Origin of the sequence: Enterobacter sp. WCHEn090032, from assembly GCF_003986875.1 — a bacterium.
Lineage (GTDB): Bacteria > Pseudomonadota > Gammaproteobacteria > Enterobacterales > Enterobacteriaceae > Enterobacter > Enterobacter sichuanensis.
The window spans coordinates 114,058-168,809 of sequence record NZ_RXRN01000009.1 but is presented as its reverse complement, the minus strand read 5'-3'; the positions used below and the strand labels follow the sequence as shown (position 1 = coordinate 168,809).

Here is a 54,752-nt window from a genome sequence, read left to right as displayed (position 1 = left end):
GGGCACAATCACCGCGTATTACTTACCGCCCAGTCCTTTTTTCGCCAGCTCCTCTTTGAAGTTGTCGCGGGTGATCAACACCACGTCAGTCACTTCCGTAAATTTCGGCGGTTCAACACCTTTGGTTACCCAGTTGTAGAGCATTTCACTGGACTTATAGCCGTGAACGTCCGGGCTTGGCAGCAGAGAGCCGTAGAAACCGGTGGCCTGCGCTTTAGAGAGTTCACTCACCGCGTCAACGCCGTTGATGCCAATCCCGATCACATCAGGTGCTTTGAACCCCTGGCCTTCCGTCGCGCGTACCCCGCCCAGCACGGTATTGTCGTTCATGCCAACCACCAGCCAGTGTTTCACCTCCGGATGCTGAACCAGCATGGAGTTGGCGGCGTCGAAAGCGCCCGGGATATCGTTGGATTTGGTGGGGACTTTGTAGATCTGTTTTTCCGGGAAGCCGGCCGCTTTCAGGGCATCCATTGAACCGGTGGTACGACGACGCGCCGTGTCCAGTTCATCCGCGGTGATCGCCATTACCGCCGTTTCTTTCACATCCCAGCCACGCTTTTGCATCTCTTTATAGAGTTCCTGGCCCTGACGTTCGCCAATTTTGGTCGCCGCCATCATCACCAGCGGGACACTGTCCATCGGCTTGCCTTTGGCGTTAACGAACTGATCGTCAACGGCAATGACTTTCATGTCGTAACCGCGAGCTTTCGCCGCAATGGCCGAACCGAGCTTGGGATCCGGCGTACAAATAACGAAACCTTTCGCACCGCTGGCCGCCAGGCTGTCGATGGCGTTCAGGGTTTTCTCACCGTCCGGCACGGCGATTTTTATCACCTCAAAACCTAAATCTTTCCCGGCCTTATCAGCGAATTTCCACTCGGTCTGGAACCAGGGCTCTTCGGGCTGTTTTACCAAAAAACCGAGTTTTAAATTCTCAGCGATAGCGGATTGTGACATAACGGCAGCCAGACCGATGGCCGCGAGCGCTTTAGTAAATTTGTGCATGGTAAACTCCAGCTTTAGCATTCTTTTCTGTAGGGAATATTTGCGTGCTTCTAATTTAATCGGACTTAAAACAAGGCATTAGCGCTTACCTCGTCATAAGCGTTATTGCTGGTGATAGTTTTAGCGGGAAATTAATCATCCATAAGAGAGCCCCATCACACCGCAGAATTACAGTAATTGCGTACATAAATTCAGCGAAAAATGACATAAAAAAGGGCATATTTGTCTGACAAATGAATAAGGGTTAAGCAGGATTATCCATAAGATTAGCTAAGAAATCCCTGATGCCCTTTAGGAGGCAAAATCGCATGGCGTGTTAACGAACGGGTAACTGGTTTAAGATCATGAAGAACTGAGAAGCTGAGATACCGTTATTCTGCAAAATTTGATTTAACTCAATTTTACGCCGCCAGCATAAATTAAAAATAATTAAGCTGTATTTGTATTTTTCACCGAGCATTATTCCAGTTAATTATTTTCGGAAGAGTAACAAGGCATAACATGAGCAAAAAACAATTATTATCATAAGGTTAACTATACGTTATTTCATGGCGAGCTAATTGACTTTCTGTACTATATTAAACTTTGTAATGTATGGTAAACACAGCCTAATTAAGAGTTTTCTTAGACCAAAGACAAGGGTATGCTTATTTATATCGAACACAGGAAGTGAATTCGGTCGACTTTAGTCACTGCAGAAAGACTATTTCTGTTTTTTTCTTCGTATTTGCCTGGCACACAGGTTAAGCAACGGACATCACGTCCCACAGTCAATAAGGATATGAGTATGGCTACCCAAACGATGATGCAAAAACTTAACGCGCAGATGAACCTTGAGTTCTATGCCTCTAATCTTCACCTGCACCTGAGTGCATGGTGTGCCGAGAACAGTCTCACGGGCTCTGCCACATTCTTTCGCTCTCAGGCGCAAAGTAACGTCACGCACATGATGCGTGTTTTTAACTACCTGAAAGCCGCAGGGGCAAATCCTGTTGTGAAAGCTCTTGATGGGATCAACGAAAATTACTCTTGTCTGGAAGAACTGTTTCAGAAAACGCTCGACGAGTATGAACAGCGCTGTAATACGCTCAGCAAGCTGGCCGATGAAGCCAAAGCCCAGCAGGACATTACTACGCTTAAATTCTTACGCGATATGGACAAAGAGCAGCAGCAGGATGGCATGCTGCTGAAGACGCTGGCGGATGAGATCCATAACGCGCAGCAGGCAGGGTTATGCCCCGAGCAAACCGACCGTCATCTGCTCGATATTGTGGCGGTGCAGCATCACTGAGTCTTTTAACCTGCTCCCGTCCGGGGGCAGGTTCCCCTTCTTATCCCCAACCTCCTCTTTTTGCTGAAATTTAACAAATCAGATCTCGCTCCCAATGATTAACCACACAACGTGTAATGATTTATTTAGTTACATAATCATTGACGAGGGAGCAGTATGATCACCATTGAGTTTGTTGTCATTCTCCTCTGCCTGCTGACAGGTACACGTTACGGCGGGATGGGGCTGGGGTTAATAAGCGGTATTGGTCTGTTCATTTTATGTTTTGTCTTTGGTCTGCAGCCGGGTAAGCCACCGGTTGACGTGATGCTAACCATTCTTGCGGTGATTGGTTGCGCGGCTACCCTGCAAACGGCGGGCGGCCTCAACGTTATGATGCAGTTTGCTGAACGTTTGCTGCGCAAACACCCGCAACACATCACCCTCCTTGCCCCTTTTACCACCTGGATGCTGACCTTTCTGTGCGGTACCGGGCACGTGGTGTACACCATGTTCCCCATTATCGCGGATATCGCCCTGAAAAAAGGGATCCGCCCGGAGCGCCCAATGGCCGTGGCATCGGTCGCCTCACAGATGGCGATTACGGCCTCTCCCGTTTCCGTTGCCGTGGTGTCACTGGTCTCCATCCTGGCGGCGCAGCATGGGCTCGGCCACGCGTGGGGCATTCTGGAGATCCTCGCCGTGTCGGTTCCCGCGTCACTGTTCGGCGTGGCCATTGCGGCCCTGTGGAGTTTACGCCGCGGGAAAGAGCTGGCTGATGACGCGGAGTTTCAGGAAAAACTGAAGGATCCAAAGCAGCGCGAGTTTATCTATGGCGGAACGGAGACGTTACTGAATCAACGTTTCCCCAAACAAGCCTACTGGTCGACGTGGATTTTCTTTGCCGGTATTGCCGTGGTCGTTTTGCTGGGGGCGTTCCCTGAATTACGCCCCGCCTTTGAACTGAAAGGCAAAATGACGGCGCTGTCGATGAACCTGGTCATCCAGATGATGATGCTTATTGCAGGCGCGGTGATGCTGATGGCCTGCAAAGTCAATGCCTCTGCCATATCTAATGGCGCGGTGTTCAAGGCGGGTATGGTCGCGATCTTTTCGGTGTTCGGCGTGGCGTGGATGAGTGATACCTTTTTCCAGGCACATCTCGACGAGTTAAAACTGGCGCTGGAAGGGGTGGTGAAAAGCCACCCATGGACCTATGCCATTGTGCTGTTTCTGGTGTCAAAACTGGTGAACAGCCAGGCGGCGGCGCTGACGGCGGTGGCACCTATGGGTCTGATGCTGGGTATCGATCCGAAGATGCTGATCGCCTTCTTCCCGGCCTCATACGGCTATTTTGTCCTGCCGACCTATCCAAGCGATTTGGCCTGCATCGGTTTTGACCGGTCAGGCACCACCCGTATCGGTAAATTTATCATCAACCACAGCTTTATTCTGCCAGGGCTGATTGGGGTTAGCTGCGCGTGTGCGGCGAGCTACCTGCTGGTTCAGACCTTCTTTTAACGGTTTCAACGGGCGACAGGTTCCGTCGCCCCTTTCCGCTTTAGTGAGACTCACCCTGCGGCGTGAATCGCAGTTCAATCAGCGCGATGGCTTTCTGGATCGCCCGAAGCGTAACCGGATCAGCGGCAGCAGGATGGCTGGTGAAATCGATATTTTTCAGCTGCGTTGACATCTTCTCGCGCACTTCAACCGGCGCAATCACGTCCAGAACATCGAGGATTTGTTTAATAACCAGCTGGCACGCGACAACGTCAGACACCAGTTCCTGATCGGCGCTCAGGTTTTGAGTCATGGGGTTTTCTCCTTATTGAAAGGCCGCCATAGTAACAAAACGTGGCCCCTTTCATCTCCCGCAGAGATAAAAAAACCTGCCGAAGCAGGTTTTTTTATCAGAACATGGCGCCCGGCGGCACGTCTTTAAACGTGCGGCAGTAATTGGTCCACATGCTTTTCAGGATTTTGCGCAGTTTCACGATGATGCTCCATTAACTTGTTATACAACTTTATTGTCAACGTGCTTATAATATGACCATCATCACAAAAATCAATGTTTTTGTGATTTGCATCACGATTTTGTGCGCCTATGCATTCATCCCTGACCCGTTGCAAAGAGAGAGGGCAGATTGTCCGGCTATTCCAGCCATTGCAGCTGACATCTGCGGGTACGATAACGTATTTCCATCCACTCAGAGCGAACCATGAAAAGAGTCATTGTAGCTGGTGCAATCCTGCTGCTCGTGGGGTGTACGGTCCCCCGCCAGGCTGAAGTCAGTAGCCTCGACGCACCAAACGGCATCGTCCGCCTCGACTACGGCCAGGCAGCACTGCAAAATGCGTATTCTGATGAGTATGTGAATAACGGTACGGCGGCAAAAGCGTGTCAGCGTATGGGGTATGCCACCGCCTCAGCCTATGGTCAGCCCATCAAAACCTGCACCCTCATCAGCGGCTCGTTGTGTCTGAATGAGAGCGTGACAATCCAGTATAAATGTATGGGTTATGCCGTTAACCCTCAGTCAAACAATCCCTGGTATTAATCAGAGTTGCCAGCGTCTGCTGGCAACTTATTTTATTAAGAACAAAAATAATTCTCATTAATAAATATTAAAATCGTCAATGCGTTTTATTCCCATTCGTATTTTGAATAAAGAAATAATAATTTTACGTTTTGCAAATAATTAAATAACAAATTATAGTGTCGCTCATTGTGAACCAGAAATAATAACCCGGAGCGCCACCATGCTGAAAACTGAAATGATCGACAAGCTCAACGCACAAATGAACCTTGAGCTATTTTCCTCCCTGCTCTACCAGCAGATGAGCGCCTGGTGCAGCTACCACAGTTTCGAAGGCGCAGCCGCATTTCTGCGTCGTCACGCGCAGGAAGAGATGACCCACATGCAGCGTCTGTTTGATTATCTGACCGATACAGGCAGCCTGCCACGCATTGAAAGCGTGACGTCCCCTTTTGCTGAATATAATTCTCTCGATGAACTGTTCCGCGCCACCTACGAACATGAACAGCTGATCACGCAGAAAATTAACGAACTGGTGCATGCGGCAATGATCAGCCAGGATTACCCAACCTTTAATTTCCTGCAGTGGTACGTTGCAGAACAGCACGAAGAAGAGAAGCTGTTTAAATCCGTACTGGATAAATTATCTCTGGTGGGTAAATCCGGCGAAGGTCTCTACTTTATTGATAAAGAACTCTCCACCCTCGATACACAAAATTAATATCACCGCGGTGCTGTTTTCCGGCACCGCGTTTATTGACCTTCCCCCCGAATTGATGACACCGCAATACGTAAACCTTTCATTACACCCCTTGTAACGGTGGTTTGACGAATTACCGCTTTTGCCTTACTCTGCGCCGCAGATTTATTCGCGAATAAGAGTCGTTGTAGAGGAAAGCGTGAAAAACAGAACCCTGGGAAGTATTTTTATCGTCGCCGGAACGACAATTGGCGCAGGAATGCTGGCCATGCCACTGGCTGCCGCTGGCGTGGGATTTGGCATGACCCTGCTGCTGCTGGGCACCCTGTGGGCGTTAATGTGTTACACCGCCCTGCTGCTGCTTGAGGTTTACCAGCACGTGCCCGCCGATACCGGCCTGGGTTCTCTTGCGTCGCGCTACCTGGGACGTTACGGCCAGTGGATAACCGGCTTTAGCATGATGTTCCTGATGTACGCCCTGACCGCCGCTTACATCAGCGGAGCCGGGGAATTGATCGCGTCCAGCGTTAACGACTGGTTGGGCTCTGACATTACCCCGGCGACAGGGGCTATCTTCTTTGCCCTCATCGGCGGCGGCGTGGTCTGCGTAGGGACATCGCTGGTTGATCTGTTTAACCGTTTCCTGTTCAGCGCCAAAATTCTGTTTCTGGTTGTCATGCTGGCCCTGCTGGCACCGCATGTTCATAAGGTCAATCTGCTGACGCTGCCGCTGGAAAAAGGGCTGGCGCTTTCCGCGATCCCGGTGATTTTCACCTCGTTTGGCTTCCACGGCAGCGTGCCAAGCATTGTCAGCTATATGAACGGCGATATTCGCAAGCTGCGCCGCGTCTTTGTGATTGGCAGCGCGATCCCGCTTATTGCCTACATTTTCTGGCAACTGGTTACGCTGGGTAGCATTGACTCTTCAACCTTTATTGGGCTGATGGCACAGCATGCGGGTCTGAACGGCTTTCTGCTGGCGCTGCGGGAGGTCGTCACCTCCCCGCACGTTGAGCTGGCGGTACACCTGTTTGCCGACCTGGCGCTGGCGACCTCGTTCCTCGGCGTGGCGCTCGGCCTGTTCGACTACCTGGCTGACCTGTTCCAGCGCCGCAATACCGCTGCCGGACGCTTACAGACCGGGGCAATCACCTTCCTGCCGCCGCTGGCCTTCGCCCTCTTCTATCCTCGCGGGTTTGTGATGGCGCTGGGGTACGCGGGGGTGGCACTGTCGGTTCTGGCCCTGCTCCTCCCTTCCCTGCTGGCGTGGAAGAGTCGCCAGCAGCATCCTCAACAGGGATACCGCGTGGCTGGGGGGAAACCGCTGCTGTGCGTTGTGTTTGGCTGTGGGGTGGTGATTATTCTGGTGCAGGTATTGATTGCAGCGGGAATGCTGCCGGAAGTGGGTTAACGATAAAGGGGCTATCATTAGCCCCTTTTTTGTCAGTGCAGACAGCAGCTCTTAAACTTCTTCCCGCTGCCACAAGGACATGGATCGTTACGCCCAACCTTCGTGCCATTTACCATCGGCTTCTTCACTTCCGGCTGCTGCGGGTTGTTCACCCAGTAGTTATACAAGCGCAGCGCAGCTGGCTGGATACGTTCAATGCTGGCTGCATATTCTTCTTCGGTCAGCTCATCCAGCTCGCCGCCGATCTCTTCGCTACCGTGCAGCGCAATCACATCCAGATCGGCCTTTAACTCGTCCGGCAAGGCTGACCAGTCCGTCAGCGCCACGCCGCGCATGTAGCCGTAGCACCACTCTTCCACCACGGTATAGGTCTCACCGTCAACGTCGTTATAGCCAAACATCGGTTCGAACTGGTCGGGATATTCGCTCAGGCGCTCGGCAATATCGTTCATATGCTTAAAGCAAAGATCGATAAAACGGTTCATCTCGCGGTCGTTTTTCCAGCGCGGAATGTACTTCTCGCCACCCCATACCGCCACCAGCCAGGTATCTGGCTCAACGACAACAGGACCGGAAAGCACTGCGGTAAGCATGCCGTCCAGTTCAGACACGTCAAGTACGGACGCATCATCATGACCGTAAGACATTAATGTCTCTTCAAGCCACGCCATTTCGCTTTCATTTAATGGGCCTTCCGTCATCGCTGACACTCCTGATAAAAAGAAAACGATCCTAACACATCTCTCACCCCTCTCCGGGCTGAAGTTTAGGTCTTTGTTGCCGCAAAAACGTGCAAATCGTGACCTTTGCACAACTTATGGGCTTTATTGTTAACGATATGTGATCTCCGCTGTAATTTCTTCTCGTCCCGCAAGGCGGCATAACGCGGCGCTCTATACTCAAACATGTCACAAGCCCGTCAATGGGTTAACCATTCTGGCAACGTTTTTGCTTAGTGTTCTTCGCGCGATGCTGCGCAGGGAAACCTCGCCGTACTCTGCAGGATGCCGTCTGTATCTCGTTCGTTTAGTGCATTTTGTTCTTGCTCGTGTTTTGGATTGGCTGCACCGTCGGGCGTTCGGGTTTACGCCGTGGTGCAAAAACCTCTTTGCTAAGGAACATAATAATGTCGCTGAAATTTATCAGAACTCCGCTTTCTCTCGTGTTGGCCGGTTGCCTGGTGACGGCGTTTTCCGCCAGGGCAGATATCGTGATTGGCGTGGCCGGACCGTTCACGGGCCCCAATGCCACCTACGGCGATCAGTACTGGCACGGCGCAACGCAGGCCGCTGAAGACATTAACGCTGCAGGCGGTATCAACGGTGAGAAGATCAAACTGGTTCAGGGAGATGACGCCTGCGAGCCTAAGCAGGCCGTGGCCGTCGCCAACCGTTTAGTTGACCAGGACAAAGTCAACGCCGTGGTCGGCCATTTCTGCTCCTCCTCCACGATGCCCGCCTCCGAGGTTTACAGCGATGCGGGGATCATCGCCATCACCCCGGGCTCGACTAACCCGTTGATTACCGAACGCGGCATGAGCGACATGTTCCGCATGTGCGGCCGCGATGACCAGCAGGGTCAGGTAGCCAGCGACTTCATCATCGACAAGCTGAAAGCGAAACGGGTGGTGATCATTCACGATAAAGACACCTACGGACAAGGTCTGGCAGACGCCACCAAAGCGGCGCTGGCGAAACGCGGGGTTCAGGATGTGATGTACGAGGGGCTTTCGCGCGGTGAGAAAGACTTTAACGCGCTGGTGACCAAGATTGGCGCGCAGAAACCGGATGTGGTGTTCTTCGGGGGCTGTCACCCGGAAGCCGGCCCGCTGGTTCGCCAGATGCGTGAACAGGGCGTACAGGCCAAATTCTTCTCCGGGGACTGTATTGTCAACGAAGAGATGGTGACCGCGGCGGGTGGCCCGCAGTACACCAATGGCATTTACATGACTTTCGGGAAAGATCCGCGCCTGATCCCGGACGGTAAAGCGGTTATCGAGAAATTCCGCGCCGGAAAATTCGAGCCGGAAGGTTACACCCTTTACTCTTATGCCTCCGTACAGGCGATAGCGGCGGCCTTCAAGGCCACCGGCGGCAAAGACTCTGCGAAAGCCAGCGAGTGGCTGAAAGCCAATTCCGTCGACACGGTGATGGGCAAAAAAGCCTGGGACAGCAAAGGCGACCTGAAGGTCTCTGACTATGTGGTTTACCAGTGGGACGACAAAGGAAAATATAAGGAAGTGCAGTAACGGGACGGAGTCACGCTCAACGCCGGCGGGCACGCCTGCCGGCGCGTAATAAACATCAGGCTGCGCGGCTCGCGCAGCCTATAAAACGAGCGCGCTAAAATGAGTACATTCTTCCTGCAACAGTTGATCAATGGCTTAACGCTGGGTTCCGTCTACGGCTTAATCGCCATCGGTTACACCATGGTGTACGGCATTATCGGCATGATTAATTTCGCCCACGGCGAAGTGTATATGATTTCCGCCTATCTTTGCGCCATTGGCCTGGCGCTGCTCTCCTTCTTTGGCCTGCAGTCGTTCCCGCTGCTGATCCTCGGGACGCTGGTGTTCACCATTGTGGTCACCGGGGTTTACGGCTGGACTATCGAGCGCATTGCCTATAAGCCGCTACGTAACTCCACGCGCCTGGCCCCGCTGATCTCCGCCATCGGGATGTCGCTTATCCTGCAAAACTACGCCCAGCTAAGCCAGGGCCCGCGCCAGCAAGGGGTTCCTACCATGCTGGACGGCGTTATTCGTCTGCATCTGGGCGATGGGTTCGTTCAGATAACCTACACCAAGGTATTTATTCTGCTCGCCTCGTTTACCGGCATGCTGGTACTCACCTGGATAATCAACCATACCCGGCTGGGGCGAATGTGCCGGGCAGTGCAGCAGGATCGTAAAATGGCCTCCATCCTGGGCATTAATACCGACCGGATCATTTCGCTGGTCTTTGTTATCGGCGCGGCGATGGCTGGCCTGGCAGGCGTGCTGATCACCATGAATTACGGCACCTTTGATTTCTACGTCGGGTTTGTGATTGGTATTAAAGCCTTTACGGCGGCGGTACTGGGCGGCATCGGTTCCCTGCCCGGCGCGATGCTCGGCGGCCTGATCCTGGGCGTGGCGGAAGCGCAATTCTCCGGCATGGTGAACTCGGACTATAAGGATGTGTTCTCGTTTGGGCTGCTGGTGATGATCCTGATTTTCCGTCCCCAGGGGCTGCTTGGCCGCCCGATTGTGGCCAAAGTGTGAGGGAGAATAAAATGGAATCGCACGCTTTTTCTCTTAAACGCTGCATTCTGGACGCGATTTTTTCCGGGCTGATTGCGCTGATTATCTTCGGTCCCATTGCGGGCGTGGTGCTGGACGGATATCGCTTTAACTTCGACGGGCAGCGTCTGGCCTGGATGGTCGGCATCGTGATGCTGGGGCGTTTTCTGTTAAGCGCGTTTTTAGCTACCCCTGCCGGCACCCGTTTCCAGTCTCGCTTCGAGGCCGACAGCGCGGGGGTGTATGTCCGGCCGCCAGAGTACAAAAGCCGCCTGCGCTGGATTATTCCCCTGGTCATTACCCTTGCGATTTGCTTCCCGTTTGTCGCCACCAAATATGTACTGACCGTCGCCATTCTCGGGCTGATCTACGTTCTTCTCGGTCTGGGGCTGAACATCGTCGTGGGTCTGGCCGGTCTGCTGGACCTGGGGTATGTCGCGTTCTATGCAATTGGGGCGTACGGTCTGGCGCTGGGGTACCAGTATCTCGGCTTAGGCTTCTGGAGCATGCTGCCGCTGGCGGCAATCATGGCCGCCGCCGCTGGCGCCCTGCTCGGTTTCCCGGTGCTGCGCATGCACGGGGATTATCTGGCCATCGTCACCCTTGGTTTCGGGGAGATCATCCGCCTGATACTGAACAACTGGCTGACGTTCACCGGTGGGCCCAACGGCGTATCGGCCCCTCCCCCCACCTTCTTTGGTCTGGAATTTGGTCGGCGGGCAAAAGAAGGGGGCGTGCCCTTCCACGAGTTTTTCCACCTGACCTACAACCCGAATATGAAATTTATCTTTATCTACGCGGTGCTGTTTCTGGTGGTGATGCTGGTGCTCTATATCAAGCACCGCCTGACGCGGATGCCGATCGGCCGGGCGTGGGAAGCGCTGCGGGAAGACGAAATTGCCTGCCGCTCAATGGGACTGAATCATGTGCTGGTCAAGCTGTCGGCCTTTACGCTGGGCGCATCGACAGCAGGCATTGCCGGGGTGTTCTTCGCCACCTACCAGGGGTTCGTGAATCCGACCTCATTTACGTTTTTTGAATCCGCGCTGATCCTCGCCATCGTCGTGCTGGGCGGGATGGGCTCGACGCTGGGCGTAGTGCTGGCCGCTTTTGTGCTCACGGTGACGCCAGAGCTGCTGCGCAGTTTCGCTGAGTACCGTGTCCTGCTGTTTGGCATGCTGATGGTAGTGATGATGATCTGGCGTCCTCGCGGGTTAATCCGCATTAACCGCAGCGGGTATACCGTGCGTAAGGGCGTCGCGCCATGAACGAAACGATATTACGCGTTGAACATCTGATGATGCACTTCGGCGGGATTAAGGCGTTAAACGACGTCAATCTGGACGTTCAGCGCGGATCGATCACCGCCCTTATTGGGCCCAACGGGGCGGGAAAAACCACCGTGTTTAACTGCCTGACGGGCTTCTACAGAGCCTCAGGCGGCAACATTTTATTTAATACCCGCAGTAAAACGACCAACGTCATTCAGGTACTCGGACAGAAATTCCAGCCAGGCGACTGGATTAACCCTGCCCGGTTCGGGCAACGTCTTTTCTACAAAATGTTTGGCGGAACCCACCTGGTCAACCGCGCAGGGCTCGCGCGCACGTTTCAAAACATTCGCCTTTTTCGCGAGATGTCAGTCGTCGAAAATCTGCTGGTCGCACAGCATATGCGCGTAAACCGCAATCTGCTTGCCGGTATCTTAAATACCCCCGCCTACCGCCGGGCGGAAAACGACGCCCTGGACAGGGCCTTCTACTGGCTGGAGGTGGTGGATCTGGTGGAGTGTGCCAATCGCCTGGCGGGAGAGATGTCGTACGGTCAGCAGCGCCGTCTGGAAATTGCGCGCGCCATGTGCACCGGGCCGGAAATGATCTGCCTGGATGAACCCGCCGCCGGGCTTAACCCGGTTGAAACGCATAAGCTGAGCAGCATTATTCGTTTTCTGCGGGATCGCCATGACATCACGGTTTTACTGATTGAGCATGATATGGGGATGGTGATGGAGATTTCAGACGACATTATTGTGCTCGATCACGGCGATGTAATTGCGAGGGGAAAACCCGCGCAGATCCAGCATGACGAAAAGGTGATTGCCGCCTATCTGGGCACGGATGAAAGCGAGGTCACCCTATGAGCGAACCGCTGCTCGCCTTTCGCGAGGTGGATGTTTTTTACGGCGTCATTCAGGCGCTGAAACAGGTTTCCCTGGAGGTAAAAAAAGGGGAAACCGTGGCGCTGATCGGCGCAAACGGCGCCGGAAAATCGACACTGCTGATGTCCATCTTTGGCCAGCCCCGCATCCGCAGCGGGCAGATCCTGTTCGGTGGTGAAGATATCAGCCATAAATCCACCCACTACGTCGCCTCCGGCGGCATTGCCCAGGCACCTGAGGGGCGACGTATTTTTCCCGATATGACTGTGGAAGAGAATCTGCTGATGGGTACCATCCCCATCGGCAGCCAGTTTGCCGCTGACGATATGCAAACCATGTTTGACCTCTTCCCTCGTCTTAAAGAGCGGCGTAAACAGCGCGCGATGACGATGTCCGGCGGAGAACAGCAGATGTTAGCCATTGCCCGGGCGCTGATGAGCCGTCCGAAACTGCTGCTGCTGGATGAACCCAGCCTGGGCTTAGCGCCCATTGTCGTGAAGCAGATTTTCCAGACGCTGCGCGAGCTGGCCCAAAGCGGGATGACCATTTTTCTGGTGGAGCAGAATGCACACCATGCATTGAAGCTGTCTGATCGTGGGTATGTGATGGTTAACGGCCAGATCCGCCTGAGCGGCAGCGGCGAGGAGCTGTTGGGGAATCAGGAGGTGAGGAAGGCGTATCTGGGTGGGGTGTGACTGGCGGATGCGGGTTTTCGACGTCAGCCCCGACAGATCGCCCGCCACTGTTTATCTGCTGAATTTTCCTTTATCCCAACCTTCACCTCGGGCGGTTAAGTCGATTGACGGTACGACCGCGATTCCCTCAGCATCATAAAAAAATGCTGAGCTAGTAAAGTCATATACGGTCCCATGAACAGTGAAAGAGATGTTATTGCCGATCCCGTCAACCTTTGCCCGCGGAGTATTCGCCGTGAGGGTCGGGGCGATATTCTGTTTTTCGAGACCGACCAGCGGATCGCCGTTAATCTTGCTCGCTAAAAAATAGCGGTAAACGTTGCCCGTAGTCATGTCCGGCTCAGCGTATTCAGTAATGTATAACCATGTTCGTGGTGTGAGCTGGCGAACCTCATAAAGTTTGTCACGCACCGTTACGCGCTCGATATGCTGTAAATAACAGTACCCTGCGATCGCAACGCCCATAATTATGGTAGTGATCCAATGCAGCACTCTAAAAGTGATGCTGTTTAGCATAGTCAATTCCCTGTTTTATCCAGAACTGATCAATCGGGTCATCGCCGAACGGGGGACCTTGCGTGAAATTTCCCCAATCTTCGCGTGATGTGCCCGCTTTCCACTGCGCTGCGCCAGCGGCCATATGTAGAATTTTTGCGGGAATGCATGCTGCATAACCAACTGCGCCAAAATGAAAGTTACCAAAATCAGCCCACAGTCGATTTTTTTGTTTGTAATCCCACGACCCGCCGTTTCTGACTCGCTGATAAAACCAGATATATGTAAGCGGGGTGGCCATATCCTGCACTTCGCGCCGTGCCCTCGCGAGCCTGATGTGTTCCCGCAAAATCTCCAGTCCACGGGGCGGGTAAATCGGTATGCATGCCATCGTTAATTCCTTTGACCTGGCAAAACCAGCAACATAAGGGCAACGGCTACGCAGTGTACTGTTTGAGATCAAACTATTAATTTTATTATTTATATCAATAGGTAATACTATTTGATTAATCTCATCGATAACACAATCTGTATTACAGACAAACCCGTTTTAGCTGTTAATAACCTTTTACCCACCAAAAAGGAGTATTGAAAATGGCTATTCCGGCTTATCTCTGGCTAAAGGACGACGGCGGCGCGGATATCAAAGGATCAGTTGATGTACAGGATCGTGAAGGAAGCATTGAAGTCCTTTCATTTAGTCACGGATTATTAGTACCAACCGATAATGGGACAGGTAAAATCACGGGTACGCGCCTACACGCACCGCTAGTAATCGAAAAAGAGTTTGATAGTTCAAGTCCGTATCTCTACAAAGCAGTTGCCACTGGCCAGACGCTAAAAAGTGCTGAGATCAAGTGGTATAAAATTAACGATGCGGGACAAGAGGTTGAATATTTTAACATGCTGCTTGAAAACGTCAGGGTAGTCAGTATTAACCCCGTCATGCATAACTGCAAAGAGCCAGGGCTTCAGATACATAATCATAATGAAGGTTTACAACTTCGCTATGAGCGGATTACCTGGAAGTATTGTGATGGAAACGTCCAATACTCAGATGCATGGAATGAGCGTGTGACAGCGTAATTAAGGGCGGTTAATCCGCCCACTGTTTAATAGCGGCCGCGCCGGGTCATTGAGTCGAAAGCGGAAAGGTAGAATTCAGGCACAAAAAAACCACCTTTCGGTGGTTTCACGACACTGCTTATTGCTTTGATTATTCTGCTTATTCCCATGGTACCCGGAGTGGGACTTGAACCCACACAGCGCGAACGCCGAGGGATTTTAAATCCCTTGTGTCTACCGATTCCACCATCCGGGCTCGGGAAGAAAGTGGAGGCGCGTTCCGGAGTCGAACCGGACTAGACGGATTTGCAATCCGCTACATAACCGCTTTGCTAACGCGCCGTAAAACTTTTCAAAGTGACACCCGCTAGTGCGCATGTCTTTAATCTGGAGCGGGAAACGAGACTCGAACTCGCGACCCCGACCTTGGCAAGGTCGTGCTCTACCAACTGAGCTATTCCCGCATGTCATCAAGTAAACGTCTAACCACTTGATTTCATTATCGTCCGGCTTGCTGTGCCGCCGTTCGATGCGTTGCATTCTACTGATATGACGTTATGAGTCAACGTTATTTTTTGCATCCCCGGATCGTTTGCTGAAAATTACGGCGAAACGATCACTGATCAAGCAAATCCCCGCGCGCGGCGTTCAAATATTGCAGCATTGACCACAACGTCAGCACTGCCGCCACCCACAGCAGACCAATGCCCGCCCATTCAACCCAGGCGTTTGGACGCCAGAGCATCCAGACCAGCGCTGCCATCTGCGCGGTCGTTTTCACTTTACCAATCCAGGAGACCGCCACGCTGCTGCGTTTCCCCAGTTCCGCCATCCACTCGCGCAGCGCGGAGATGATGATCTCACGGCCGATCATGGTTGCCGCCGGCAGTGTTACCCACCAGGTATGATAGTGCTCGGCCACCAGCACCATCGCGATAGCCACCATCACTTTATCCGCTACCGGATCGAGGAAGGCACCGAAACGGGTGCTTTGATTCCAGCGACGGGCCAGATAGCCATCAAACCAGTCGGTAACCGCCGCAATCAGGAAGATCAGTGCGCAGGCGAAAGGCGCCCAGACAACCGGCAGGTAAAACGCCAGCACAAAGAATGGAATGAGTACGACACGAAAGAGAGTGAGCAACGTAGGGATATTATATTGCATAGTGACGGTAACTATTTGTTGTCAGTAAAATTTAGCTCTATGTTGCTACAGAGTCCTCAATGTTTCAACGAGTAGTAGATCTTTTCTGCCAGCCCTTGCGAAATACCCGGCACTTTTGCAATTTCTTCCATACTTGCGTTGAGTAATCCTTGCAATCCGCCCATATATTTCAGCAGCATCTGCCGACGTTTCGGCCCCACGCCCTCAATCGTTTCCAGGGTACTGGTATTTTTCACCTTCGCGCGTTTTTTGCGATGACCGCTGATGGCATGGTCGTGGGACTCGTCGCGAATATGCTGAATGACGTGCAGCGCCGGGGAGTCCGGCGGCAGGCTGAAGCCCTCACCTTCCGGCTCGAAGAACAGGGTCTCCAGACCGGCTTTACGATCGGCCCCTTTAGCCACACCCAGCAGCAGCGGATGGTTTTTATCCCAGCTGACGTCAAGCGATTCAAAGACCGCTTTCGCCTGGCCGAGCTGCCCTTTCCCACCGTCAATCAGGATCACATCCGGGATCTTGCTCTCTTCAATCGCTTTACCATACCGACGGCGCAGTACCTGATTCATCGCCGCATAGTCATCTCCCGGCGTAATGCCGGTGATGTTATAGCGACGGTATTCCGCGCGCAGTGGGCCATTGGCGTCAAACACCACGCAGGACGCTACCGTCTGTTCACCCATCGTATGGCTGATGTCGAAACACTCCATACGCTTCACTTCCGGCAGCTTCAGCAGTGTGGCCAGCGCCGTTAAACGCTGGCTTACCGTCGATTGCTGAGACAGTTTCGTCGTCAGTGCCGTCGCCGCGTTGGTGCGCGCCAGCTTTAGATAACGAGCCCTGTCGCCGCGCGGTTTGGTCTGTACATTGACCCGACGGCCGGCAAGTTCGGAAAGCGAATCGGCCAGCAGGGTTTTATCATCAAGGCTGAAATCAAGCAGGATCTCAGACGGCAGCGTGCGCATCTGGCTCCCCTGCAGATAGAACTGGCCGACAAAGGTTTCCACGACTTCACCCAGTTCGGTGCCGCCAGGCACTTTCGGGAAATAGCTGCGGCTGCCAAGCACTTTGCCCTGGCGAATAAAGAGAACGTGCACGCAGGCCATTCCGGCGTCAAAGGCCACGCCGATGACGTCGAGATCGTCCCCGCTATTGGAGACAAACTGTTTTTCCGTGACCCTGCGTACCGCCTGGATTTGGTCGCGGATGCGCGCGGCCTCTTCGAATTCCAGCGCGGCGCTGGCCTTTTCCATCCGTTCAATCAGCTGGGTTAACACCTGATCGTCTTTTCCGGCTAAAAACAGGCGCACGTACTCCACTTGCTGGGCATACTCTTCTTCGCTCACCAGCCCGGCCACGCAGGGCCCAAGGCAGCGCCCAATCTGGTACTGCAGGCACGGCCGCGAGCGGTTACGGTAGACGCTGTTTTCACACTGGCGGATCGGGAAGATTTTTTGCAGCAGCGCCAGCGTTTCACGCACGGCATAGCCGTTCGGGAACGGCCCAAAATATTCACCCTTCGCATGTTTTGCACCGCGGTGCATGGCGAGGCGAGGATGGGTGTCGCCGCTCAGGAAAATGAACGGGTAGGACTTATCATCACGCAGCAGCACGTTATAACGCGGCTGGTAGAGCTTAATATAGTTGTGCTCAAGCAGCAGCGCTTCGGTCTCAGTGTGCGTGACGGTAACATCAATATTATGAATAAGTGAGACCAGCGCTTCGGTCTTACGGGAGGCAAGGTTGCTGCGAAAATAGCTGGAGAGGCGTTTTTTGAGATCTTTCGCCTTCCCCACGTAGATAACCGTACCGCCAGCGTCATACATGCGATAGACGCCAGGCTGGCTGGTAACGGTTTTCAGAAATGCTTTTGAATCGAACACTTCACTCACTGACTTAACAACGTCTCTGCATTACACAAACCATGTCGGATGGCCAGATGCGTCAGTTCAACATCACCATGAATGTTCAGTTTACTGAACATGCGATAACGATAGCTGTTCACCGTTTTTGGGCTGAGATTCAACTGTTCCGAAATCTCATTCACCTTCTGACCTTTGGTGATCATCAGCATAATCTGCAATTCACGCTCAGACAAACTGGCAAACGGTGATTCGGTTTTCTCAGGTTCGATCTGACTCAGCGCCATCTGCTGAGCGATGTCGGACGCAATGTAGCGCTGTCCGGCAAACACGGAACGGATAGCATTCACCACCTCCTGCGGCGCAGCCCCTTTACTCAGGTAACCTGCGGCACCCGCCTGCATTACTTTCGCAGGCAGTGGATTTTCCGTATGCACGGTCAGCATGATGACTTTCGTATCAACAAAGGTACGCGCGATTTTGCGTGTGGCTTCAAGACCACCGATACCGGGCATGTTCATATCCATTAACACCACATCGGCGGAATTTGTGCGGCACCATTTTACCGCGTCTTCGCCGCAGCACGCCTCGCCGGCAACTTTAATACCTTTAATATCTTCAAGAATGCGTCGTATCCCTGCGCGCACCAGTTCGTGGTCATCAACAAGAAGGACGTTGATCAAAGGAAATGTCTCCAGAATAGGGATAACGCTACTGAGTGTTAATTTGGTTTATATTAACGGTTTTCCTCACAAGATTAAAACGTTAAAAAACCCGCTATTGGATTCTGCTCTCGTTTTTGGAAATTAGCCTGTACAGTCCCTGGAAAGCGAGTCCGTGCATTCAGGGCTTTTGCGCCTTTTTTTAAGCATCTGTATTCAAAAAGTTACGAAAAATCTGCACCCTTTAGCCGCCAAAAAACAGTTCTCAAATTTTTGTAACAATAATTAACGACAAACGAACCGGGCATATACAATTAATCGCCATTAACAGCGGCTCAGTTTACCGGTACGTTCTGTTTACGCAATTAAACACCCGCGTAAAAGTACGAAAAACAACCGCTGCATTTTTTGCTTCAGCTTGTGGTATACTCCGCCGCCTTGACTTTCGTCGTCGCGCTTTAGCGCCGTTTAATAATGAGGAAAATAAATGAGCACACCTGAATTTGCCACTGCGGAGAATAACCAGGAACTGGCACAGGAAGTAAACTGCCTGAAAGCACTGCTGACCTTGATGCTGCAGGCGATGGGCCAGGCTGACGCTGGCCGTGTGATCATTAAAATGGAAAAACAAATCGCGGAGATGGAAGACCAGGCTGAATCAGCGGTATTTGCGAACACCGTTAAGCAAATCAAACAAGCCTACCGCCAGTAACAAAAAACGGCTGAGTGCAGTGCATTCAGCCGTTCGTTCGTCTGTCACGCAGAACGTATTGTCTAATCAGATCAGTCCTGTTGCCGCCGCGTAGCACGCGATTTGCGTCTTGTTCGGCGCGTTGAATTTCTTCTGCATATTTTTCTGATGGAAGTTAACGGTATTCTCCGAGATAGAGAGAATGATCGCTATTTCTGCTGACGTCTTCCCTTCCGCGGTCCATTTCAGAATTTCCCGCTCACGTTTACTGAATTTCATTTCGGGTGGCATCACCATCCCATCTGCAAAACGCATCAGAGAGGTTAAGGCCATTTGCACCAGCATCTGCAGCCGCAGTTCTATTTCTTCCTGCCTGAACGGCACATCCTGCACACTAGTACGGGAAACTGACAGGAAACCGAGCGCGTGATTAGGCAGCATCAGACACTGCGTTATTCCCGTGCGTAAACCGTGGTCCTGTGCGCTATGCCATAATTCCTGCGCATCAGCGAATAATGCGTCTGTCCAGGGGAGATGACCCTGAATGAAATTCTCCGCCTTTAAAACCGGATCAATCGCGAAATAGTTCGCGGAATGATATTGCGCCATCCACTGTTTTGGATAAGTGGTTTGCAACGAGATCTTCGGTCGCGTAAATGGCACGGGATGACGCACGCAGAGCGCGTAATAATCGAATTCCAGCGCCTGCGTTTGTCGCTGAAGTTCCTGATATACCTCGTCGGCACAGGTCAATTCCTGAAACCGGAGGAAGCAATCCCGTCGCCAGGTGAAAAAGTCTGAATCCTTCATACTTACTAAATGAAGCCTCTGAAAAGATAATCATTATTATGGTGAATATAACCTAACACATAAAACTTATTTCTAACTACAAAATATCGGCAATAGCACAATTAACTTTACTATTGATAAGGTTTATCCAGGCAGGATGGAATAAAAAAACATCGAATCAGGTGAAGGAGGAGAATAATTTGCCCCAGAGTAAATTTCTGGAGCAAATTAGTGCGAAAATGCTACTGCATAAGGAATTTTTCAAGGAACTGACGGGTTCGCGGCTGCTGCGGATCGGCAAACAGGCGTTTCGCCGGCCCCTGCTCCACAATACGTCCCTGGTCCATAAAGATGGCACGGTCAGCAACGTCGCGTGCAAAGCTCATTTCATGGGTCACGATCACCATCGTCCGTTTTTCCTGCGCCAGCTGGCGAATGGTGTTCAGCACCTCGCCCACCAGTTCCGGGTCGAGCGCCGAGGTGGGTTCATCAAACAGGATCACGTCCGGGCGCATAGCCAGCGCGCGCGCTATCGCCACACGCTGCTGTTGTCCCCCCGAGAGGCGTCGCGGATAGCTGGTCTCTTTACCCGCCAGGCCGACTTTGGCGAGCAGTTCGCGCGCGCGCGCCGTCGCTTCCTCTTTCGGTTCACCTTTTACGATGACCGGCCCTTCAATAATGTTCTCCAGCACCGTCCGGTGTGGGAAAAGGTTGAAGTTCTGGAAAACGAAGCCGACATGCTGGCGCAGGCGACGAATCAGTCCTTTCTGCTGGCTGATGGATTTGCCGGTATCAATCGTTATCTCCCCAACCCGGATAGTGCCGCCTTCCGGCTGTTCCAGCAGGTTAATGCTGCGCAGGAGCGTGGTCTTTCCTGACCCGCTCGGTCCGATAATCGCCACCACTTCGCCCTGCTCGACTTCCAGGTCGATCCCGTGAAGTACCGTTTGACCGTGGAATTTTTTCACCAGGTTTTTGACATCGATAGCACTCATTTTGGATCACGCTCCTGGCGGTTAAGCTGGTTTTCGAAGTAGTTTTGCAGCGCAGACAGCACCGTCGCCATCACCCAGTAAATCAGCGAAGCGGCAAGATACATGGTGAAAACTTCAAGCGTGCGGGAGGTAATCAGCTGCGCCTGACGGAACAGCTCCGGCACCTGAATGGTTGCCGCGAGTGAAGTATCTTTCACCAGGCTAATGAAGCTGTTGCTGAGCGGCGGAAGCGCCACCCGGGCCGCCTGCGGCAGGATCGCGCGGCGCAGGGTCTGCCACGGGGTCATACCGATACTGGCCGCGGCCTCCCACTGCCCTTTATCAATGGAGGAGATAGCCGCACGCAGGGTTTCGGAGGTGTACGCCGCGGTATTGAGCGACAGGCCAATCATTGCCGCCGGGATCGGATCCAGCTCGATACCAAACTGCGGTAAGCCGTAGTAGATCATGAAGAGCTGGGCGATGAGCGGCGTACCGCGAAATACGGAGATATAAAAGCGCGCCAGCCAGCGTACCGGCAGGAGGGGTGACATGCGCATTAAGGCCAGCACAAAGCCCAGCACCAGCCCGAAGAACATCCCGCCAATACTGAGCTGTAATGTAAATACCGCGCCTTTCAGCAGATAAGGCAGCGAATCAATAACCAGTTGAATACTTTCTTGCATTATTATTTTTCGACCTGATTTTTAGACATGAGGATGGTAGGCAAACAGCGCAGGCGCCCCGCCGGTATGAACAAATAAAATCGGCCCTTCATCCTTAAAGCGTTTCTGCGCGATGCCATCAATCAGTCCGGCCATCGCTTTGCCCGTGTAGACAGGATCAAGCAATATGCCTTCGAGGCGCGCCAGCAGCTTAACCGCTTCCATTCCCTCTTCGTTAGGCGTGCCATAACCCGGGGCAAAGTAGTCATCCCAGAGCAGGATCTCGGCCTTTGCCTGCAGATCCAGTTGCTCAGCCAGCGCCTGTTGCAGAGCCACCACTTTGGGCTTCTGATCCGCGACGCTGCGGGACACCGTGACGCCAATCAACTCCACCTCCGGCAGCAGTTGCTCCAGCCCTACCGCCAGCCCGGCATGCGTGCCCGCACTGCCGGACGCGACCACCACCGAGGAGAGGCTAACCGCCCCCTCGCACTGCTGAGCAATTTCCAGCGCGCTTTCCACATACCCCAGCGCACCCAGCGCATTCGAACCGCCGACGGGGATGACGTAGGGACGGAAGCCCTGAGCTTCGAGACGCGTCGCCAGTTCATCGAGCTGCGCTGTGGGGTCGGTCAACGCATCAACCATCTCAACCTGCACGTTAAACAGATCCAGCAGCAGGCGGTTACCGTTGGTCAGATAGTTTTCTGCCCGCGTGCCAATCGGGTTTTCCAGCAATGCCACGCAATGCAGCCCAAGTTTTGCCGCCACGGCCGCCGTCTGACGAACGTGGTTAGACTGAATCGCCCCGGCAGTGACCAGCGTATCCGCCCCTTCGCGCAGGGCGTCCGCCGCCAGAAACTCCAGCTTGCGCAGCTTGTTGCCCCCCATCGCCATCGGCGTCACGTCGTCACGCTTAATAAAAATATCGCGCCCTAAATAATCAGAAAATCGCGGCAGGTACTCCAGCGGCGTTGGCGCGCCGATAAACTCCAGACGAGGAAAGCGCGTTAAATTCTGTAGTGGCATGGGTTCTCCGGTAACTCAGACAAAATGTGATATTTTTCATTATGCACGCAGACGCGTAAGAAATAAAAAAGGCGCTTTTAAAAGCGCCTTTTTTTACGTCAAAGACTTATTTGGTGACGTCTGCGCCGAACCACTTCTCGGAGAGCGCCTTCAGGCTGCCGTCTTTTTGCATGTCAGCAATTGCGGAGTCGATCGCCTTAACCAGGTCTTCGTTGCCTTTACGTACCGCGATGCCGGATTCCTGACGAGAGAACGCATCACCGGCCACCGCCAGCGTGTTGTTAGTTTTCTTCACCAGATCCAGTGCGGCCAGGCGGTCAACCAGAATGGCGTCAATACGGCCTACGCGCAGATCCTGGTATTTGGTCGGGTCATCATCATAGGTACGAATATCCACGCCCTGCACGTTCTGGCGCAGCCACTCTTCGTAGTTGGTTCCCAGACCGACACCGACTTTCTTCCCTTTCAGGTCCGCTGCCGTTTTGATCCCACCTTCGTTGCCTTTTTTCACCAGCGCCTGAATACCGGACACGGTATACGGGGTGGAGAAGTCATACTTCTTCTTACGCTCGTCAGAAATGGTGACCTGGTTAATAACCACGTCAATACGTTTCGAATCCAGCGATGCCAGCATACCGTCCCATTTGGTCGGTTTCAGGGACGCTTTCACGCCGAGGTGCTTCGCCAGCTCTTCAGCAAACTCTACTTCGAAACCGGTCAGCTTACCGTCATCTCCCTGGAAGCTGAACGGAGGATACGTCCCTTCCAGCCCAACCAGCAGCGTACCGCGCTCTTTCACCTTATTTAGCAGGTTTTCTGCGGCGAACGTTTTCACGCTCATGCCCGCAACCAGCGCAACGGCCATAACACCCATCAGCGCCTGACGACCCAGAAGTGCAAATTTCATAAATACCCCGATATAGTGGAATTTTTACGTAGTGTAGAGAAATCGCCTGCAACGTCAAAGGCGACTGCGCTACATCTTATTCTTTTTTAATATATATCAGAAGTTGTTCCGGCGTGGGCTTTCTGCTTCACCGCTCCCGGCATTTGCACCTTATATTGCGCGTACTTGCGCAGCGCAATTCGGTAGTTGTTGGTGCTGGTCGCCGGCAGCCACGGCTCCAGATTCTCATCCAGATAGCCGGTCTTGAGCAGATCGCGGGAAATGTTGTTTACGGTCAGATGCTGGCCGAGGCGGCGCAGGCGAACCACATATTCGCGAACGGTGCCGTGGCTCATCTCCGTTTGTTCAAACAGGAATTGTTTGAAGCCGATAATGTCGAAGAAGTCGCTTTGCTCTTTGCAGTGGAGATCGCCACAGAAACGGCAAAGCGCCACCCACTCTTTTTGCTCTTCGAGCCATGCTGCTTCGTCCATCAACGTGTCGAGGCGCGAAATCGCGATCTTATTGACGATTTCGCCACGGCGAACCAGCGTGATACGATCGAGTAACTTGTTACAGTGGGCGCAATGCGTCTGGCTGTGTTTAAAGTCTTTCAGGTAGCGGCTTAAAGGCCGTCTTTTAGATTGCTGCACCGTCATGATAACTCCTGGTTGTCAATACGTTGTGCGGCATTTTTCAGGTGAATCAATCACCTATAACTTACCCAGTTTGGTTCGTAAGCGTTTGATGGCCTGGCTGTGCAGCTGGCTCACCCGCGACTCTCCCACCTCCAGAACAGCGCCAATCTCTTTGAGGTTAAGCTCTTCCTGGTAATAAAGGGTCAACACCAGCTGTTCGCGTTCCGGCAGAGCGTCAATCGCTTCCATCACGCGCTGGCGTAAATTCCCTTCCATTAAATGGTGTAACGGGTTCTCTTGCTGATGCTCGTCCGTCACCAGCTCGATGCTATCGCCATGCTCTTCGCGCCACTCGTCATAGGAGAAGAGTTGGCTATTATTGGTATCGAGCAACATCTGACGATACTCTTCAACAGCAATGCCAAGACGTTCCGCCACTTCGGTTTCCGTTGCGTTGCGTCCCAGTTCCTGTTCCAGCTGCCCCATCGCATGCGCCACTTCGCGTGCGTTACGGCGAACACTGCGCGGTACCCAGTCACGGCTGCGCAGCTCGTCCAGCATCGCACCACGAATACGCTGAACTGCGTAAGTCGTAAATGCCGTTCCTTGCAGAGCGTCGTATCGGTCAACTGCATTCAATAACCCGATACCGCCCGCCTGTAGCAGATCGTCGAGTTCCACGCTCGCCGGCAAGCGCACCTGGAGGCGCAATGCTTCGTGACGCACCAACGGGACATAACGCTGCCACAGCGAGTGTTTATCCATTACACCTTCAGCGGTATAGAGTGAATTCACGATAAACAGCCCTGCGTTAGTTGAGTTATCGGCATGATTATCCGATTCTGCAGGGCGTTCAATTGGATGAAAAAGGGGGATAAAGTGAGGTTATTCTGAGGTTGCCCACAACAGGGGCAACTTTTTTCACTAAATTAACAGTTGTAACAATGAAAGATCGTCGCCCAGTTTGACGCTATCTATATGTTGATGAAAGAGCTTTCCCGCTTCCTGATTATGCTGGCTCAGGGAGTGGAAACTGTAAATAACATCAATAATATTATCTTGTTCAATTTTCCCCGCAACGATGGCCTGCCCGGCCAGTAACGATTTCAGGAAATAGAACTCCGCCACGATTAAATAAAGGTTATTCAACATGCTGCGGCCATTGTTTTGCGGGAAGCCCTGCTCCCAGAGTTTATATTTAAAAAAGTTCTTAAATACATAGTCATGGGTGGCCAGGTAGCTGCCCGCCGCATCGCGCCAGACGGACTCGATGTTTTCCATCACCTGCTCTGCCGGTACGCTACCACCGACAGACTCAAATTGTTGATACAGCTGGGTAAAATAACGGTTCAATACCGCGCCGCCGCGGGTGCCTGCTCTCTTCGTAAAGTAACTTTGAATCAGCGAGATTAAGGCGAATTTCAGACTGTAGTTCTGATTAAAACCGCTTAACTCCGTTTTGATTTTACCGCTCACCAGTTCGTTCACCAGTGAAAAATAAACCGTTTCGAGCGTGCCGATATTCTCCGATAGATTGTCGAGCTTTTCGGCCACCATCAGGAATTTCACTACGGCGTATACCTGCTCTTCAACGGAAACCGTTTCAACGCTGAATATATTCTGACAGAAGAGATTGATGACTTTTGCCTGGAGATCAATCATCGGCGCATTATTGACGTCCTGCTGGACGCTGATAGATTCCATCATCGACATGGCGTCCCGGTCATTCAACAGCAGTCGGGTCACTTCCGGACACGAGAGATTGAGCGATTTTTCGATGTCATTTTTATAGACCCGGTTTGTTCGTGGAAATGACGAACAGGTCGGGCTTAAGGCCTGGGCACCCATCGCGCTGTGAATAGAACAGAGCTTTTCGGTATCCATAAACGGACAATTTTTGCTTTCCGTATGGAAAATCACTTCGCCCCAGTGGCCATAGTGTTTTTTGGTGACATTTATCGCCGTTTTCGCCGTCTGACGAATCGCGGCATTTTTACTGTTCAGATAGCGGTTAACGGAGGGTTTATCAAATGCGATGGTCCAGCCCTGACAACAATGTTCACGGCATTCCCCACCGACACATGAAAAATCTGCGACCAGCTTTGGTTGAGTGACACTGATTTGTTTCACAGGCGGATTCTCAAATAGCAGAGATAAAAAAACCCCGCCGAAGCGGGGTTTCGTGCGTAAAATTAACGCAGCAGAGACAGAACAGTCTGTGGAACCTGGTTTGCCTGAGACAGAACAGAAGTACCAGCCTGCTGCAGGATCTGCGCGCGGGACATGTTGGAAACTTCAGTTGCGTAGTCAGCGTCCTGGATACGGGACTGAGCAGCAGACAGGTTGTTAGAGGTGTTGTTCAGGTTGTTGATGGCAGAAGTGAAGCGGTTCTGCACAGCACCCAGACCGGAACGTGCTTTATCAACTTTAGCGATAGCTTTGTCGATGGTGTCCAGATCGTTAGCATTCTTCGCTGTCAGGTCGATACCGACTACGCCCAGATTAGTAGAGTCAGCAACAGTGCTCAGGTCCAGATCGATGGTGTCGCCGTCGTTCACGCCAACCTGAATTTTAACTGTACCAGCAGAACCATCCAGCAGTTTGATACCGTTGAAGTCAGTTTTGCCCGCAACACGGTCAATTTCATCCAGACGCGCTTTGACTTCATCCTGCAGAGAGGACAGGTCAGTTCCGCTATTGGTGCCGTTTTTTGCCTGAACAGTCAGTTCACGAATGCGCTGTAAGTTGCTGTTGATTTCGTTCAGGGAGCCTTCAGCAGTCTGCGCCATGGAGATACCGTCGTTGGCGTTACGTGCTGCCTGGTTCATGCCTTTGATCTGAGAGGTCATGCGGTTGGCAATCGCCTGGCCAGCGGCATCGTCTTTCGCGCTGTTGATACGCAGACCTGAAGACAGACGCTCAATAGCAGTGCCCAGAGAAGACTGAGATTTGTTCAGGTTGTTCTGAGTAGTCAGGGACAACAGGTTAGTATTGATAACTGCCATAATTTTCTTTCCTTCAAAAATTGGGTTTTAGGTCCGGTGCCTAACACTCACAGCGTCTCTCACCGTCAACAAGGTTATCGACGGGTCCCCAAAAGACTTTAGAACCAATTTTGAAAAAATTATAACGCACTGTTTTATAATGATTTTATTTTTAAAAAGCCATTAAGGCCCGCCAGGGGAATATTATTTACGCTTTTTAAATGCATAAAAAGATGCTCAACAGGACGCTTGCTTATCCCCGTTTTTAATACGCGTATCGCGTGCCTAAAGTGCAATCCTTTCATTAACCCCGTCAGGACGTGTCTATTCTGTGGATTATTTTTTTCTCACCATCGTAAACTTTTGCGGTAAGAGGCCGATAAGAGTCCTGAACTACTTTCGTATTTTAAGGAAAATATGCATGGCTACTATCAGCAACCTCGGGATAGGTTCTGCAGGACTCGGGGATTTATATAATCAGTTGGAAGCAGCAGAGAAAACCAAGCTGACGACGATTACTTCCCAGCAATCAACGTATAACGCACAGTTAAGCGCTTACGGCAAACTGCAGAGCGCCATGACTTCGCTGCAGAGTGCGACGGCTGCGCTGGGTAAAGCAACCACCTGGAACTCAACGTCCGTTTCCAGCACTAACACGGCCTTTACTGCCACAACCACGGCGGACGCGTCCGTAGGTTCCTATGTTGTCAACGTCAACCAGGTGGCAAAAGCACAGGCGCTCACGACGGGCTCCTATGCCAACAATACGGATCTGCTGGGCGATACGACAGGGACGACGCGTAAAATCACCATCACCCAGCCGGGTACCAAGACACCTTTAGAGGTGACCCTGGCGGATGGCGATACCTCCCTGGCAGGGATCGCGAGTGCGATTAATAAAGCGAACGGCAACGTCACCGCCAGCGTGATTAAAGCGAAAGACGGTGATTACCGCCTGATGCTGTCATCAAAAACCACCGGTACGGATGGGGCGATGACCATCACCGTGACCGGCGATGACAAGCTGCAAAGCGCAATTGGCTACGATTCAACCACCAAAACGGGCGCCATGACGGTGAACACCGCCGCGCAGAACGCCATTGTGGTGGTGAACGACATTTCGATCGAGCGTCAGTCGAATACCATTACCGATGCGCTACCTGGGCTCACCTTCTCGGTGAAAGCCGAAAGCAAAGCGGATGAAACCCTTGAGATTACACGCGCAACGGATGCCAACCAGAAAGCAATCACCGACTGGGTTACGGCGTACAACTCGCTGCAGTCCACGATTAACAGCCTGACGAAGTATGTTCCGGTTGATGCCGGTTCGGGCAGCCAGTCTACCAGCAACGGCGCGCTGGTCGGGGATGCTAACGTGCGTGGGATCCAGTCTCAGCTGCGCGGTCTGCTGACCGAAGTCCAGGCCGGCTCGGTTCAGATTATGGCCCAACTGGGGATTACCCAGGATCCGGTGAAAGGCTCGGACGGTACGATCGGTAACCTGAAAGTGGATACTGATAAGCTGAAAAAAGCGCTGACCGACAACCCGAACGCCGTACAGCAGTACTTTGTGGGCGATGGAAAAACAACCGGTATGGCCACCCAGATGAGTAAAACACTGGATACTATGCTCAGCACCAGTGCCGGCAACGCCGGGGTGATCCAGAACGCGAAAGACGGGATCAACAAAACGCTGAAAACGCTGGGTGAACGTTACGATGCCATGGATGCCCAAATTGAAGCGACCATGGCGCGTTACAAAACGCAGTTCACCAGCCTGGACGTATTAGTCACCAAAATGACCAGTACGGCTAACTACCTGACCCAACAGTTCTCACAGAAATAGTCGTCGCATTGAGGAGTGGATATGTATAACACCTCTGGTGTTCAATCCTATCAGCAGATAGGAGTCGAAAGCGCAGTTATGAATGCCAGTCCACACCAGCTGATTGTCATGTTGTTCGACGGGGCGCATAGCGCCCTTGTCCGCGCGCGTTTGTTCCTGGAAGCCGGACAAATTCGTGAAAAAGGCGAAGCGTTATCCAAAGCCATCAACATCATCGACAACGGTTTAAAAGCAGGACTGAACATGGAGGTTGAGAGCGAGTTGTCGGGTAATCTTGCCTCCTTGTACGAATATATGGTTCGACGTTTGTTGCTGGCGAATGTCAGTAACGACGTTGACGCAATTGTTGAAGTCGAGGGTTTATTAAACAACATTGCGGATGCATGGAAGCAAATCGGCCCCAATGCGTCCTCTATTTCAGGATAATTTTGATGAATACTCCCAGCGCAGCGCTTAGCCACTGGCAGGCGTTACATGCTCAGAGCATTGCTATGCTAAATCTTGCACATTCTGGTCAATGGGATGCGCTTATCGAGCAGGAAATGCATTACGTACAACTGGTGGAAAGGATTTCTCAAACGCCCATCATGTCATGCCCTCCGGCTCAGGTTGAGCAAGCGCGTGCGCTGCTGGAAATGATCCTCGAAAATGAGAATGCGCTAAAGGCGTTGCTGAAAGTCCGCATGGACGAGCTGCGCAGCCTGATTGATCAAACCGGTAAACAGCAATCCATCACGTCTACCTATGGAAAGCTGTCAGGGAATATTCTTTATCCAGAAAGTTTGACCCGCGACACACAATTATGATTTCTTCATCCATACTCCAGAAGTCAGCTAACCGGCTTCTGGAGCAAGGATGATGAAAAACCCCACCCTGTTACAATGCTTTCACTGGTATTACCCCGCAGGCGGTGAATTGTGGCGAGAAGTCACGGCATTAGCCCCCAACCTTAACGAAATCGGCATCAACATGATCTGGCTGCCCCCCGCTTATAAAGGCGCGTCCGGGGGTTATTCAGTGGGTTATGATTCGTATGACCTGTTCGATCTTGGCGAGTTTGACCAGAAAGGCAGCGTTGCCACCAAATACGGCGACAAAGCGCAGCTGCTGGAGGCCATCGACGCCCTCAAAAGCAACAACATTGCCGTCCTGCTGGATGTGGTGGTGAATCACAAAATGGGGGCCGACGAAAAAGAGCCTGTTCGCGTTCAGCGCGTGAATGAGCAGGACCGCACGCAAATTGATGATGAAGTCATTGAGTGCGAAGCCTGGACCCGCTACACCTTCCCTGCCCGCGCCGGGCAATATTCGCAGTTCATCTGGGATTACAAATGCTTCAGCGGCGTCGACCATATAGAAAACCCCGATGAAGACGGCATCTTTAAAATCGTCAACGACTACACCGGCGAGGGCTGGAACGATCAGGTTGATGATGAGATGGGTAACTTCGATTATCTGATGGGCGAGAATATCGATTTTCGCAATCACGCCGTAACCGAGGAGATCAAATACTGGGCCCGCTGGGTGATGGAACAGACCGGCTGCGACGGTTTTCGTCTGGATGCCGTGAAACACATCCCCGCCTGGTTCTACAAAGAGTGGATTGAGCACGTTCAGGAAGTCGCCGCCCAGCCGTTATTTATCGTGGCGGAATACTGGTCCCACGAGGTGGATAAGCTTCAGGCCTATATCGATCAGGTCGAGGGCATAACCATGCTGTTTGATGCCCCCCTGCAGATGAAATTCCACGAAGCGTCACGTCAGGGGCGGGATTACGACATGAGCCAGATTTTCACCGGCACGCTGGTGGAAGCCGATCCGTTCCATGCGGTGACGCTGGTTGCCAACCATGACACCCAGCCGTTGCAGGCGCTGGAAGCACCGGTCGAGGCCTGGTTTAAACCGCTGGCCTACGCCTTGATCCTGCTGCGGGAAAACGGTGTACCGAGCGTCTTCTATCCCGATCTCTTCGGCACCAGCTATGACGATACCGGGGGAGACGGTGAAACGTACCATATTGATATGCCAGTAATTGAGCAGCTTCACGAGCTGATCCTCGCTCGCCAGCGTTTTGCCCACGGTGTGCAGACGCTCTTTTTTGACCATCCTAACTGTATCGCCTTCAGCCGCAGCGGCACCGATGACGATCCCGGCTGCGTGGTGGTGATGTCGAACGGCGACGACGGCGAGAAGGTGATTTGTCTTGGGGAAAACTACGGTAATAAAACCTGGCGTGATTTTCTCGGCAATCGCGAAGAAATCATCACCACCGCAGCGGATGGCGAAGGGACGTTTACCTGTAAAGGGGGAAGCGTCAGCGTGTGGGTGATTGAGGATGCGTTGTAGAAACAATGCCGGGTGGCGGCTTCGCCTTACCCGGCCTACGGGAAGGCACTTTTGTAGGCCGGGTAAGCGTCAGCGCCACCCGGCAACAAACGGCTACGGCAGCTTACTCTCCAGCGGATTTTTGCTCAGGTAATCGGCACACTCCACCGTTGGGCGGTCGACCTTCTGCAGCTCCATGCCGTCGTACTCCAGCACCGAGCCATCGCGCTCCAGCGGATAGATATCCAGCTTGCGGGTCACGTTGTAATAGCTGTCTGAACGCAGCATGATTTTACCCGGCACGGCAATCACGCGCTGCCATTGACGGCAGTCCAGCGTATCGCCCTCCTCCGTCACCACTAACGTGGCAATCGCCTCCGGGCTGACCATTTTGCTCTGCGGCCCTTTTGACTGCCAGTATCCCGCCAGATGTGCCGGGACCGGATGCTTAATCACGTCCTGATAGTTATCTACCTGAACGCATCCGGTCAGTGCCAGCAGCGCGCCAGCAATTGCTATTTTTTTCATCATCTTTCCTGCATTCGAAGAAAAAAATATTGTGGCATTAAAGCGCTAAGGCTGCCAGCGAAGATCGCCAGGTCTTAGACCTGCATCCCCATCACCTCTTGATAGGCGGAAACCAGCTTGTTACGCACCTGGATCCCCATCTGCAGGGAGACCGAGGCTTTTTGCAAATCGGTCATCACATCGTTTAACGCCACGCCCGGCTCGCCGAGGGTGAACTTCTCGGCCTGGGTGCGCGCGGCGGTCTGGGTATCGCTGATACGGTCAAGCGCGGCGTGCAGTTGCCCGGCAAAGCTAATACTCGGCTGCTGTTCTGCCACATTCTGATTACGGGCCGTCATCGCGGTTGCCTGCAGCTGACTGATAACCCCTTCAATACCCTGAATAGCCATGACTCTCCCCTGGATGGTTTTTTACGCGGTCAAGACTAACAGCTTGTCAATAAGATAATGGCGGTAAATAGCGTTAAAAAACCAGGTTATTTGACGCATAGAAAATCACGAATCATCAAATAATGGCTGTGCCATCAATATGGAACTTTTGTCGTGTTTGCCGACCCGGGAGTCAGTTTTGTTTCTCTACACGAATAACGTAAACCACCAGGATTTAAGAGGTGCGCAATGAGTGCTACAGCATCGACAGCGCCGCAAAATAAATCACTCGAGTGGATGAACCGCCTTCGCGCGAATCCTAAAATCCCGTTGATCGTGGCAGGCGCTGCCGCAATTGCGATCCTTGTAGCGATGGTCCTGTGGGCGAAGAGCCCTGACTACCGGACGCTCTACAGTAACCTTTCCGATCAGGATGGCGGCGCCATCGTCACCCAGTTGACCCAGATGAACATCCCTTATCGCTTCGCCGATAACGGGGGCGCGCTGGAAGTGCCTGCGGATAAGGTACACGAACTTCGTCTGCGTCTGGCTCAGCAGGGGCTGCCGAAAGGCGGCGCGGTGGGCTTTGAGCTGCTGGATCAGGAAAAATTCGGTATTAGCCAGTTCAGCGAGCAGGTGAACTACCAGCGTGCGCTGGAAGGTGAACTGGCCCGCACCATTGAAACCTTAGGCCCGGTGAAGAGTGCCCGTGTGCACCTGGCGATGCCTAAACCCTCCTTATTTGTCCGTGAGCAGAAATCGCCTTCCGCTTCCGTGACCGTGAACCTTGAACCTGGCCGCGCGCTGGACGAAGGGCAAATCAGCGCGGTTACGCATCTCGTCTCCAGCGCCGTCGCCGGTCTGCCGCCGGGTAACGTGACGCTGGTCGACCAGAGTGGCCATCTGCTGACGCAATCCAATACCGCGGGTCGCGATCTGAATGATGCGCAGCTGAAATATGCCGCCGATGTGGAAAGCCGTCTCCAGCGTCGTATCGAAGCGATCCTCGGCCCGGTGGTGGGCAACAGCAACGTGCATGCGCAGGTCACCGCGCAGATCGACTTCTCTAATAAAGAACAGACCGAAGAGCAGTACAGCCCGAACGGCGATGCCTCTCAGGCGGTCATGCGTTCGCGCCAGATCAACTCTAACGAGCAGATTGGCGGTGCTTATCCTGGCGGCGTACCGGGTGCGCTCTCTAACCAGCCTGCCCCGGCAAACGCGGCGCCGATCTCTACCCCGCCGGCCAATCAGCAGAACGGTCAGCAGAATCAGCAGACAACCTCTACAACCAGTAACGCCGGTCCGCGTACCAGCAGCCGTAACGAAACCACGAACTATGAAGTGAACCGCACGATTCGCCATACCAAACTGAACGTCGGTGATATTCAGCGCCTGTCCGTCGCCGTGGTGGTGAACTACAAAACGCTGCCGAATGGCAAACCGCTGCCGCTGACCGCCGAGCAGATGAAGCAGATCGAAGACCTGACCCGTGAAGCGATGGGTTACTCCGAGAAGCGTGGCGACAGCCTCAACGTGGTGAACTCACCGTTCAACTCGGTTGAAGAGACCGGTGGTGAACTGCCGTTCTGGCAACAGCAGGCGTTTATCGACCAGCTGATGTCTGCAGGTCGCTGGCTGCTGGTGCTGATTGTCGCGTGGCTGCTGTGGCGTAAGGGCGTTCGTCCTCAGCTTCAGCGTCGTGCAGAAGCCGAGAAAGCGGCTCGCGAACAGATGAGCGCGCGCCAGGAAGTGGAAGAAGCGGTTGAAGTTCGTCTCAGCAAAGACGAGCAGATGCAGCAGCGCCGTGCTAACCAGCGCATGGGCGCTGAGGTGATGAGCCAGCGCATTCGCGAAATGTCAGATAACGATCCGCGCGTCGTGGCGCTGGTCATCCGCCAGTGGATGGGTAACGAACATGAGTAATACGCTTACGGGCACCGATAAAAGCGTCATCCTGCTGATGACCATTGGCGAAGATCGCGCGGCAGAGGTGTTTAAGCACCTCTCCCAGCGGGAAGTGCAAATTCTGAGTGCGGCGATGGCCAACGTGCGTCAGATCTCCAACAAACAGCTGACCGAAGTGCTGTCGGAGTTTGAGCAGGAAGCAGAACAGTTTGCCGCTCTCAACGTCAACGCCAACGACTACCTGCGCTCCGTGCTGGTCAAGGCTCTGGGCGAAGAGCGTGCCGCCAGCCTGCTGGAAGATATTCTGGAAACGCGCGATACCGCCAGCGGTATCGAAACGCTTAACTTTATGGAGCCGCAGAGCGCCGCCGACCTTATTCGCGACGAGCACCCGCAGATTATCGCGACCATCCTTGTCCACCTCAAACGTGGCCAGGCGGCCGATATTCTGGCGCTGTTCGAAGAGCGTCTGCGTCACGACGTGATGCTGCGTATCGCGACCTTCGGCGGTGTCCAGCCGGCCGCGCTGGCGGAGCTGACCGAAGTGCTGAACAACCTGCTCGACGGCCAGAACCTCAAGCGCAGCAAAATGGGCGGCGTGAGAACGGCGGCAGAGATCATCAACCTGATGAAAACCCAGCAGGAAGAGGCGGTTATTACCGCGGTTCGCGAATTCGACGGCGAGCTGGCGCAGAAAATCATCGACGAGATGTTCCTGTTCGAAAACCTGGTCGAAGTGGACGACCGCAGCATCCAGCGCCTGCTCCAGGAAGTGGATTCCGAGTCGCTGCTTATCGCCCTCAAAGGTGCCGAGCAGCCGCTGCGCGAGAAGTTCCTGCGCAACATGTCCCAGCGTGCGGCGGATATCCTGCGCGACGACCTTGCCAACCGCGGCCCGGTTCGTCTGTCTCAGGTGGAAAACGAACAGAAAGCTATCCTGCTTATTGTTCGTCGTCTGGCAGAAACCGGCGAGATGGTGATTGGCAGCGGAGACGACACCTATGTCTAATGAGCTGCCGTGGAAGCGCTGGACGCCGGACGATCTGGCCCCTCCCCTCTCCGAGTTCACGCCAGCCGTGATTCAGACCGAGGAGAGTGACCCGGACGTCGAACAGCCCGAGCTGAGTGAAGAAGAACAGCAGGCACAGATGCTGGCTCAGCTGCAAATGCAGGCGCATGAGCAGGGCTATAATGCCGGTCTGAACGAAGGCCGTCAGAAAGGCCACGAGCAGGGATACCAGGAAGGTCTGGCGAAAGGGTTAGAGCACGGCATCGATCAGGCGCGCCAGCAGCAGGCGCCGCTCCATGCCCGTATGCAGCAGCTGGTCAGCGAGTTTCAGCATACGCTGGACGCGCTGGACAGCGTCATTGCCTCGCGCCTGATGCAGATGGCGCTGGAAGCCGCCCGTCAGGTGATCGGCCAGACGCCGGTGGTAGATAACACGGCGCTGATTAAACAAATTCAGGGCCTGCTGCAGCAGGAGCCGCTGTTTAGCGGGAAGCCGCAGCTGCGCGTCCATCCGGACGACCTGCAGCGCGTGGAAGAGAGTCTGGGCGCCACGCTGAGCCTGCACGGCTGGCGTCTGCGCGGTGACCCGACGCTACATCACGGCGGATGTAAAGTCTCTGCCGATGAGGGTGACCTGGACGCCAGCGTCGCCACCCGCTGGCAGGAACTGTGTCGCCTGGCGGCACCGGGAGTCGTCTGATGACCGCACGCCTCACCCGCTGGCTCAATACCCTCGACAACTTTGAGACGAAGATGGCGCAGCTGCCATCTGTTCGTCGTTATGGCCGACTGACCCGCGCCACCGGCCTGGTGCTGGAAGCCACCGGCCTGCAGCTGCCGCTGGGCGCGACCTGTGTGATTGAGCGTCAGGATGGCCAGGAAACGCGGGAAGTGGAAAGCGAAGTGGTCGGATTTAACGGCCAGCGTCTGTTTCTGATGCCGCTTGAAGAGGTGGAAGGCATCCTGCCCGGCGCGCGCGTGTATGCCAAAAACATCACCGGCGATGGACTGCAGAGCGGGAAACAGCTGCCGCTGGGTCCGGCCCTGCTGGGTCGCGTGCTGGATGGCAGCGGCAAACCGCTCGACGGACTGCCCTCCCCGGACACCACCGAAACCGGCGCGTTGATCACCCAACCGTTTAACCCCCTGCAGCGTACCCCTATCGAGCATGTGCTGGATACCGGCGTGCGCCCGATTAACGCCCTGCTGACCGTTGGTCGTGGGCAACGTATGGGCCTGTTCGCCGGCTCAGGCGTAGGTAAATCGGTCCTGCTCGGCATGATGGCGCGTTACACCCAGGCCGATGTGATCGTCGTGGGGCTGATCGGCGAGCGTGGTCGTGAAGTAAAAGACTTTATTGAAAACATTCTGGGTGCGGAAGGCCGCGCCCGTTCGGTGGTTATCGCCGCACCGGCGGATGTTTCCCCGCTGCTGCGCATGCAGGGTGCCGCGTACGCCACCCGTATCGCCGAAGATTTCCGCGACCGCGGCAAACACGTGCTGCTGATCATGGACTCCCTGACCCGTTACGCGATGGCGCAGCGTGAAATCGCGCTGGCCATCGGTGAGCCACCGGCCACCAAAGGCTACCCGCCTTCGGTCTTTGCCAAACTCCCTGCCCTGGTTGAGCGTGCAGGGAACGGCATCAGCGGCGGCGGCTCTATCACCGCGTTTTACACGGTGCTGACGGAAGGCGATGACCAGCAGGATCCGATTGCCGACTCCGCGCGTGCGATCCTTGACGGTCATATTGTGCTGTCGCGTCGTCTGGCCGAAGCCGGGCACTATCCGGCCATTGATATCGAGGCTTCTATCAGCCGTGCAATGACGGCGCTGATAACCGAGCAGCACTACGCCCGCGTGCGTAACTTCAAACAACTCCTCTCCAGCTTCCAGCGTAACCGCGATCTGGTCAGCGTGGGGGCGTATGCCAAAGGCAGCGACCCGATGCTCGACAAAGCGATTAACCTGTGGCCGCAGCTGGAGGCGTTTTTACAACAAGGCATTTTTGAACGCGCCGACTGGGAAGATTCCATTCAGGCACTGGAGCTAATTTTCCCGCAGGTGTAACACAGGTGGAGGGCGAAGGTCATGGCGCAAAACAGCGCGTTATCAACGCTGAAAGATCTGGCAGAAAAAGAAGTTGATGATGCCGCATTGCAGCTTGGCGCAATGCGACGCGGGTGCCAGCAGGCTGAAGAACAGTTGAAGATGTTAATCGACTATCAGCATGAATATCGCACCAACCTCAATACCGATATGACACAGGGCATTGGCAGCCAGCGCTGGATTAACTATCAGCAGTTTATCCAGACGCTGGAGAAGGCGATAGAACAGCATCGCCAGCAGCTGAACCAGTGGACCCAAAAAGTCGATACTGCGCTGAATTTCTGGCGTGAGAAGAAGCAGCGACTGCAGGCCTGGCAGACCTTACAGGACCGGCAGATCGCGGCAACGACCCTGGCGGAAAACCGTCTGGATCAGAAGAAAATGGATGAGTTTGCCCAGCGCGCATCAATGAGGAAACCGGAATGATCACACTGCAACAACTGCTGATGAGCGACAGCGAGCTCGCAGGCGGCACGCAGACAGGAAAAGGCACCGAGGGTGCGCAAGACTTTCTCTCTCTGCTGGCGGGCGCCCTGACGGAGGCAACGGGCAAGGGCAACGATGCGCCGCTGACCCTGGCGGACCTGAAAGCTGCCGGCAGCAAGCTCTCTAAAGTGGCTCAGGACGCCAAAGGCGATACCGCTCTGCAGGCTAAAATTGCCGACCTGCTCGCGCGTCAGCCGACACTGAATGGCGAGGAAGCTACACCTGTCATCTCGCCTGAGACGCTGGTTTCCGGGCTGATGCCGGTATCGAAGGGCGATGCCCTGAAAGCGCTCAATGCGGTCAACAGCAAAGATGACGGCAAAAGCGAGCTGAGCGAAGAGGAGCTGGCCGGATTAAGCGCGCTGATGGCCATGCTGCCGCACCAGCAGACCCGCACCGTCCAGGCGACAGAGCGTAACGATATTACCGCACCGTCTGCGCTGGGTTCCGCAACGCGTGCCCAAAACGGTGCGACCCAGCCGTTGCTGAACGCGGCGCAGGGCGGCCATGAAAAAGCGCAGATAACGACGCCTTATCAAAGCCAGACGCAGATGACAAACAGCGATCCGGCGCTGCCTGCCAACGCGCCGGCAGCACCCGTTGTGACCGCCACCGCAGAGAAGCAGGACCTCGCCAGTTCATCCTCCTCGTCGCCGACGGCCACCCTGGCACCGATCGTCTCCAGCCATGCAACCAGCCAGCCAGCCGCCACCGTTGCCACCGCGCCGGTGTTAAGTCAGCCGCTGGGTACCCACGAATGGCAACAATCCCTGAGCCAGCACATCACGCTGTTCACTAAGCAGGGTCAACAGACCGCGGAGCTGCGTCTGCACCCGGAAGATCTGGGTCAGGTGCAAATTTCACTTAAACTGGATGATAACCAGGCGCAGCTGCAGATGGTTTCTGCCCACAGCCATGTTCGTGCGGCACTGGAGGCAGCCCTGCCGGTTCTGCGGACCTCGCTTGCGGAGAACGGCATTCAGCTGTCGCAAAGCAGCGTCAGCAGCGAGAGCTTTGCCGGGCAGCAGCAGTCCTCCTCCCAGCAGCACCAGGCTTCGCGTTCCGGCAACACCGGCGGTTTTAATGAAGAGAGCGATGAGCTTCTGCCTGTCCCCGTGGCCCTGCAATCCGCCGCGCGCGGTAACGGTGCCGTAGACATCTTCGCCTAAACGCCAGAGGTAGCGTGATTATCCCCGTCTTTTCCACGCTTTGACGACAGCAGGACACGGGATAATCACCTTATTAAGCTGTACCGAAACAGGAAGCTCGTATCAGATGACTGACTCCGCTATCACCAAAAAAAGTAAGCGTTCCATCTGGATCCCGCTGCTGGTGTTGATCACGCTCGCCGCCTGCGCTACCGCGGGCTATAGTTACTGGCGTATGCAGCAGGAACCTTCAACCGCTGCGGCCAAGGCCGAACCTGCACCGCCGCCGGCGCCGGTATTTTTCCCTCTGGACACCTTCACCGTGAATCTCGGTGATGCGGACCGTGTGCTGTATGTCGGTATTACGCTGCGCCTGAAGGATGAAGCCACCCGCGCGCGTCTGAATGATTATCTCCCGGAGGTGCGCAGCCGCCTTCTGCTGCTGTTCTCTCGTCAGGACGCTTCGGCGCTGGCCACCGATGTTGGCAAGCAAAAGCTGGTCGATGCCATTAAACAAACGCTGGCGACCCCGCTGGTAAATGGTCAACCTAAGCAGGAAGTCACTGACGTTCTGTACACAGCTTTCATTCTGCGGTAACGACATGGGCGACAGTATTCTTTCTCAGGCAGAAATCGATGCGCTGCTCAACGGCGACAGCGATAAGAGTGACGATCCGCAACCGGGTATTGGCGGCGATAGCGATATTCGCCCCTATGACCCGAATACCCAGCGTCGCGTGGTACGTGAACGTCTGCAGGCGCTGGAGATCATTAACGAACGTTTTGCACGTCAGTTCCGTATGGGGCTGTTTAACCTGCTGCGTCGTAGCCCGGATATCACGGTCGGTGCGATCCGCATTCAGCCGTATCATGAGTTTGCCCGCAATCTGCCGGTGCCAACCAACCTTAACCTGATTCATCTGAAGCCGCTGCGCGGCACCGGTCTGGTGGTGTTTTCTCCAAGCCTGGTGTTCATCGCGGTGGATAACCTGTTCGGCGGCGACGGGCGTTTCCCGACCAAAGTAGAAGGTCGCGAATTCACCCACACCGAACAGCGCGTCATTAACCGCATGCTGAAGCTGGCGCTGGAGTCTTACAGCGACGCGTGGAAAGCGATCAACCCGCTGGAAGTGGAGTACGTCCGTTCTGAGATGCAGGTGAAATTTACCAATATCACCACCTCCCCGAACGATATCGTCGTGAACACCCCGTTCCACGTGGAGATCGGTAACCTGACCGGTGAGTTCAACATCTGCCTGCCGTTCAGCATGATCGAACCGCTGCGCGAGCTGCTGGTCAACCCGCCGCTGGAGAACTCCCGCAACGAAGACCAGAACTGGCGTGAAAACCTGGTCCGCCAGGTCCAGCATTCACAGCTTGAGCTGGTGGCGAGCTTCGCCGATATCCCGCTGCGGTTATCTCAGATCCTGAAATTACAACCCGGTGATGTTTTGCCGATAGAAAAACCCGACCGCATTATTGCCCATGTGGATGGTGTCCCCGTGCTGACAAGCCAGTACGGCACGATTAACGGTCAGTATGCGTTACGCGTTGAGCACTTGATCAACCCGATTTTGAATTCGCTGAATGAGGAACAGCCCAAATGAGTGACATGAACAATCCGTCCGATGAAAACAGCGGAGCACTGGACGATCTGTGGGCTGACGCGTTAAACGAGCAAAAAGCGACCCCGAGCAAAAGTGCGGCGGATGCCGTCTTCCAGCAGCTTGGCGGCGGTGACGTCAGCGGCACGCTGCAGGACATCGACCTGATTATGGACATCCCGGTTAAGCTGACCGTTGAACTGGGCCGCACCCGGATGACCATTAAAGAGCTGCTGCGCCTGACGCAGGGTTCCGTGGTCGCCCTTGACGGTCTGGCCGGTGAACCGCTGGATATTCTGATCAACGGTTATCTGATTGCCCAGGGTGAGGTAGTGGTGGTTGCCGATAAATACGGCGTACGTATCACCGACATCATTACCCCGTCTGAACGTATGCGTCGTCTGAGCCGTTAAGCATGAAAACCCAGGCAACACTATCGCAACCTTCTGCCGTCCCCGGTTCACCTCTGCTCCAGGTGAGCGGAGCGTTGTTCGGTATTATTGCCTTTATTCTTATCGCCGCCTGGCTGGCGAAGCGCTTTGGTCTGGCGGGTAAAACCGCCGGCACCCGCGGCCTGAAAGTCAGCGCCAGCACCACGCTGGGGCCACGTGAACGCGTGGTCATTGTCGAGGTGGAAGACGCGCGTCTGGTCCTGGGCGTCACGGCCTCCAGCATCAACGTATTACATAAACTGCCGCCCGCCCCTGTTGAGGTGGACGCGCGCGCAGAGGCCCCTGCGGATTTTCAGTCCGTCATGAAGAGTTTGCTTAAGCGTTCCGGGAGATCCTGATGCGCCGTTTGTTATCCCTGACGCTTGCGGGCGTTGGCCTGTTTGCTCCCGCGGTTTATGCGCAACTGCCCGGTCTGGTATCTACCCCGCTCGCGGGCGGTGGCCAAAGCTGGTCACTTCCGGTTCAGACGCTGGTTTTCATCACCTCGCTGACGTTTATTCCGGCCATTCTGCTGATGATGACCAGCTTCACCCGCATCATTATCGTCTTTGGTCTGCTGCGAAACGCGCTGGGCACCCCGTCCGCCCCGCCAAACCAGGTTCTGCTTGGGCTGGCGCTGTTTTTAACCTTTTTCATTATGTCGCCGGTGATCGATAAGATTTATACCGACGCTTATCAGCCGTTCAGCGAAGATAAAATCTCCATGCAGGAGGCGCTGGAGAAAGGCGCGCAGCCGCTGCGGGAATTTATGCTGCGCCAGACGCGCGAAGCGGATCTCGCCCTCTTTGCCCGCCTGTCCAATACCGGCGAGCTGCAGGGGCCGGAAGCGGTACCCATGCGTATTCTTCTGCCCGCCTATGTCACCAGCGAGCTGAAAACCGCGTTCCAGATTGGCTTTACCATTTTTATTCCGTTCCTGATTATCGATCTGGTGATCGCCAGCGTGCTGATGGCGCTCGGGATGATGATGGTGCCGCCCGCGACCATCGCCCTGCCCTTTAAGATCATGCTCTTTGTGCTGGTCGACGGCTGGCAGCTGCTGGTCAGTTCGCTGGCGCAGAGCTTCTACAGTTAAGGAACGGCAATGACACCCGAATCGGTCATGATGATGGGCACGGAAGCGATGAAAATCGCCATTGCCGTTGCCGCGCCGCTGCTGCTTGTCGCGCTGGTGACGGGTCTGATTATCAGTATTCTTCAGGCCGCCACGCAGATTAACGAAATGACGCTGTCGTTCATTCCGAAAATCATCGCCGTGTTCGTGGCGATTATTGTCGCCGGGCCGTGGATGCTGAACCTGTTGCTGGACTATATGCGCAACCTGTTTACCAACCTGCCGTATATCATCGGCTGATCTGACGATGCTGCACTTCACCAGCGACCAGTGGGTTCAGTGGCTCGGCGTCTATTTCTGGCCGATGCTGCGCATTATGGCGCTGGTCTCCACTGCCCCGATCCTCAGTGAGAAATCGATCCCCAAGCGTGTCAAAGTGGGGCTGGGCATTATCATCTCGATTATCGTCGCCCCATCCCTTCCCCCGGTGGAGATCCCGATTTTCTCGGCGAACGCGGTGTGGGTGGCTCTGCAGCAGGTGATGATTGGCGTTGCCGTCGGCTTTACCATGCAGCTCGCGTTTGCCGCCGTGCGTACCGCGGGAGAGCTGATTGGCCTGCAGATGGGGTTATCGTTCGCCACGTTTGTCGATCCCGGCAGCCATCTCAACATGCCCGTGCTGGCGCGCATTATCGACCTGCTCGCCATGCTGCTGTTTCTGTCGTTCAACGGTCATCTGTGGCTCATCTCCATGCTGGTGGACACCTTCCATACGCTGCCGATTGGGGAAAATCCGGTGAACAGCAATGCGTTTCTGGCGCTGACCCGCGCTGCAGGGCTGATTTTCCTCAACGGGCTGATGCTGGCGCTGCCGATCATCACCCTGCTGCTGACCGTCAACCTGGCGTTAGGTTTACTGAACAGAATGGCACCGCAGCTTTCGGTGTTTGTCATTGGTTTTCCGCTGACGCTGACGGTCGGAATTTTATTAATGTCATTACTGATGCCACTTATCGCTCCGTTCTGTGAACATTTATTCGGCGAGATATTCAACCTCTTAGCGGATATTGTCAGCGAGCTGCCTCGTAAATAATAGCCCGCACTGTTGCTATTGTCTTTCTGAGGATATTCCTAAAATAAAACTTGAAAAACATCTTCCAGGATATATCTGACGCGGTTTAATTGTTTCTAACCACCTCACAATACTTAATATTTACTTTACTTTAAGAAGATTCCTGGCAAATTATACGTAACTTTACGGGATAGTGAGTCCGCCTGAAAGTCTTTGTCATGCTCACAGGTTTATTATTTTTTTCCATCCCGTATGGCTGTTTTGAGCTCTCAGGCAGATGGTGAATTATCGTTACGCATTGAGTGAGGGTATGCCATGTCAACGATCATTATGGATTTATGCAGCTACACCCGGCTAGGGTTAACCGGGTACCTGGCAAGCAGAGGGGTAAGAAAGAGAGACATCAACGATGCACACACCGTTGAAGAGCTCGCGGCCGCTTGTGACGAACTCAAACCAGGCGTGGTGTTTATTAATGAGGACTGTTTCATTCACGATCCAGCCAACAGTCAGTACATTAAGCAAATCATTAATCAGCATCCAAAAACCCTGTTTATTGTTTTTATGGCGATCGCAAATATCCATTTCGATGAGTATTTGTTGGTCCGTAAAAATTTATTGATCAGTTCTAAATCGATTAAACCCGAGTCGCTGGATGACATTCTGGGTGATTATTTGAATAAAGAAGTTAAAAATGTAGGAGCGGTTAACTTACCCACCCTATCATTAAGCAGGACTGAATCAAGTATGCTGCGAATGTGGATGGCGGGCCAGGGAACTATTCAGATCTCCGACCAGATGAATATTAAAGCTAAAACCGTTTCGTCACACAAAGGAAATATTAAAAGGAAAATTAAAACGCATAATAAGCAAGTGATCTACCACGTGGTACGCCTGACCGATAATGTGACGAACGGGATTTTCGTCAACATGCGTTAGTCGCTGAAGAAAAGACCCTGTGCACCCTACCTTTGATCTCTGGCCTGGCCAGAGATTTTTGCTTTTGTACAGGCGGTCGGGCTCGCGAAGCGCGACCCGACGCCGTGTTAGTCGGCTTTCTCGACAAAAATCCCATCCGGATGCCCCAGTTCGTTAAAAAACCAGATGCCGAGCGGGTAGTCTTCCAGTGAGACCAGGTACATTGTCCCTTCACTAAACTCTTCAATTGCCAGCACCACGCCCGGGCGGCGCGGCCCGCCGTCCGTTTTAACGGTGACCCGATCGTTGACCTTCATACATTCCTCCTCTGGTTTTGAGCCAGTGTAGAACAAAACGCAAAAACGCACATCGCTGCCCGGTGTGAATGGCGTTTTTATACACAGGCTATACTTACCGTTGGACCGCGTTGAAGGTTGAATGAGGAGCCCCGTAATGAAGACCGATAAAGAGTACAGCGACACCATCAAGCGCGAAGTCGAGGTGGATGTTGATGCCCTGCTGGCCGCCATCAATGAGATCAGTGAGTCAGAAGTCCGCCGGACGGACGACAATTCGGACCGCGTCATTGTCAACGGAAGGGACTATCACACCTATCGTGAGCTGGCGGAGGCCTTCGAGCTGGATATTCACGACTTTAGCGTGTCAGAAGCCAATCGGTAGGGCGAAAAAAATCCCGGTCATGGGGATGGCCGGGATCAAAACTTGCTTTTGCAAGAAGCACTTGAAAATTCGTTACACCAGGAAATCTGATGTACATGCCACACTATCCCCAACGAATTTGTCTGACAAGCATATATTCTTATGATGAATATACTATTTTCAGCATTATGAATTTGGTTATGAGCAGCAACATACGCCGAATGCGGGTTTGCCAGGGTCCGTTCTCATTGTTCCGGTTTTTATCCCGGCTATTTTTTAGGAATTTTCTTAGAAAGCGACGCCACCGTTACCAGGAGTCTGTATGCCTTCACTGCGGGATCCCTTGCTGATTTTTTCCGATCTGGACGGCTCGTTGCTCGATATCCATACCTACGAGTGGCAGCCCGCGCTCCCCTGGCTGGACAGGCTGCTGGATAACCAGGTTCCGCTCATTCTCTGTAGCAGCAAAACGGCGGCCGAGATGCTGGACATTCAGCAGGATCTGGGTCTGGAAGGCCTGCCGTTTATTGCCGAGAACGGCGCGGTTATTCAGCCTGACGTGCGGTGGGAAAAGGTGCCGCGTCAGATTAGAGGAATGTCACACCGGGATATTCGCCCGCGGATCGAGCAAATCCGCCTTGAGACGGGCGTTAAGTTCACCACCTTTGACGACGTGGACGATCGCATTATCAGCGAGTGGACCGGCCTGACGCGCTATCGCTCTGCGCTGGCCCGCAGGCAGGAAGCCTCGGTCACGCTCATCTGGCGCGACAGCGACGAGAAAATGGTCCAGTTTGAAGAGGCGCTGGCGCGTAGCGGTCTGCAATGTCTGCAGGGGGCGCGGTTCTGGCATATTCTTGACACCCGCTGCGGTAAAGACGTGGCGGTTAACTGGCTGATTGAGCAGTACCGTGAGCAGGAAGCGATCGAACCCACGACGCTGGGACTCGGTGATGGCCCCAATGATGCGCCGCTGCTGGATAGCATGGATTACGCGGTAGTGATTAAAGGCATTAACCGTCAGGGCATCACGCTACGGGACGATAATCCCGCGCGGGTTTATCACACCCAACAACCCGGTCCCGCGGGCTGGCACGAAGGGCTGGATCACTTCCTCTCCTGATCCCGCCAGACAACGCGGTTACGCCCGGTCTGTTTAGCCTGGTATAAGCGGGCGTCCGCCACGGACTGCAGTTGTTCAAAATCGTAATTCCCCTTTTCATCCACGCTGCTGACGCCCAGCGACGCGCTGATGCGCAGGGTCGTGCTCTTCTTCACCAGAATCTCCTTGCTGTTGATGCGACAACGAATACGCTCCGCAACCCCTCTCGCCTCCTCAAGGCTAATCCCCGGCAGGGCGACACAAAACTCTTCCCCGCCGACACGCCCTGCGACATCGTTTTTGCGTAATCCGGTGGCAATCAGCCCCGCCGTATGGGACAGCACCTTATCACCGGCCTGATGGCCGAAACGGTCGTTGATGCTTTTAAAATGGTCGAGATCGATCTGAATCACCGAGAAGGGCAGCGACTGCTGGCGACAGGTTTCTGCCAGCATTTTCGCGCGGTCGAACAGCGCGCCGCGATTATTCAGACGGGTGAGCGGATCGTGCCAGGCCTGCCACTGCAGCGAATGCTGAAGCGTATACATGTTGCTTACCATCCGACGGATCACCAGCCACGAGATCAATAGCATGGCGGTAAACAGCGCCCACAGCAGCGCCAGCACAATACTGATGCTGCCGAAGTCGTCCTGCACCCCTTCATGCAGGGTGTGGATCCGCAGAACGACGCCATCGAAGTGATCGAGCCGCTCCCAGCTAATAAAACGGCTTCCGAGGCGGATGCCGCCGCCGGTATCATGTTCAATCGCCTGGGCAATCTGCGCCGTTTCGCGTTCGTCAAAGCGGTTAACCGGGTTACCCGCATGGGCAGAGGTGGCAATCAAATTGAGCCGGGTGTCGTACAGCTGATACTCCCCTTCCGTTCTGTCTTCCGTCGCGTCAGCCAGCAGGCGTTGCATCGTGCCCAGTGTGAAATCCATCGCCACCACGCCATACCAGTAATGATCAAAATAGATGGGGACGCTGGCGGTGATCGCGCGTTCATCGCCGGTCCATGCGGAGGGCGTGGAGATAAACCAGCGCACCGCGCGTGCGCGGTTGTTGCGTTCTGACTGCTCGGTGAACCAGGCTTGCGTGACCAGATGGTAATAGCGGGAGGTAATGTCACCCGCCTGCTCCGGCGTGTCGGTAGAGAGATAAAACCCGGCGCGGGAGACGTAGTTCACCCGCGATTCTGTCTGCGCTCTCGATGAGGCCAGCCGGAGCAGATACCCCACTTCCAGCGCGGCAGAAATTTCATTGCTGATGCGCTCCGCGTCGCGGTTGAGAAGCGTCGTTTTTTCGACGAACGCATCGGACACCCCGTTTATCGGCAGGGTGCGTTTTTTATCCACGGCAAGCTGCCAGGTGGGGAGTACGCGCAGAGTATTGAAGCGTGACACCGCACTCTGTAAAGCGTCAAAGGCCAGCGGCGTCTGGATGGCATCGCGCATGCCCTGGCGGAACAACAGCATCCTGTCCACGCTGTTCTGTAGCTGTCTGTCCAGCGAACTGGCCACCGTATCCAGATGGTTACGCTGGCTGGAGACGTACGCGTCTTCCAGGACCACCACTTCGCGCCAGGTCAGGAGGGTGGAAAACACCAGAACGACAATAAAACAGAGATTAACAATCAGCCCCGGATTGCTACGTTTATGCAGCCATTGCAAAAAAGATTGTCTCACAACAAAGGTATCGCGCTGCACACACACTCCCTGATCACTGCCCTACACCCTGAGATAAAAACGCCCGGCAAAGCCGGGCGTTACGTGATTAAGCCTTGTCCCGCTTGTGCTGTCCGTCACCCGGCTGAAGCTCATCTTCACGGAATGCTTCCCGCTTGATGCCGTAGCCATCGTGCCACCGACATTCCACCATTCCGCTGGAATACCCGGTCACAATCATACGTGGACCGCCCTTCTTCGGCTTAACTTCATCACTGACCAAAAAGACCATACCTGCCTCCTGTATCAGGGTGAAACTGTTTCAATTTAGACGAGGAATGGTCTTTTTGCATCCCGCACCGGGTAACAATTAGTGCGACGTACCGCGGAGTTTCTCAACCCCTTTTACCGCCGCAACCACGATGGCGCCAATGATAAAGCCCAGCACCAGATTCAGCAGCGTGGGCAGCATCGCCGCGACAACCGCCCCCTGTGTGGCGGAGAAATGTTCGACAGCATGGTGCAGCGGGGCAATGCCGTGAACCACAATCCCGCCGCCGACGAGGAACATCGCCAGCGTACCCACCACGGACAAACTCTTCATCAGCCACGGGGCCAGCACCAGTAAGCTCTTGCCGATGCCTTTCGCCACCGCGCTCGATTTCGTCTCCAGCCAGTAGCCGATGTCATCCAGCTTCACGATCAATCCCACCAGGCCGTAGACACCTACCGTCACCAGAAGGGCAATGCCGGAGAGGATCAGCACCTGATTCAGGAGCGGCGCGTCAGAGACAATGCCCAACGTAATGGCGACAATTTCAGCGGACAGAATAAAGTCGGTGCGGATGGCGCCTTTGACTTTATCACGCTCGAAGGTCTTCGGATCCTGAGCGGCCAGCGCTTCAAGACGCTGCTGACGCATCTCCGGGGTATCGCTCTCCTTGCGCGCGCTAAAGGAGTGCAGGACCTTCTCGACGCCCTCAAAGCAGAGAAATGCCCCGCCAATCATTAATAGCGGCGTGATCGCCCACGGAATGAACGCGCTGATGAGCAGCGCCAGCGGCACCAGAATCACCTTATTGAGGAAGGAGCCTTTTGCTACCCCCCACACCACCGGCAGTTCACGGTTGGCCCTCACCCCACTCACCTGCTGGGCGTTCAGCGACAAATCATCTCCCAGCACGCCGGCGGTTTTCTTCGCCGCCAGTTTCCCCATCACCGAAATGTCATCCAGTAAGGTGGCAATATCATCCAGCAATGTTAATAAGCTACTTCCTGCCAAAATCTTAATCCTTCATTTTTTGGTAATTAAGTGAATAGTATGGAGCAAAAGTACAAAGCCGGAAACAGGCTCCTCACGTCAACAAAAAATTCACATCAACTACACAATTAAAGGGCTCGCCAGCGCGATAGTTTTCGCGTTTACTATCAGCGACCTTTTTATTTCGTCGTGAGGGATTATGCGTTTCCGGCAATTGCTACCGCTCATCGGGGCACTCTTTTCGCTGTATATCATCTGGGGTTCAACCTACTTTGTCATTCGCATCGGCGTGGAAAGCTGGCCACCCCTGATGATGGCGGGCATACGCTTCCTTTCGGCAGGCGTCCTGCTGCTCGCGTTCCTGCTGCTGCGCGGCCACAAGCTTCCCCCGCTGCGTCCGCTACTGAATGCCGCGCTAATCGGCCTGCTGCTGCTGGCGGTGGGAAATGGGTTTGTAACGATTGCCGAGCACCAGAACGTGCCGTCCGGGATCGCCGCCGTGGTCGTTGCCACCGTGCCGCTCTTTACCCTCTGCTTCAGCCGCCTTTTCGGCATCCGCACCCGCAAGCTGGAATGGCTGGGAATTTGTATCGGACTCGCCGGTATTATTCTGCTCAACAGCGGCGGGAACCTGAGCGGGAATCCGTGGGGCGCAGTGATTATCCTGATAGGCTCCATGAGCTGGGCGTTTGGCTCGGTATACGGTTCACGTATCACGCTCCCCACCGGCATGATGGCTGGCGCAATTGAGATGCTCGCCGCGGGGATTGTTCTGCTGCTCGCCTCGGCGTTGACGGGAGAAAAGCTGACCGCGCTGCCGGACCTGTCGGGCTTTCTCGCGGTAGGGTATCTGGCGCTGTTTGGCTCAATCATCGCCATTAACGCCTACATGTTCCTGATCCGCAACGTCTCCCCGGCGGTTGCCACCAGCTACGCCTATGTTAACCCGGTGGTGGCCGTACTGCTTGGGACGGGATTAGGTGGGGAAACGCTCTCTGCCGTTGAATGGCTGGCGTTGGGGATCATTGTGTTTGCCGTCGTGCTGGTCACCCTGGGCAAATATTTGCTGCCAGCAAAACCGGTCGTTACGCCTTGCGAGGCGGAGAAACCGTGAGCAGGTGAATCCCCTGCGTGTCGATCTGCGCGGTCTGACCGCCGCCGCAGATCCACTCTTCCAGCCGTTCCGACAGTTCAACGTCGTTCAGCTTTAATCTGCCTCTCAGCGCACACTCCCAGACGATCAGCACCCGCCAGCCCTGCGCCATCAGCGTGGTCAGATCCCGCCTGTCGCGTTCAACGTTCTTGCCAATCTTTTCCAGCCAGAAGTCGGTGCGCGTCGCCGGGACTTTAAACAGGTAGCAGTCGTGATGATGCCAGAAACAGCCGTGGGTAAAGATGATGCACTGCCAGGCGTCGATGACGAAATCGGGGCGCCCCGCGAGGGCGGCATCCTGCACGCGGAAGTCAAACCCCGCCTGCGTCAGCAGCGCGGCCACGCGCTTTTCTATGGCGGTGTCACGCGTGCCGATGGCACGCATGTTTTTACTGCGCGTCGCCTTATTGTGAACATCCGTCATTGACGGCCTCACCCTGACGAAGTGCCACCGCCTGTCTGATGCGCGAGGCCAGCAGTTTTGCCACGGCCGCGAACGCCGGCACCACTACCGAGTTGCCAAACTGACGGTACGCCTGGGTGTCCGAAACCGGAATGCGGAAGCGATAGCCCTGTGGCGTCTCAAAGCCCATCAACCGGGCGCACTCCCGGGGCGTTAAGCGTCGCGGACGGTGACGCTGGTTGAGCGGATCGTCGAAATCTTTTTCCCCCAGCGCCTTGTCCCAGCCTCTGTCGATAAGGATTTCCGCGCCGTCTTTGTAGTAACGCGCGGAGAGCGTGCGCGTCACGCTGTGCGGATCGTTCGGATCTACCATCCCGAAGCCGAAGCCGTTGCCCTTCGCCTGATGTTTCTTGGCATAGCGGTAGAGGTATTTCCACAGCACCGGGGTGAGGATGAACTTCGCGTCAACGACAGGCTCCAGCAGGTCGGCCACGGTGGGACGGCGCTCGGGGTAGAGAGATGGGATATCCCGCAGGGTGAAATCGCCCTTCAGATTGAGATCGCGGCGGAAACCCACCAGCACGATGCGTTCGCGATGCTGGGGCAGGAAATGTTTACCATCAATGATTTTTGGGTCATCTGCGCCCATGTCCTGGGCATCGGCCACGTCATAACCCAGTTCATCCAGCGTTTGCATGATAATGCGGAAGGTTTTCCCGCCGTCATGGCTTTTTAAATTCTTAACGTTTTCCAGCACGAAAATGGCCGGGCGACGGGCGTCAATGATACGGGCTACGTCAAAAAACAGCGTTCCCTGGGTATCGCAGGCGAAACCGTGGGCGCGTCCGAGGGCGTTCTTTTTTGAGACACCGGCCAGCGAGAAAGGCTGGCACGGGAAGCCAGCCAGCAGCACATCATGCGCCGGGATGGTCTGGCGAATATGTTCGGCGGCCTGTTCATCGCTGACACCGCTTTTATGGCTCAGGGTGACATCGCGGATGTCGGCGTTGAAATGATGCGCCTGCGGATCGCAATACCAGTTGGCCTTGTAGGTCCGCACGGCATGTTTGTTCCACTCGCTGGTAAACACGCACTGCCCCCCGATAGCTTCAAAGCCGTGTCGAATGCCGCCGATACCGGCGAACAGATCGATAAAGCGGAAGGCATAGTTCGGGTGCGCAGCGGAAGGACGTGGAAGCAGGTTTTGCAGATAACGAAACTCGCCTTCACTCAGGCGACGCCCTGCCCGCTCGCTGGTCACCAGCCGTTTAAGAATGGCCGGGCTCCAGTGGTTCTCACCGTGCGCCACCAGCAGATTGGCCAGCGTTTTAGCATCATAGATATCCAACAGCTGACGCAGTAACGCCTGCACCGTTGCCGTTGATTTCTCAGCCTGCTCAGGCGCGGGCTCAGTCACTGATCGTTTTTCCTGCATTCTTTTAACCGGAGAATAAAGACTGGAGACAGATTACCACAGTTCATTCATGCAAACTGCGACGGAAGCGGTTCATCACCTGGCTATCCAGCCCGATGCAGTCGCCATGTAATTCAGCGCTGAGTTTCGCCATAAACTGGATCAGGAAATCAGCGTTGTGCCGTGCCAACTCGCGGCCCATTTCCGTTTGCATGGTATCAGGCAGTCGCAGCAGTTTGGTCTGAAAATGGTCGAGGGCAAATGCCCGGTCATCAAGCGTACGCGCATCGGCAAAGGGATCGTCTGCGTCAAACAGCGCCACGCCCAGTGCGCCCGAGACGGCAAAGACGCGCGCGAGGCCGATAGCCCCTAGTGCTTCCAGCCGGTCAGCATCCTGGACTATTTTCGCTTCCACGCTCTGCGGCGCGATCCCGGCGCTGAAGCTGTGCGCCTCAATGGCATGTGCAACGCCTGCATAGTGCTCTGATGGGAAGTCCGGGAAATCGCGCTGCAGAATGTCGCGGGTTTTGCGCGCGGCCAGTTGCGATGACTGGCTGCGTTCGGGGTGGTTTTTCGGCAGGCTAACGATATCGTGGAAATAGCAAGCGGTCAGGACCACCAGCGGATCGGCGGTCTGGCGAGACATGATTTTTTGCGCCGTTTTCCAGACGCGACGAAAGTGCGAAATATCATGCGCAGCATCGTCAGAGGTGTGGTTTTCGTCGAGCCAGCGCTCAAAACGCTGTTGCCACTGCGTCAGTTCCATCGTTGTGCCCTGTCGTGAAATATGAGCCTGAACTATAACACAACCAAATTAAATGAATTAATAAATAGAAGCTCGAAATACTTAATAATAATTACACCAAATTAAATCAACAAATTAATTCACAAGAAAAATAAAGAGATCAAAAGAAATATTTTGTAATATTTAAACGGATTTAATTACATTTATTTTTGAAACTAAAAATCAATAGCTGGAATAGTATCGACGCTGTAATTGCGGAGAGTGATTACATATATTCATATAAATTATCTTTCAAGGGAATATATAATGAAAAGAAAAGTTCTGGCTATTCTTGTACCCGCATTATTAATGGCTGGCGCAGCAAATGCGGCTGAGGTTTATAACAACAATGGCAATAAACTCGATCTGTACGGAAAAGTTGATGGTCTGCACTACTTCTCTGACGACACGGGTTCCGATGGCGACATGAGTTACGTTCGTCTGGGCTTCAAAGGCGAAACGCAAATCAACGACCAACTCACTGGTTATGGTCAGTGGGAATATAATATTCAGGCCAACAATACTGAGAAATCAAGCAACCAGTCCTGGACTCGTCTTGGTTTCGCCGGTCTGAAATTCGGTGAATACGGTTCATTCGACTATGGTCGTAACTACGGCGTGGTTTACGACGTTGAAGGCTGGACCGATATGCTGCCTGAGTTCGGCGGCGATACCTACACCTATACCGACAACTTTATGACCGGTCGTGCAAACGGCGTGGCGACATACCGCAACAACGGTTTCTTTGGCCTGGCTGACGGCCTGAATTTCGCTGTTCAGTATCAGGGGAATAATGAAAGCGCGTCTAACGATCAGGAAGGTACCAACAACGGTCGTGATGTGCGCAAGCAGAACGGTGATGGCTGGGGTGTTTCAACTTCCTACGATTTCGGTATGGGCTTCAATGCCGCTGCGGCATATGCCTCATCTGATCGTACCAACGACCAGGTGACCAAAACAACTGCTGGCGGTGATAAGGCTGACGTCTGGACTGTAGGCCTGAAATACGATGCCAACAATATTTATCTGGCGACCATGTATGCGGAAACCCGCAATATGACGCCTTACGGCGATTTTGCTGTAGCAAACAAAACCCAGAACTTTGAAGTTACCGCACAATATCAGTTTGATTTCGGCCTGCGCCCTGCAGTCTCTTTCCTGATGTCTAAAGGTAAGGATCTGAATTCGTTCTACGGTAACGATAAAGATCTGGTGAAATATGCGGATGTGGGTGCAACCTATTATTTCAACAAAAACATGTCCACCTATGTTGACTACAAAATCAACCTGCTGGATGAAGATGACGATTTCTACGCGGCGAATGGCATCAGCACCGATGACATCGTAGCGCTGGGTCTGGTCTACCAGTTCTAACCCCCATAAACACCAAAGGCCGCAATCGCGGCCTTTTTTCTTTCTGAAGATCTTACGGCGCTTCCTGCAGCGCCACGCGGATAAACCCGTTATTCTGCGCCAGCAGCTCATGGGCTTTCCACGCATCCAGCCCTGTCAGCACCATCAGTACCGCCGTTTTACAGTGGTGGTTACAGGCTTCCAGCGCCGCTTTTGCCTGCGCCCGGGTGCATCCCCCCGCTTCCATCACAATGGCGATTTGCCGTTCCGCCCAGTGGGTATTGCTTGCCTCAAGATCCACGCGCAGGTTGCTGTAGACGCGCCCGGTACGAACGGCCAGCCCGGTGGCGATCATCGAGAGGATCATTTTTTGCGCAATCCCGGCTTTGGTGTTGAGATAACCAGCCACAACGTCAGGCCCCAACTCTGGCGCGATGACCATGCTCGCCAGCAGTGCTGCTTCACTTTGCGCATCGCTGGTTATAATCGCCACCGGCGAACCCAGCGACCAGGCATGCCGCATGGCGCCCCAGACCCACGGCGTTTTTCCGCTGACGCTCACCGCCAGCATCATATCGTGTTCACCAAAGTTGATGGCCTGCAGGTCGGCTACACCGCGCTCGTAACTCCCTTCCCCCTCTTGCGGCGTCACGGCAATCACCGGGGTTTTGCCCGGCGCATAGTCATCGGCGACCTGTTGCGCGACGCTGCCCGACGGCCCCGCGCCGACAATCACCAGACGTCCCCCGTGGTTAAGGGTCGCGGCGGCGTTATCCACCACGCGGGCAAGCGCAGGTAAACAAGGGGTGATGGCAGCAGAAATGAGTGCATCATCCTGGTGAATGACTTTCAGCATGTCCAGCGTGGACAATCTATCAATATTCATCGTGCTGGCGTGCCGTCTTTCCTTGACCGAACCGGTAAGCATAATGCTCATAAACAGCCTCCTTATTATGAGTACCCACACACTATAAAGTGTTTTATATAGATGACCTGCGAGGGGGGTCACGAAAAGAGGACCCAATCCTCGCCTTTACATGGCTTTAAGAAAAGCGCGTCATCGGCGATAATTACCCCCTTTCTTTATCATCGCGGAGTGTTGATGAGCGATTTGCAGCCTTTCCTTCCGACGCGCAAGCGCCCCATGAAACTCAATACGCTGGTCACGCT

At 54.1% G+C, this 54,752-nt stretch carries 62 protein-coding genes, 3 tRNA genes and 1 pseudogene (1 of these 66 running past the window's edge); 35 read left to right on the top strand and 31 right to left on the bottom strand.

Features of this window, described 5'->3' with window-relative positions:
* Positions 1 to 18: 18 nt before the first annotated feature.
* On the bottom strand, positions 19 to 1,008 hold the full coding sequence (gene araF / locus EKN83_RS10205) for an arabinose ABC transporter substrate-binding protein AraF (RefSeq protein WP_014832433.1): 990 nt from the start codon (positions 1,006 to 1,008) through the stop codon (positions 19 to 21).
* A 787-nt stretch (positions 1,009 to 1,795) separates the two neighbouring features.
* On the opposite strand from araF, the gene EKN83_RS10200 reads away from it, so the two are divergent.
* Both EKN83_RS10200 and EKN83_RS10195 read left to right on the top strand, forming a co-directional pair.
* Entirely contained in the window at positions 1,796 to 2,299 is a 504-nt protein-coding gene (locus EKN83_RS10200) for a non-heme ferritin-like protein (RefSeq protein WP_025760178.1), read from the top strand.
* 156 nt (positions 2,300 to 2,455) lie between these two features.
* A complete protein-coding gene (locus EKN83_RS10195; RefSeq protein ID WP_025760177.1) occupies positions 2,456 to 3,799 on the top strand; it encodes an anaerobic C4-dicarboxylate transporter in 1,344 nt (447 codons plus the stop codon).
* Between the two features lie 40 nt (positions 3,800 to 3,839).
* Here the strand turns inward: EKN83_RS10195 and EKN83_RS10190 are convergent, their stop codons facing one another.
* Both EKN83_RS10190 and azuC read right to left on the bottom strand, forming a co-directional pair.
* A complete protein-coding gene (locus tag EKN83_RS10190; protein WP_126800869.1) occupies positions 3,840 to 4,091 on the bottom strand; it encodes a DUF2766 family protein in 252 nt (83 codons plus the stop codon).
* A gap of 97 nt (positions 4,092 to 4,188) precedes the next feature.
* Entirely contained in the window at positions 4,189 to 4,272 is an 84-nt protein-coding gene (gene azuC / locus EKN83_RS10185) for a stress response protein AzuC (RefSeq protein WP_088244265.1), read from the bottom strand.
* A gap of 225 nt (positions 4,273 to 4,497) precedes the next feature.
* Between azuC and yecR the strand changes: the two genes are divergently transcribed.
* From yecR to tyrP, 3 genes are all read left to right on the top strand, one after another.
* Positions 4,498 to 4,836 (top strand): YecR family lipoprotein, encoded by a 339-nt coding sequence (yecR, locus tag EKN83_RS10180; RefSeq protein WP_045285646.1) that lies wholly within the window; start codon positions 4,498 to 4,500, stop codon positions 4,834 to 4,836.
* Between the two features lie 202 nt (positions 4,837 to 5,038).
* On the top strand, positions 5,039 to 5,536 hold the full coding sequence (gene ftnA, locus EKN83_RS10175; RefSeq protein WP_126800868.1) for a non-heme ferritin: 498 nt from the start codon (positions 5,039 to 5,041) through the stop codon (positions 5,534 to 5,536).
* Between the two features lie 238 nt (positions 5,537 to 5,774).
* Positions 5,775 to 6,926, top strand: coding sequence for a tyrosine transporter TyrP (tyrP, locus tag EKN83_RS10170; protein WP_312845066.1), 1,152 nt, complete (start codon positions 5,775 to 5,777; stop codon positions 6,924 to 6,926).
* 32 nt (positions 6,927 to 6,958) lie between these two features.
* On the opposite strand, the gene EKN83_RS10165 is transcribed toward tyrP, so the two are convergent.
* On the bottom strand, positions 6,959 to 7,627 hold the full coding sequence (locus tag EKN83_RS10165; protein ID WP_025760173.1) for a YecA family protein: 669 nt from the start codon (positions 7,625 to 7,627) through the stop codon (positions 6,959 to 6,961).
* Positions 7,628 to 8,052: 425 nt separating this feature from the next.
* Between EKN83_RS10165 and EKN83_RS10160 the strand changes: the two genes are divergently transcribed.
* The 5 genes from EKN83_RS10160 (at position 8,053) to EKN83_RS10140 (ending at position 13,059) form a co-directional block, all read left to right on the top strand.
* The gene (locus tag EKN83_RS10160) at positions 8,053 to 9,174 is read left to right on the top strand and encodes a branched-chain amino acid ABC transporter substrate-binding protein (protein WP_023312277.1); all 1,122 of its coding nucleotides are present in this window, start codon (positions 8,053 to 8,055) and stop codon (positions 9,172 to 9,174) included.
* A gap of 99 nt (positions 9,175 to 9,273) precedes the next feature.
* On the top strand, positions 9,274 to 10,188 hold the full coding sequence (locus tag EKN83_RS10155) for an ABC transporter permease subunit (RefSeq protein ID WP_025760171.1): 915 nt from the start codon (positions 9,274 to 9,276) through the stop codon (positions 10,186 to 10,188).
* 11 nt (positions 10,189 to 10,199) lie between these two features.
* Entirely contained in the window at positions 10,200 to 11,474 is a 1,275-nt protein-coding gene (gene livM / locus EKN83_RS10150; RefSeq protein WP_126800866.1) for a high-affinity branched-chain amino acid ABC transporter permease LivM, read from the top strand.
* Positions 11,471 to 12,346, top strand: a complete 876-nt coding sequence (locus EKN83_RS10145) for an ABC transporter ATP-binding protein (protein ID WP_025760169.1) — start codon at positions 11,471 to 11,473, stop codon at positions 12,344 to 12,346. Before livM ends, EKN83_RS10145 begins: the two co-directional genes overlap by 4 nt.
* A complete protein-coding gene (locus EKN83_RS10140) occupies positions 12,343 to 13,059 on the top strand; it encodes an ABC transporter ATP-binding protein (protein WP_126800865.1) in 717 nt (238 codons plus the stop codon). Before EKN83_RS10145 ends, EKN83_RS10140 begins: the two co-directional genes overlap by 4 nt.
* A gap of 51 nt (positions 13,060 to 13,110) precedes the next feature.
* Here the strand turns inward: EKN83_RS10140 and EKN83_RS10135 are convergent, their stop codons facing one another.
* Together EKN83_RS10135 and EKN83_RS10130 are read right to left on the bottom strand one after the other, a co-directional pair.
* Positions 13,111 to 13,575, bottom strand: a complete 465-nt coding sequence (locus tag EKN83_RS10135) for a hypothetical protein (protein ID WP_126800864.1) — start codon at positions 13,573 to 13,575, stop codon at positions 13,111 to 13,113.
* Positions 13,553 to 13,945: a polymorphic toxin type 44 domain-containing protein gene (locus EKN83_RS10130; RefSeq protein ID WP_126800863.1), complete on the bottom strand. Its 393-nt coding sequence runs from the start codon at positions 13,943 to 13,945 to the stop codon at positions 13,553 to 13,555. Before EKN83_RS10130 ends, EKN83_RS10135 begins: the two co-directional genes overlap by 23 nt.
* 203 nt (positions 13,946 to 14,148) lie before the next feature.
* On the opposite strand from EKN83_RS10130, the gene EKN83_RS10125 reads away from it, so the two are divergent.
* Positions 14,149 to 14,640, top strand: a complete 492-nt coding sequence (locus tag EKN83_RS10125) for an Hcp family type VI secretion system effector (RefSeq protein WP_126800862.1) — start codon at positions 14,149 to 14,151, stop codon at positions 14,638 to 14,640.
* Between the two features lie 148 nt (positions 14,641 to 14,788).
* Here the strand turns inward: EKN83_RS10125 and EKN83_RS10120 are convergent.
* The 6 genes from EKN83_RS10120 to uvrY form a co-directional block, all read right to left on the bottom strand.
* Positions 14,789 to 14,875 (bottom strand) — tRNA-Leu (locus tag EKN83_RS10120).
* A 12-nt stretch (positions 14,876 to 14,887) separates the two neighbouring features.
* A tRNA-Cys gene (locus EKN83_RS10115) sits at positions 14,888 to 14,961 on the bottom strand.
* Between the two features lie 46 nt (positions 14,962 to 15,007).
* Positions 15,008 to 15,083, bottom strand: a tRNA-Gly gene (locus EKN83_RS10110).
* Positions 15,084 to 15,235: 152 nt separating this feature from the next.
* Positions 15,236 to 15,784, bottom strand: coding sequence for a CDP-diacylglycerol--glycerol-3-phosphate 3-phosphatidyltransferase (gene pgsA / locus EKN83_RS10105; protein ID WP_008500348.1), 549 nt, complete (start codon positions 15,782 to 15,784; stop codon positions 15,236 to 15,238).
* Between the two features lie 56 nt (positions 15,785 to 15,840).
* Complete coding sequence (uvrC, locus tag EKN83_RS10100; protein WP_045285387.1) at positions 15,841 to 17,673, bottom strand: excinuclease ABC subunit UvrC; 1,833 nt, start codon at positions 17,671 to 17,673, stop codon at positions 15,841 to 15,843.
* Positions 17,670 to 18,326 carry a UvrY/SirA/GacA family response regulator transcription factor gene (uvrY, locus tag EKN83_RS10095; protein ID WP_013096026.1) on the bottom strand — a complete coding sequence of 219 codons (657 nt, stop codon included), beginning with the start codon at positions 18,324 to 18,326 and terminating at the stop codon, positions 17,670 to 17,672. The genes uvrC and uvrY overlap by 4 nt, the downstream gene beginning before the upstream one ends.
* Before the next feature lie 466 nt (positions 18,327 to 18,792).
* Between uvrY and EKN83_RS10090 the strand changes: the two genes are divergently transcribed.
* Positions 18,793 to 19,017, top strand: a complete 225-nt coding sequence (locus tag EKN83_RS10090) for a DUF2594 family protein (RefSeq protein WP_008500345.1) — start codon at positions 18,793 to 18,795, stop codon at positions 19,015 to 19,017.
* 66 nt (positions 19,018 to 19,083) lie between these two features.
* Here EKN83_RS10090 and sdiA read toward each other — a convergent pair whose 3' ends face one another.
* The 9 genes from sdiA to EKN83_RS10045 form a co-directional block, all read right to left on the bottom strand.
* Positions 19,084 to 19,806 carry a transcriptional regulator SdiA gene (sdiA, locus tag EKN83_RS10085; RefSeq protein ID WP_025759910.1) on the bottom strand — a complete coding sequence of 241 codons (723 nt, stop codon included), beginning with the start codon at positions 19,804 to 19,806 and terminating at the stop codon, positions 19,084 to 19,086.
* Between the two features lie 221 nt (positions 19,807 to 20,027).
* Positions 20,028 to 20,780, bottom strand: a complete 753-nt coding sequence (tcyN, locus tag EKN83_RS10080) for an L-cystine ABC transporter ATP-binding protein TcyN (RefSeq protein WP_045285389.1) — start codon at positions 20,778 to 20,780, stop codon at positions 20,028 to 20,030.
* Positions 20,777 to 21,445: a cystine ABC transporter permease gene (gene tcyL / locus EKN83_RS10075; protein WP_025759914.1), complete on the bottom strand. Its 669-nt coding sequence runs from the start codon at positions 21,443 to 21,445 to the stop codon at positions 20,777 to 20,779. The genes tcyN and tcyL overlap by 4 nt, the downstream gene beginning before the upstream one ends.
* A gap of 21 nt (positions 21,446 to 21,466) precedes the next feature.
* Positions 21,467 to 22,453 (bottom strand): D-cysteine desulfhydrase, encoded by a 987-nt coding sequence (dcyD, locus tag EKN83_RS10070; RefSeq protein ID WP_095450066.1) that lies wholly within the window; start codon positions 22,451 to 22,453, stop codon positions 21,467 to 21,469.
* 106 nt (positions 22,454 to 22,559) lie between these two features.
* On the bottom strand, positions 22,560 to 23,360 hold the full coding sequence (gene tcyJ / locus EKN83_RS10065) for a cystine ABC transporter substrate-binding protein (RefSeq protein WP_059385041.1): 801 nt from the start codon (positions 23,358 to 23,360) through the stop codon (positions 22,560 to 22,562).
* An 86-nt stretch (positions 23,361 to 23,446) separates the two neighbouring features.
* Entirely contained in the window at positions 23,447 to 23,998 is a 552-nt protein-coding gene (gene fliZ, locus EKN83_RS10060; RefSeq protein ID WP_025759916.1) for a flagella biosynthesis regulatory protein FliZ, read from the bottom strand.
* 54 nt (positions 23,999 to 24,052) lie between these two features.
* The gene (locus tag EKN83_RS10055) at positions 24,053 to 24,772 is read right to left on the bottom strand and encodes an RNA polymerase sigma factor FliA (protein ID WP_025759917.1); all 720 of its coding nucleotides are present in this window, start codon (positions 24,770 to 24,772) and stop codon (positions 24,053 to 24,055) included.
* 129 nt (positions 24,773 to 24,901) lie between these two features.
* The gene (fliB, locus tag EKN83_RS10050; protein WP_126800861.1) at positions 24,902 to 26,107 is read right to left on the bottom strand and encodes a flagellin lysine-N-methylase; all 1,206 of its coding nucleotides are present in this window, start codon (positions 26,105 to 26,107) and stop codon (positions 24,902 to 24,904) included.
* 62 nt (positions 26,108 to 26,169) lie between these two features.
* A complete protein-coding gene (locus EKN83_RS10045) occupies positions 26,170 to 26,982 on the bottom strand; it encodes a flagellin (RefSeq protein WP_126800860.1) in 813 nt (270 codons plus the stop codon).
* 400 nt (positions 26,983 to 27,382) lie between these two features.
* Between EKN83_RS10045 and fliD the strand changes: the two genes are divergently transcribed.
* Genes fliD through amyA form a run of 4 tightly spaced genes read left to right on the top strand, consistent with a single transcriptional unit; the run spans position 27,383 to position 31,153 of the window.
* Positions 27,383 to 28,807 carry a flagellar filament capping protein FliD gene (gene fliD, locus EKN83_RS10040; protein WP_126800859.1) on the top strand — a complete coding sequence of 475 codons (1,425 nt, stop codon included), beginning with the start codon at positions 27,383 to 27,385 and terminating at the stop codon, positions 28,805 to 28,807.
* A 21-nt stretch (positions 28,808 to 28,828) separates the two neighbouring features.
* Positions 28,829 to 29,233 carry a flagellar export chaperone FliS gene (gene fliS, locus EKN83_RS10035; RefSeq protein WP_025912252.1) on the top strand — a complete coding sequence of 135 codons (405 nt, stop codon included), beginning with the start codon at positions 28,829 to 28,831 and terminating at the stop codon, positions 29,231 to 29,233.
* A 5-nt stretch (positions 29,234 to 29,238) separates the two neighbouring features.
* The gene (gene fliT, locus EKN83_RS10030) at positions 29,239 to 29,613 is read left to right on the top strand and encodes a flagella biosynthesis regulatory protein FliT (RefSeq protein WP_045285399.1); all 375 of its coding nucleotides are present in this window, start codon (positions 29,239 to 29,241) and stop codon (positions 29,611 to 29,613) included.
* A 52-nt stretch (positions 29,614 to 29,665) separates the two neighbouring features.
* The gene (amyA, locus tag EKN83_RS10025) at positions 29,666 to 31,153 is read left to right on the top strand and encodes an alpha-amylase (protein ID WP_126800877.1); all 1,488 of its coding nucleotides are present in this window, start codon (positions 29,666 to 29,668) and stop codon (positions 31,151 to 31,153) included.
* A 93-nt stretch (positions 31,154 to 31,246) separates the two neighbouring features.
* On the opposite strand, the gene yedD is transcribed toward amyA, so the two are convergent.
* Positions 31,247 to 31,660, bottom strand: coding sequence for a lipoprotein YedD (gene yedD, locus EKN83_RS10020; protein WP_025759923.1), 414 nt, complete (start codon positions 31,658 to 31,660; stop codon positions 31,247 to 31,249).
* A 74-nt stretch (positions 31,661 to 31,734) separates the two neighbouring features.
* The gene (gene fliE / locus EKN83_RS10015; RefSeq protein WP_028019587.1) at positions 31,735 to 32,049 is read right to left on the bottom strand and encodes a flagellar hook-basal body complex protein FliE; all 315 of its coding nucleotides are present in this window, start codon (positions 32,047 to 32,049) and stop codon (positions 31,735 to 31,737) included.
* A gap of 228 nt (positions 32,050 to 32,277) precedes the next feature.
* On the opposite strand from fliE, the gene fliF reads away from it, so the two are divergent.
* The 14 genes and pseudogenes from fliF to rcsA all read left to right on the top strand — a co-directional run bounded on the left by fliF (position 32,278) and on the right by rcsA (position 43,809).
* Positions 32,278 to 33,954 carry a flagellar basal-body MS-ring/collar protein FliF gene (gene fliF / locus EKN83_RS10010; protein ID WP_126800858.1) on the top strand — a complete coding sequence of 559 codons (1,677 nt, stop codon included), beginning with the start codon at positions 32,278 to 32,280 and terminating at the stop codon, positions 33,952 to 33,954.
* A complete protein-coding gene (gene fliG / locus EKN83_RS10005; RefSeq protein ID WP_008500327.1) occupies positions 33,947 to 34,945 on the top strand; it encodes a flagellar motor switch protein FliG in 999 nt (332 codons plus the stop codon). Before fliF ends, fliG begins: the two co-directional genes overlap by 8 nt.
* Positions 34,938 to 35,645: a flagellar assembly protein FliH gene (gene fliH / locus EKN83_RS10000; RefSeq protein WP_025759464.1), complete on the top strand. Its 708-nt coding sequence runs from the start codon at positions 34,938 to 34,940 to the stop codon at positions 35,643 to 35,645. Before fliG ends, fliH begins: the two co-directional genes overlap by 8 nt.
* Positions 35,645 to 37,015 carry a flagellar protein export ATPase FliI gene (gene fliI / locus EKN83_RS09995; RefSeq protein ID WP_045285403.1) on the top strand — a complete coding sequence of 457 codons (1,371 nt, stop codon included), beginning with the start codon at positions 35,645 to 35,647 and terminating at the stop codon, positions 37,013 to 37,015. Before fliH ends, fliI begins: the two co-directional genes overlap by 1 nt.
* Before the next feature lie 21 nt (positions 37,016 to 37,036).
* On the top strand, positions 37,037 to 37,480 hold the full coding sequence (fliJ, locus tag EKN83_RS09990) for a flagellar export protein FliJ (protein WP_014170734.1): 444 nt from the start codon (positions 37,037 to 37,039) through the stop codon (positions 37,478 to 37,480).
* The gene (gene fliK, locus EKN83_RS09985; RefSeq protein WP_126800857.1) at positions 37,477 to 38,709 is read left to right on the top strand and encodes a flagellar hook length control protein FliK; all 1,233 of its coding nucleotides are present in this window, start codon (positions 37,477 to 37,479) and stop codon (positions 38,707 to 38,709) included. Before fliJ ends, fliK begins: the two co-directional genes overlap by 4 nt.
* 106 nt (positions 38,710 to 38,815) lie before the next feature.
* A complete protein-coding gene (gene fliL, locus EKN83_RS09980; RefSeq protein ID WP_021241388.1) occupies positions 38,816 to 39,286 on the top strand; it encodes a flagellar basal body-associated protein FliL in 471 nt (156 codons plus the stop codon).
* Positions 39,287 to 39,290: 4 nt separating this feature from the next.
* Complete coding sequence (gene fliM / locus EKN83_RS09975; RefSeq protein WP_008500320.1) at positions 39,291 to 40,295, top strand: flagellar motor switch protein FliM; 1,005 nt, start codon at positions 39,291 to 39,293, stop codon at positions 40,293 to 40,295.
* Positions 40,292 to 40,705 (top strand): flagellar motor switch protein FliN, encoded by a 414-nt coding sequence (gene fliN, locus EKN83_RS09970; RefSeq protein WP_025759467.1) that lies wholly within the window; start codon positions 40,292 to 40,294, stop codon positions 40,703 to 40,705. Before fliM ends, fliN begins: the two co-directional genes overlap by 4 nt.
* A 2-nt stretch (positions 40,706 to 40,707) precedes the next feature.
* On the top strand, positions 40,708 to 41,082 hold the full coding sequence (gene fliO, locus EKN83_RS09965) for a flagellar biosynthetic protein FliO (protein WP_025759468.1): 375 nt from the start codon (positions 40,708 to 40,710) through the stop codon (positions 41,080 to 41,082).
* Complete coding sequence (gene fliP / locus EKN83_RS09960) at positions 41,082 to 41,819, top strand: flagellar type III secretion system pore protein FliP (protein ID WP_013097738.1); 738 nt, start codon at positions 41,082 to 41,084, stop codon at positions 41,817 to 41,819. The genes fliO and fliP overlap by 1 nt, the downstream gene beginning before the upstream one ends.
* Positions 41,820 to 41,828: 9 nt before the next feature.
* Positions 41,829 to 42,098, top strand: a complete 270-nt coding sequence (gene fliQ / locus EKN83_RS09955; RefSeq protein WP_008500315.1) for a flagellar biosynthesis protein FliQ — start codon at positions 41,829 to 41,831, stop codon at positions 42,096 to 42,098.
* Between the two features lie 7 nt (positions 42,099 to 42,105).
* Positions 42,106 to 42,898, top strand: a pseudogene (fliR, locus tag EKN83_RS09950) (flagellar biosynthetic protein FliR); the annotation flags it as partial.
* Between the two features lie 287 nt (positions 42,899 to 43,185).
* A complete protein-coding gene (gene rcsA, locus EKN83_RS09945) occupies positions 43,186 to 43,809 on the top strand; it encodes a transcriptional regulator RcsA (RefSeq protein WP_126800856.1) in 624 nt (207 codons plus the stop codon).
* Between the two features lie 107 nt (positions 43,810 to 43,916).
* Here the strand turns inward: rcsA and dsrB are convergent, their stop codons facing one another.
* Positions 43,917 to 44,105: a protein DsrB gene (dsrB, locus tag EKN83_RS23340; protein ID WP_008500312.1), complete on the bottom strand. Its 189-nt coding sequence runs from the start codon at positions 44,103 to 44,105 to the stop codon at positions 43,917 to 43,919.
* A 136-nt stretch (positions 44,106 to 44,241) separates the two neighbouring features.
* Between dsrB and yodD the strand changes: the two genes are divergently transcribed.
* Both yodD and EKN83_RS09930 read left to right on the top strand, forming a co-directional pair.
* Positions 44,242 to 44,469 (top strand): YodD family peroxide/acid resistance protein, encoded by a 228-nt coding sequence (yodD, locus tag EKN83_RS09935; RefSeq protein WP_013097742.1) that lies wholly within the window; start codon positions 44,242 to 44,244, stop codon positions 44,467 to 44,469.
* A gap of 301 nt (positions 44,470 to 44,770) precedes the next feature.
* Complete coding sequence (locus EKN83_RS09930) at positions 44,771 to 45,571, top strand: mannosyl-3-phosphoglycerate phosphatase-related protein (RefSeq protein ID WP_126800855.1); 801 nt, start codon at positions 44,771 to 44,773, stop codon at positions 45,569 to 45,571.
* Here EKN83_RS09930 and dgcQ read toward each other — a convergent pair.
* The 3 genes from dgcQ to EKN83_RS09915 form a co-directional block, all read right to left on the bottom strand.
* On the bottom strand, positions 45,556 to 47,256 hold the full coding sequence (dgcQ, locus tag EKN83_RS09925; RefSeq protein ID WP_126800854.1) for a cellulose biosynthesis regulator diguanylate cyclase DgcQ: 1,701 nt from the start codon (positions 47,254 to 47,256) through the stop codon (positions 45,556 to 45,558). The two genes, EKN83_RS09930 and dgcQ, sit on opposite strands and share 16 nt — an antisense overlap.
* A gap of 67 nt (positions 47,257 to 47,323) precedes the next feature.
* Complete coding sequence (locus EKN83_RS09920) at positions 47,324 to 47,506, bottom strand: YodC family protein (RefSeq protein ID WP_025759475.1); 183 nt, start codon at positions 47,504 to 47,506, stop codon at positions 47,324 to 47,326.
* 78 nt (positions 47,507 to 47,584) lie between these two features.
* Positions 47,585 to 48,496 (bottom strand): DUF808 domain-containing protein, encoded by a 912-nt coding sequence (locus tag EKN83_RS09915; RefSeq protein WP_126800853.1) that lies wholly within the window; start codon positions 48,494 to 48,496, stop codon positions 47,585 to 47,587.
* A gap of 178 nt (positions 48,497 to 48,674) precedes the next feature.
* Between EKN83_RS09915 and yedA the strand changes: the two genes are divergently transcribed.
* Positions 48,675 to 49,589, top strand: a complete 915-nt coding sequence (gene yedA, locus EKN83_RS09910; protein ID WP_126800852.1) for a drug/metabolite exporter YedA — start codon at positions 48,675 to 48,677, stop codon at positions 49,587 to 49,589.
* On the opposite strand, the gene EKN83_RS09905 is transcribed toward yedA, so the two are convergent.
* The 3 genes from EKN83_RS09905 to EKN83_RS09895 all read right to left on the bottom strand — a co-directional run bounded on the left by EKN83_RS09905 (position 49,561) and on the right by EKN83_RS09895 (position 52,211).
* Positions 49,561 to 50,052 (bottom strand): very short patch repair endonuclease, encoded by a 492-nt coding sequence (locus tag EKN83_RS09905; RefSeq protein WP_126800851.1) that lies wholly within the window; start codon positions 50,050 to 50,052, stop codon positions 49,561 to 49,563. The two genes, yedA and EKN83_RS09905, sit on opposite strands and share 29 nt — an antisense overlap.
* On the bottom strand, positions 50,033 to 51,448 hold the full coding sequence (locus EKN83_RS09900) for a DNA cytosine methyltransferase (RefSeq protein ID WP_047958994.1): 1,416 nt from the start codon (positions 51,446 to 51,448) through the stop codon (positions 50,033 to 50,035). Before EKN83_RS09900 ends, EKN83_RS09905 begins: the two co-directional genes overlap by 20 nt.
* 61 nt (positions 51,449 to 51,509) lie before the next feature.
* Positions 51,510 to 52,211, bottom strand: coding sequence for a phosphohydrolase (locus EKN83_RS09895; protein WP_095441699.1), 702 nt, complete (start codon positions 52,209 to 52,211; stop codon positions 51,510 to 51,512).
* A gap of 285 nt (positions 52,212 to 52,496) precedes the next feature.
* Between EKN83_RS09895 and ompC the strand changes: the two genes are divergently transcribed.
* Positions 52,497 to 53,603 (top strand): porin OmpC, encoded by a 1,107-nt coding sequence (ompC, locus tag EKN83_RS09890; RefSeq protein ID WP_095441700.1) that lies wholly within the window; start codon positions 52,497 to 52,499, stop codon positions 53,601 to 53,603.
* A gap of 52 nt (positions 53,604 to 53,655) precedes the next feature.
* Here the strand turns inward: ompC and EKN83_RS09885 are convergent, their stop codons facing one another.
* Positions 53,656 to 54,519, bottom strand: a complete 864-nt coding sequence (locus tag EKN83_RS09885) for an N-acetylmuramic acid 6-phosphate etherase (protein WP_126800850.1) — start codon at positions 54,517 to 54,519, stop codon at positions 53,656 to 53,658.
* Between the two features lie 165 nt (positions 54,520 to 54,684).
* Between EKN83_RS09885 and EKN83_RS09880 the strand changes: the two genes are divergently transcribed.
* On the top strand, positions 54,685 to 54,752 hold the start of the coding sequence (locus EKN83_RS09880) for a sensor histidine kinase (protein WP_059385103.1). It continues 1,549 nt past the right edge of the window; 68 of the gene's 1,617 nt are visible here — the first part of the coding sequence; it begins with the start codon at positions 54,685 to 54,687; its stop codon lies beyond the right edge, outside the window.

Excerpts from the sequence above, each read along its gene's own strand:
- araF (WP_014832433.1), bottom strand. The coding sequence starts at position 1,008 with ATGCACAAATTTACTAAAGCGCTCGCGGCCATCGGTCTGGCTGCCGTT.
- EKN83_RS10200 (WP_025760178.1), top strand. The coding sequence starts at position 1,796 with ATGGCTACCCAAACGATGATGCAAAAACTTAACGCGCAGATGAACCTT.
- EKN83_RS10195 (WP_025760177.1), top strand. The coding sequence starts at position 2,456 with ATGATCACCATTGAGTTTGTTGTCATTCTCCTCTGCCTGCTGACAGGT.
- EKN83_RS10190 (WP_126800869.1), bottom strand. The coding sequence starts at position 4,091 with ATGACTCAAAACCTGAGCGCCGATCAGGAACTGGTGTCTGACGTTGTC.
- yecR (WP_045285646.1), top strand. The coding sequence starts at position 4,498 with ATGAAAAGAGTCATTGTAGCTGGTGCAATCCTGCTGCTCGTGGGGTGT.
- ftnA (WP_126800868.1), top strand. The coding sequence starts at position 5,039 with ATGCTGAAAACTGAAATGATCGACAAGCTCAACGCACAAATGAACCTT.
- tyrP (WP_312845066.1), top strand. The coding sequence starts at position 5,775 with ATGCTGGCCATGCCACTGGCTGCCGCTGGCGTGGGATTTGGCATGACC.
- EKN83_RS10165 (WP_025760173.1), bottom strand. The coding sequence starts at position 7,627 with ATGACGGAAGGCCCATTAAATGAAAGCGAAATGGCGTGGCTTGAAGAG.
- EKN83_RS10160 (WP_023312277.1), top strand. The coding sequence starts at position 8,053 with ATGTCGCTGAAATTTATCAGAACTCCGCTTTCTCTCGTGTTGGCCGGT.
- EKN83_RS10155 (WP_025760171.1), top strand. The coding sequence starts at position 9,274 with ATGAGTACATTCTTCCTGCAACAGTTGATCAATGGCTTAACGCTGGGT.
- livM (WP_126800866.1), top strand. The coding sequence starts at position 10,200 with ATGGAATCGCACGCTTTTTCTCTTAAACGCTGCATTCTGGACGCGATT.
- EKN83_RS10145 (WP_025760169.1), top strand. The coding sequence starts at position 11,471 with ATGAACGAAACGATATTACGCGTTGAACATCTGATGATGCACTTCGGC.
- EKN83_RS10140 (WP_126800865.1), top strand. The coding sequence starts at position 12,343 with ATGAGCGAACCGCTGCTCGCCTTTCGCGAGGTGGATGTTTTTTACGGC.
- EKN83_RS10135 (WP_126800864.1), bottom strand. The coding sequence starts at position 13,575 with ATGCTAAACAGCATCACTTTTAGAGTGCTGCATTGGATCACTACCATA.
- EKN83_RS10130 (WP_126800863.1), bottom strand. The coding sequence starts at position 13,945 with ATGGCATGCATACCGATTTACCCGCCCCGTGGACTGGAGATTTTGCGG.
- EKN83_RS10125 (WP_126800862.1), top strand. The coding sequence starts at position 14,149 with ATGGCTATTCCGGCTTATCTCTGGCTAAAGGACGACGGCGGCGCGGAT.
- pgsA (WP_008500348.1), bottom strand. The coding sequence starts at position 15,784 with ATGCAATATAATATCCCTACGTTGCTCACTCTCTTTCGTGTCGTACTC.
- EKN83_RS10090 (WP_008500345.1), top strand. The coding sequence starts at position 18,793 with ATGAGCACACCTGAATTTGCCACTGCGGAGAATAACCAGGAACTGGCA.
- sdiA (WP_025759910.1), bottom strand. The coding sequence starts at position 19,806 with ATGAAGGATTCAGACTTTTTCACCTGGCGACGGGATTGCTTCCTCCGG.
- tcyN (WP_045285389.1), bottom strand. The coding sequence starts at position 20,780 with ATGAGTGCTATCGATGTCAAAAACCTGGTGAAAAAATTCCACGGTCAA.
- tcyL (WP_025759914.1), bottom strand. The coding sequence starts at position 21,445 with ATGCAAGAAAGTATTCAACTGGTTATTGATTCGCTGCCTTATCTGCTG.
- dcyD (WP_095450066.1), bottom strand. The coding sequence starts at position 22,453 with ATGCCACTACAGAATTTAACGCGCTTTCCTCGTCTGGAGTTTATCGGC.
- tcyJ (WP_059385041.1), bottom strand. The coding sequence starts at position 23,360 with ATGAAATTTGCACTTCTGGGTCGTCAGGCGCTGATGGGTGTTATGGCC.
- fliZ (WP_025759916.1), bottom strand. The coding sequence starts at position 23,998 with ATGACGGTGCAGCAATCTAAAAGACGGCCTTTAAGCCGCTACCTGAAA.
- EKN83_RS10045 (WP_126800860.1), bottom strand. The coding sequence starts at position 26,982 with ATGGCAGTTATCAATACTAACCTGTTGTCCCTGACTACTCAGAACAAC.
- fliD (WP_126800859.1), top strand. The coding sequence starts at position 27,383 with ATGGCTACTATCAGCAACCTCGGGATAGGTTCTGCAGGACTCGGGGAT.
- fliS (WP_025912252.1), top strand. The coding sequence starts at position 28,829 with ATGTATAACACCTCTGGTGTTCAATCCTATCAGCAGATAGGAGTCGAA.
- fliT (WP_045285399.1), top strand. The coding sequence starts at position 29,239 with ATGAATACTCCCAGCGCAGCGCTTAGCCACTGGCAGGCGTTACATGCT.
- amyA (WP_126800877.1), top strand. The coding sequence starts at position 29,666 with ATGAAAAACCCCACCCTGTTACAATGCTTTCACTGGTATTACCCCGCA.
- yedD (WP_025759923.1), bottom strand. The coding sequence starts at position 31,660 with ATGAAAAAAATAGCAATTGCTGGCGCGCTGCTGGCACTGACCGGATGC.
- fliE (WP_028019587.1), bottom strand. The coding sequence starts at position 32,049 with ATGGCTATTCAGGGTATTGAAGGGGTTATCAGTCAGCTGCAGGCAACC.
- fliF (WP_126800858.1), top strand. The coding sequence starts at position 32,278 with ATGAGTGCTACAGCATCGACAGCGCCGCAAAATAAATCACTCGAGTGG.
- fliG (WP_008500327.1), top strand. The coding sequence starts at position 33,947 with ATGAGTAATACGCTTACGGGCACCGATAAAAGCGTCATCCTGCTGATG.
- fliH (WP_025759464.1), top strand. The coding sequence starts at position 34,938 with ATGTCTAATGAGCTGCCGTGGAAGCGCTGGACGCCGGACGATCTGGCC.
- fliI (WP_045285403.1), top strand. The coding sequence starts at position 35,645 with ATGACCGCACGCCTCACCCGCTGGCTCAATACCCTCGACAACTTTGAG.
- fliJ (WP_014170734.1), top strand. The coding sequence starts at position 37,037 with ATGGCGCAAAACAGCGCGTTATCAACGCTGAAAGATCTGGCAGAAAAA.
- fliK (WP_126800857.1), top strand. The coding sequence starts at position 37,477 with ATGATCACACTGCAACAACTGCTGATGAGCGACAGCGAGCTCGCAGGC.
- fliL (WP_021241388.1), top strand. The coding sequence starts at position 38,816 with ATGACTGACTCCGCTATCACCAAAAAAAGTAAGCGTTCCATCTGGATC.
- fliM (WP_008500320.1), top strand. The coding sequence starts at position 39,291 with ATGGGCGACAGTATTCTTTCTCAGGCAGAAATCGATGCGCTGCTCAAC.
- fliN (WP_025759467.1), top strand. The coding sequence starts at position 40,292 with ATGAGTGACATGAACAATCCGTCCGATGAAAACAGCGGAGCACTGGAC.
- fliO (WP_025759468.1), top strand. The coding sequence starts at position 40,708 with ATGAAAACCCAGGCAACACTATCGCAACCTTCTGCCGTCCCCGGTTCA.
- fliP (WP_013097738.1), top strand. The coding sequence starts at position 41,082 with ATGCGCCGTTTGTTATCCCTGACGCTTGCGGGCGTTGGCCTGTTTGCT.
- fliQ (WP_008500315.1), top strand. The coding sequence starts at position 41,829 with ATGACACCCGAATCGGTCATGATGATGGGCACGGAAGCGATGAAAATC.
- rcsA (WP_126800856.1), top strand. The coding sequence starts at position 43,186 with ATGTCAACGATCATTATGGATTTATGCAGCTACACCCGGCTAGGGTTA.
- dsrB (WP_008500312.1), bottom strand. The coding sequence starts at position 44,105 with ATGAAGGTCAACGATCGGGTCACCGTTAAAACGGACGGCGGGCCGCGC.
- yodD (WP_013097742.1), top strand. The coding sequence starts at position 44,242 with ATGAAGACCGATAAAGAGTACAGCGACACCATCAAGCGCGAAGTCGAG.
- EKN83_RS09930 (WP_126800855.1), top strand. The coding sequence starts at position 44,771 with ATGCCTTCACTGCGGGATCCCTTGCTGATTTTTTCCGATCTGGACGGC.
- EKN83_RS09920 (WP_025759475.1), bottom strand. The coding sequence starts at position 47,506 with ATGGTCTTTTTGGTCAGTGATGAAGTTAAGCCGAAGAAGGGCGGTCCA.
- yedA (WP_126800852.1), top strand. The coding sequence starts at position 48,675 with ATGCGTTTCCGGCAATTGCTACCGCTCATCGGGGCACTCTTTTCGCTG.
- EKN83_RS09905 (WP_126800851.1), bottom strand. The coding sequence starts at position 50,052 with ATGACGGATGTTCACAATAAGGCGACGCGCAGTAAAAACATGCGTGCC.
- EKN83_RS09895 (WP_095441699.1), bottom strand. The coding sequence starts at position 52,211 with ATGGAACTGACGCAGTGGCAACAGCGTTTTGAGCGCTGGCTCGACGAA.
- ompC (WP_095441700.1), top strand. The coding sequence starts at position 52,497 with ATGAAAAGAAAAGTTCTGGCTATTCTTGTACCCGCATTATTAATGGCT.
- EKN83_RS09885 (WP_126800850.1), bottom strand. The coding sequence starts at position 54,519 with ATGAGCATTATGCTTACCGGTTCGGTCAAGGAAAGACGGCACGCCAGC.